This window comes from Thiorhodovibrio frisius, assembly GCF_033954835.1.
GTDB classification, from domain to species: Bacteria; Pseudomonadota; Gammaproteobacteria; order Chromatiales; family Chromatiaceae; genus Thiorhodovibrio; species Thiorhodovibrio frisius.
This window is the reverse complement of record NZ_CP121471.1, coordinates 3,205,123-3,261,105: the sequence shown is the minus strand read 5'-3', so window position 1 is coordinate 3,261,105 and position 55,983 is coordinate 3,205,123. Positions and strand designations below refer to the sequence as shown.

Below are 55,983 nucleotides of genomic sequence, written 5' to 3'. Positions count from 1 at the left end.
TGCGGGATGCCAAAGGCAAGTTGCAGGTCGCGACCGATCCGGTCGGAGTGCGGCCGGGAAATTGGGTATTTACGGTAAACGGCTCGGCTGGTCGCTATGCGATGGGTGATGCGAAAATTCTGACTGATCTCACCATCGGCGGAATTATCGATGACTGGGATAGCGATGCGGCCCCGGTATAGAACCTGGTTTCGGCAACAGGTTTGGCAATAGTTTCGGCCCAGTCAAATTGACTCGGGCGAGTTGAAACGAGGAGACATTGAAATGGCAGGCGAGAACCACGGTATCGCGCTAGGCATGATCGAGACCCGGGGTCTTGTGCCAGCGATCGAAGCGGCCGATGCGATGACCAAGGCGGCTGAGGTCCGGTTGGTCGGACGGGAATTTGTCGGTGGTGGCTATGTCACCGTGCTGGTGCGCGGTGAGACCGGCGCCGTGAATGCCGCCGTGCGCGCCGGGGCGGATGCCTGCGAACGGGTTGGTGACGGTCTGGTGGCCGCACACATCATTGCCCGTCCGCATCCCGAGCTGGAGCCGGCACTGAAGGCAAGCGGCAGTTTTCTGTCGGGGCAGCAAAGGCGATAAAGCCTGGCTGCTGGTAAGCGGCACCTAACCGCAATTTGTAAGCTTTTCTTTTGAGCGTAGATAGACGGAGAAACACAATGGCGAACGAAACCATGGGTATTGCTCTTGGCATGATCGAGACGCGCGGTCTGGTACCGGCCATCGAGGCGGCTGATGCGATGACGAAGGCAGCAGAAGTGCGTCTGATTGGTCGTGAGTTTGTTGGGGGCGGCTATGTGACCGTGCTGGTGCGCGGTGAGACTGGCGCTGTGAATGCCGCAGTGCGCGCTGGCGCGGATGCCTGCGAGCGCGTGGGTGACGGCCTGGTGGCTGCACACATCATTGCTCGTCCGCATCGGGAAGTCGAACCTGTCTTGCCGACTGGCGGCGCTGCGGCCTAATGGCCACCGGAGGTCCATGTCAGACCTCTATCTGATTGGTTTCGGCCGCTGCGGTGGCGGGTGTTGCTCCAGGAGGACGGCCCGCCAGCGCATTCGTTTTAAGAAACCATTCTCTTGGGAAACCACTTCCTTAAGAAACTATTCCCTTAAGAAGCCACTCCCTTAAGAAATTACTCCCTTAAGAAATTTCTCAGAGAGTCATTCAGGTCAGCAAACAAATGATGCACCAGCCAGGGGTTCATCCCCGCACGCTCGGGTATCTCGGACGCGCCTTGAGTCTTGAGTACTCAGCCGTGCAGCAGTACATGACCCAGGCCGCCCTGACGGAAGCCTGGGGCCTGCGCGAGGCGGCGGACCGCTTTCGTGCCGAGACGGTCGAGGAAATGCGCCATGCCGAGCGCATCGTCAAGCGTATGCTCGGTGTTGGTGTCGTACCCAATGCATCCCAGTTGCGCCCGGTCGCCGTGGCGGACAGCCTGGTTGGCTTGCTGCAACAGGATGCCGTGCTCGAGGCCGAGATCGTGGCGCTTTATGATGAGGCCACCCGTTTTTGTCGCAGCATGGGCGAGATGGAAAACGCCGAATTCTTTCAGGGACTGCTAAACGACGAAATGGCCCACGCCGAGGAAGTCGACACCTGGCTGAAGACTCTGGGAGCGGGCCAGCATCAGGGTTGGAATGAACGCGCCTACTTCTGAGTCCGGTTCTGGGACTGATTCTGGGCCATTGGGCTCTGACAAACCCTTGCGCAATGAATCGCATAAGGGGGAATCACACGAGGGGCCGGGCTGGCATGGCTGGACCCGACGGGAGCGCCCCTTGCGCTTGGAGCGACGTCTGGAGTTCCCTGACTATGAAGCCACCCGGGTGTTTCTGGAACAGGCCGGGGAGCTGTCAGAAGCCATGGATGTGTACCCCAATCTCAGTTTCGGGCGAACCTATGCCAATCTGACAATTTTCGCCGATGAGGACTCCGGAGAGTTGACGGCACAGGCGCAAACTTTTGCCGAACGCATTGAGCAACTCCTCGGTTAGGCCGGGTTGGGCTGGCCGATGTTTTTCTGCCAATCATCATCCCCAGCCATTGCCTTTCCAGCATTTTTCTATCCCACCAATTTCCCATCAATGGGTGCGCGCGAGTTGCGTATCCCGAGGTGTCTGCCATGTCAGAGAACACTGGAACAACGCCCGCAGCGACTGACACCGCCACGCGTCAGAGCCCTGCCAAAAGCAGTGCGAATTCCCCGCGTCGTAAGACGGCAAGCGCGGCGCGCAGTGCTGCCAAGGCGGATGCAAAGCACGGGCCGGCGCTGAATCCCGCACGCGCGGATGAGTTTAGTGCGGGTGCGCGGGTGTGGCCGGACTGAGCGCGGCGCCCGTGTCAGCGCCAGCGCCAGTTGTTCGCTGGCGTCATTGATGCCAGCAAAATCACAGATGAAAGGCACCCTGTCCGAGAAGGGCTTGGGCAGCGCGGGGGCCGATTATCTGGTCCGCCACTGCACCCTGCGCCAACTGCAACTGCTCGAGGCCATTGTGCGTCTGGGTAGCTTCACGCGTGCAGCCGAGGAATTGTTTCTGACGCAGCCGACGGTGTCGATGCAGATCAAGAAGCTGTCCGAGTCTATCGGCACACCGCTTTTTCATCATGTCGGGCGCACGGTCGAGCCCACGGATGCCGGGCGCGAGGTTTACGCGGCCTGCCGTGGTATTCTCAACGGCCTGGCCAATCTCGAGACCAAACTCTCCGATCTCAAAGGCCTGCGCCGAGGCCGGTTGCGTCTGGGCGTCATCACCACTGCGACCTATGTGGCACCGGAAATTCTTGGCGCTTTCTGCCAGCGTTACACCGGCATTGATGTGTTCTTGAATGTGACCAATCGCGATCAGCTTCTTGAGCGTTTATCGGCCCAGGACGATGATCTCTACGTCATGGGACAGCATCATGATCTCGGCCAGGAAGTGCAAGCGGTTCCCTTCGCGCCCAATCCACTGGTGATGATTGCCCGCAGCGACCATCCGCTGGTCGGGCAGCCGCGCATTCCCATGAGCCGCCTGGCGGAGGAAGATCTGCTGCTGCGGGAACCAGGCTCCGGTGTGCGCGACGCGGTGCTCAAGCACTTTGCCGCTGCCGGGGTCGAGCCCCGGGTGCGCATGCAGCTTGGCAGTAGCGAGACCATCAAGCATGCCATTCTTGGCGGTCTGGGGATCTCGGCTCTGTCCCTGCATTCAGTGCGGCTCGAAAGCGGGGGCGGGCGCTTTGCGGTGCTCGATGTCGAAGGCTTCCCGATCCGCCGGCGCTGGCATCTGGTCTACTCGCGCTCGCGCGAACTGTCACTGGTGGCGCGCACTTTTCTTGATTTCGCCATCGCCAGCGAACCCGACATCCGCGCCCAGCTCAATGAAGCTATGACCGCCCTAATGCGGGTTTCTGGCGTTTTTCTGTCGGCCTTTGACGATTTCGATGTCGCCAAGCCGGAACCAGCCGTTGCGATGGGTGCCTGAATGACCGCGCGCTCCGACCAGGACAGCTTCCCTTACCCCGTCGCGCGGATAGGTATCATCGGCGGCGGGCAGCTTGGGCGCATGATGGTGAAGGCTGCAAAACAGCTTGGCTGCACCTGTACCGTGCTCGATCCCACGCCAAATTCGCCCGCTGGGCAGGTGTCTGGGCACCAGATCGTTGCCAATTACCAGGATGCGGCAGCCCTGCGAGAGCTGGCCGAGTCTTGTGATCTGACCACCTTCGATCTCGAGAATATCGACAGCGCCATCCTGGCCGAGCTAAGCCGCGAGGGGCGACCGATCTTTCCGCATCCTGATCTGCTTGCGGTGGTGCAAGATAAGCTGCGCCAAAAAGAGGTATTAGCTGCCGCAGGTATCCCGGTGGCAGCATTTCGCTCCATGCCTGAGCCCGATGCCGCGCTCTGCGCCGAGTTTGGTTACCCGCTGGTGCAAAAGGCCAGGCGCGGCGGCTATGACGGGCGCGGGGTTGCCGTGCTGCGCGGGCCGGAGGATTTCGCCAGCCATCTGCCAGTGTCCTCGCTGATCGAGCGCTTTGTGCCCGCCGCCAAGGAACTCGCGGTCATGGTGGCGCGCGCTCGCGATGGCGACTGCCGCAGCTATCCGGCGGTGGAAATGCGCGTTTGTCCTGCGCAGAACATTCTCGACCAGTTGCTGGCTCCGGCGCGCATTTCTGGCGAACTGGCCGCTGCGGCCGAACAACTCGCCATCCGCACCGTGCAGGCGCTGGATGGGGTGGGGATTTTTGGCATCGAGATGTTTCTGACACCAGAAAACGACCTGCTGGTCAATGAGGTCGCGCCCCGCACCCACAACTCAGGCCATTACACGATTGAGGCATGTGTCACCGACCAGTTCGAACAACATCTGCGCGCCATTGCCGGTCTGCCGCTTGGTGCGACCGACCTGCTGTGCCCGGCCGCCATGGTCAACCTGCTCGGCGCGCCTGGTCATCATGGGCGCCCGGTCATCAAAGGGTTGCGCGCCGCGCTGGCGATCCCCGGTGTGTCGGTGCATATTTACGGCAAGGCGGCGACCCACCCTTATCGCAAGATGGGCCATGTAACCGTGCTTGATACCGATCTTGAGCAGGCGCGCTGCAAAGCCGAACAGGTGCGCGAGCTGATCGAGATCACCGGAGAGGATCATCCATGACCCCAACCCATCAATCAGCCCATCAATCAGCCCAGGCCAGCCAACCCAGGGTTGGCATCATCATGGGGAGCGACTCGGATCTGCCGGTAATGCAGGCCGCAGCCGACCTGCTGGCCGAGTTTGCTATCCCTTTTGAACTTACCATCGTCTCGGCGCATCGCACGCCACGGCGGCTGTTTGATTACGCCACAAGCGCAAGCCAGCGCGGCCTGGAGGTGATCATCGCCGGGGCCGGTGGCGCGGCGCATCTGCCCGGCATGACCGCAGCCATGACACCGCTGCCGGTCATCGGTGTGCCGGTCAAGACCTCGGCGCTCAGCGGGCAGGACTCCTTGCTGTCCATCGTGCAGATGCCTGCCGGCGTGCCGGTGGCGACTGTGGCCATCAATGGCGCGCGCAATGCCGGTTTGCTGGCCGCGAAAATGCTCGGCATTGCCGACCGGGGCATTCGTGCGCAACTGGAGCACTTTGCCGAGCGCATGGAACAGCAGGTTCTCGCCAAGGCTGCGGCGCTTGAGGCCGGCGGTAACACCAGCACCCATTCGCCCTCGGGGTGAACCAACCCGGCAGAATTTCCGCAAGCAGGCTAGAATCCAATTGCAGACGAGTTGGCCGGCGGCGACTGTGTTGGTTCCAGGAGATAATCCGGAGGCAGCAAGCGAGTAACCTGGGTCCACTCGCCACTGAACACCGACCACTGAAATGGTTCGCCCCAAATTTCTTGTCATGCAGCAGCGGAGTTCCTCATGGACATTGCCGAGCTTCTGGCCTTTAGCGTAAAAAACAAAGCCTCGGACTTGCACCTGTCCGCCGGTCTTCCGCCTATGATCCGTGTCGACGGCGACATGCGGCGGATCAATGTCGCGCCGCTTGAGCACCGTGCCGTGCATGCGCTGACCTACGACATCATGAACGACAAGCAGCGCAAGGACTACGAGGAGTTCTTGGAAACTGACTTTTCGTTCGAGATTCCCGGCGTGGCGCGTTTTCGTGTGAATGCCTACAACCAGAAGCGCGGCGCGGCGGCGGTGTTCCGCACCATCCCGTCCGAGGTATTAACGCTTGAGCAGCTTGATGCGCCATCCATCTTCAAGGAAATCGTTGATGTTGCGCGCGGCTTGGTGCTGGTGACGGGGCCGACCGGCTCTGGTAAGTCCACCACCCTGGCGGCCATGGTCGATTATCTGAACAAAAACCGCTACGAGCACATTCTCACCATCGAAGACCCGATTGAGTTCGTGCACACCAGCAAGCGCTGCCTGATCAACCAGCGCGAAGTGCACCGGGATACCCTGGGTTTTAGCGAGGCGCTGCGTTCGGCGTTGCGCCAGGACCCGGACATCATTCTGGTCGGTGAGCTGCGTGATCTCGAGACCATCCGGTTGGCACTCACGGCGGCCGAAACTGGGCACTTGGTGTTTGGCACCCTGCATACCAGCTCGGCGGCCAAAACCATCGACCGCATCATCGACGTCTTTCCCGCCGCCGAGAAGACCATGGTCCGTTCCATGCTCTCGGAGTCGCTGCGCGCAGTGGTGTCTCAGACGCTGCTGAAAAAGCCCAACGGAGGTCGGGTTGCCGCGCACGAAATCATGATCGGCACACCAGCCATTCGCAACCTGATTCGCGAGGACAAGGTCGCGCAGATGTACTCGTCCATTCAGACCGGTCAGGCCCATGGCATGCAGACGCTCGATCAGTGCCTGCAAGAGATGGTGCGCAAGGGCCTCATCAAGAAGCATGATGCGCGAGGCAAGGCGCATAACAAGGAGATCTTTAGCGGCTAGGGGCCCCAGAATCGGCCCCATAGTTCGTGTAGCGGCCAAAATCCGCTCGAATCCATTGCCGGACCTTGACCAGAAAGACAAAAGGCGTTGTAATAGGCGGCTTAGGTCGCGGCACACTTCTCCCAGTGCCCACCAGTCAATTCTCCTTAGCCCAGGTAGCTCAGTTGGTAGAGCAGCGGACTGAAAATCCGCGTGTCGGTGGTTCGATTCCGCCCCTGGGCACCAAACTCTGGCACTTACGCCACCTCTGGGCATCATCCAGAATCAAAGGTGACGAAAACCTGACTTCACCCCTTAAGCACGCTGACCGCCCGCCGAACAGTCTCGGGCGCTAAGTGGGCTTGCGTCTCTGTCGTGGTGACCGAGAAATGCCCGGAAGGTCGCCGATTTCTGCCCGCAGAACCCCGGCTGTCGTCAGCCAAGCCGCGCAAGTCTCCATCAGAAAAACCGGGTCCATTTGGCCGAAAACACCGATTCCAGACTCGATTCTTTCGATCTAATCGACTGAGTCAAAGAGAACCATGATCACAGGTGAACTCAAATCCAAGGTCGACCGTATTTGGGACACCCTGTGGTCTGGCGGTATCTCCAACCCGCTTTCGGTCATCGAGCAGCTCACCTACCTGCTGTTCATCAAACGCCTGGATGAGCTGCACACCTTGAGCGAACGCAAGGCCGCGCGCACCGGCAAGCCTATCGAAGAGCCGATCTTCTCGCCGGACCAGAGCGCCCTGCGCTGGTCGCGTTTCAAGGAGACCGCCCCGGAGACGATGTTCGAGACGGTGCGCGACAGCGTCTTTCCCTTCATCAAGACGCTCGGGCGCAACGGCGGGCAGGCCAACGCCGCTTATGGCGATCAACTGATCAAAGAACTGTCCAAGCGGCTCGGGGACGAGTTCGGCAAGGGCTTTTCTATTGCCAACCTCAAGAATTTCCGCAAGTTCTATCTGACCTTCCCCGAGCTGCAAAAAGGCTACGCACTGCGTAGCCAATTGAGCTGGAGCCACTACCGCCTGATCATGCGGGTCGAAGAGGCCGAGGCCCGCGACTACTACATCCGCGAGGCCGCCGACCAAGGCTGGAGCAGCCGGCAACTGGAGCGCAACATCCGCAGCGGCTGGCATCGGCGCCTCCCCTCGACCTCCAGCACCGCTTCGCCACCATCGCCGGATCAGTCGAGCGCCAGAAAATCCGCCTGCGCGCCCACCTAGCCGAGTTGGATGCCCTGTTTGCGTCTTTCCAAATCCGGCGCCTTCAATGGAGAGCTTTGATCGAGTGATGAGATTTTTCTACAACCAAAAATCTGTCACACCGGGTAACTGGCTGGCCGAATACAAGGATTCAGAGTTCAACTCGCCGACCAGATCGACGGTTCCTCTGCTCGACGCGCTGCGGCAGGAACAGCCGCCCGTGTTCCTGTGGGAATTGCTGAAAGCATCCGGTTTGAACCCCGAGGCGACCGACCTCCATCTCGAATATCAGGTTAAGCCCAGCCGTGGGCGAGGCCAGGCGTCCCATACCGATCTGATGGCGATTGAGGCGGCTCCGGCGAATCGGGCTCTCGCGGTCGAGGCCAAGTGGACAGAGCCGCGTTACGAGACGGTTTCCAAGTGGTTGGGAGGCGGAACGGCACCTGAAAATCGACGCTTGGTCTTGCGCGGCTGGCTCGACCAGATCGAATCTCATGCCGCTGGAACGATAGCGACCGACGATTGCGGCGAGCTGATCTATCAAATGGTGCATCGGGCTGCGTCCGCTGTATCCGCCAGCGGCCCCGGCGGTCATCCGGCGATGGCTTATCTGGTTTTCCACGATGGGGATGCGGGCCACCTTGATGATTGCCGGTCTGATCTGTGTAGACTTCGGTCAGCCATCGGCAAGGTCGAGGGCTTCCCGTTTTTCCTCGTATTCGTCCCGCTCCACGAGACCGACGCATTTTGCAAAGTGAAGGATCTCAAAAAGGGAGACGCGGAGACAGGCAGAGCCGTCCGGCAGTCCTTGGCCCAAGGCAGCCTACCCCTGTTCCGCTTTGGCAAGCCACATATCGAGCGAATTTGAATTTGTTGCAAGGCGCAGGGCGGGAAAGCGAACCGCATCCAGCAGCCATTCGCTAAAGCGCCTTCCGTCCCGAGTTCCGTGTTCCACCTCTGTTGACATGCGCTATAATTGACCGACCAAGCAACTGAGCACCCGGACAATGCGCCCATCGATAGCCCTGCAACAACATCGTGACCGCATTCGCGAAATTGCCCTAAGTCACCGGGTCACCGACGTGCGCGTCTTCGGCTCTGTGTTGCGCGGTGAGGACCGGGAGGGCAGCGATCTGGATCTCTTGGTCGACCCGACGAGTGAGACCACCTACTTTGACCTTGGCGGTATTCAGTATGAGCTGTCCGAGCTGCTCGGCCTCCGTGTCGATGTGCTGACTCCTGGCTCCCTACCCGAGCGTTTCAAGCAGAAGGTGCTGGATGAGGCGCAGCGCGTATGACTTCGCTCGACGAACTGCGGCTGTCGGATTTTCTTCAGCACATTCTCGACGCCATCGAGCGCTGTCAGCGCTACACCTCAGGCATGGACGAGGCAAGGTTTTGCGACGACGAGAAGACGCAAGACGCAAGACGCAGTCATTCGCACGTTCGAGATCATCGGTGAGGCATCAAACAACATTACAAAACGCTTCCCGGACTTTGCGGGAGAACATCCGGAGATCCCGTGGCGAATGGCCATCGGGATGCGCAACATGCTGGCGCATGGATACTTCACACTTAACTTGAGCGCCATCTGGACGACCATCCACCGCGATCTGCCAAGTCTTCATCGCAACCTTCGCGTTCTTGCTGATTTGATCGACAATCAGGCGTAAAAATCCGCGCCAGTCCGGAAGGCCAGTATGAGCAACTTCTCTTTTCTTCCGCCTGAGTTCCGCGCCGACGCCGAGGCGCGCTTCGGTATCGGGCATTTCGATCTGGTGATCATCGACGAGGCGCACCGCGTGGGAGAACCTCGACTGGAGCGACGAACTGGACCCGGATCAGCTCCCCGACAATGTCAACGCAGCAGCAATCAATAGTTGGCTGTTTAACAAGGACAGGGTGGACAAGCATACCATTACCCATATCTCCCCGCCCCAGCGTCGTCCGGGGCTGGACACAGCTCCCGAGTTCTGCTGAGATGCCCTTTCATCTTCAGCAAGGGGACGGGAGACCATGGACCAAGCCATTCCAAGCCGTTTATGTGGGCGCCCTTTCAACGAGACCGACTTAGCGCGCCTTCGCCAGGAGATCGCGCTGGCGCAGCCGCCGCTGCGCGCGGAGATTGCGCGGCGGGTGTGTCGCGCGCTGGAGTGGACCGATATCCAAGGCCGCCCCAAGCTCATGAGTGCCCGGGTGGGACTGCTGCGGTTGCATCGTGCCGGGCTCATTGTGCTGCCGCCACCGACCTGCGGCAATGGCAATGGGCGGCGCTTCGTCCCGCGCCCCGAGTCCCGGCCCGAACCGATCCCAGTGTCCGTCCCGCTGCGCGCGCTCAGCGGCTTGCGCCTGGCGCGCGTTGATGATCGAAGGGCCTCGCAATTATGGAACGGCCTGATCGAACGCTACCACTACCTCGGCTACAGTCCCCTGCCCGGTGCGCAGCTGCGCTACCTGATCCAGTGGGATGGCGGTCTGCTCGGCGCCATCGGCTTTGGCGCGGCGGCCTGGAAAGTCGCTGCCCGCGACCGCTGGATTGGCTGGACGCCCGCGCAGCGCCAAGCACACCTGGGACGGGTGCTCAACAACGCCCGCTTCCTCATCCTGCCCTGGGTGCAGGTCAAACACCTCGCCTCCAAGGTGCTGTCCTTGGCCGCGCGGCAAGTCAGTGTCGACTTTCCCGCCCGCTATGGCGAGCGTCTGGTGCTGCTGGAGACCTTTGTCGAGACCCCACGCTTTGCCGGGACCTGTTACCGTGCCGCCAACTGGCACGACTTGGGCGAAACCACCGGACGCGGCAAGTGCGACCGCACCCATCGGGCCGCGCTGCCGCGCAAGGCGATCTATGTCTACCCGCTGGCGGCGGACTTCCGCGCCGCCCTGGGGGTGGTGGCATGATCGCGCTGGCCTCTGAACTGCAGGACATCTCTCTGGGCGACAAGCGCCTGAATCATCGCGCCCAACAGGTGCTTGAAACCCTCGGCGCCAAGCCGACACAAAGTATTCCCGGGGCTTGCAACGGTTGGTATGAGACCCGGGCCGCCTATCGCTTTTTCGATCATCCCACGGTCACCGCCGAGCAGATCCTCGCACCCCATTTTGCTTGTACCGAAGAACGTCTGCGCGAGCATCCGCGGGTGCTGTGTATCCAAGATACCAGCGAGCTGGACTATACAACCAAAAAAGGCATTGTCGGTCTTGGGCCACTGAACTTTGAGAGCCGCTATGGGATGTACATCCATCCCACCTTGGCGGTCACGCCCGAGCGCCTCGCGCTGGGGCTGCTGGATTTGCACACTTTTGTGCGCGAGCCCGGTAGCCTGGGCAAGGACAAAGACTCGCGCCGCCCACTGGAGGAGAAAGAAAGCGTGCGCTGGGTCGATGGCTACGCGCGCGTCAATGCGCTGGCCGAGGAACTGAGCGACACGCGCTTGACCTATGTTGCCGATCGCGAGGGCGACATCTACGACCTGTTTGTTGAAGCGCCCATCCCCGAGAACAGCGCCGATTGGCTGGTACGGGTGCAGCATCGCGACCGCTGCTTGGCCGATGGCAGAAAGCTCAATGAGGCCCTGGACGCCGCCCCGGTGCTCACCGAGATCACCTTCGAGCGTCCCGCCACCAAGGGGGCCAAAGCACGCCAGGTCACGCAGGAGATCAAGGTGGTGCGCGTGACCCTGAAGGCACCCTGGCGCCCGGATCGCACCTTGCCCGATGTCACGGTCACGGCTTTGCTGGCCACCGAGGTCAATCCGCCCGCCGGCGAGGAGCCACTCAACTGGCTGTTGCTGACCAATCTGGCGGTGCAGAGCGCCCAAGAGGCCATCGAGACGCTCTCCTGGTATCTTTGCAGGTGGCAAGTGGAAATTTTTTTCCGGATCTTAAAAAGTGGCTGCCGCATTGAGGAGCTGCAGCTCGAGACGCGCGAGCGCCTGGAGCCGGCGCTCGCTTTGTACATGATCATCGCGTGGCGGGTGCTGTACCTGACCATGCTCGGGCGCGAGTGCCCGGAGTTGCCTTGCGATGCGGTCTTTGCCGAGGAGGAATGGAAGGCGGTCTATCTGGTCACCCAGAAACAAGCGCCACCCGAGCAGCCGCCCTCGCTCGATACCATGGTGCGCATGGTCGCCTCCCTGGGCGGCTTTCTCAACCGCAAATCCGATGGGTTCCCGGGACCGAAGACGCTCTGGATTGGGTTGCAGCGCATCCCCGATTTTGTCATGGCGCTGGAGGCTTACCGCAGCGTCAGGGATAGTTATGGGTAATGGTATGGGTGGACAAGGTGCTCCAGGGCAGGGTGGTGGAAGGGATCTTCCAAACCCTCGAAAACATTCACTCCGGCCTCAACGCACAGGCCGCGTAACCTTAGGCTCCGCTCGGCAGGCGTGCAGTGGCATAAATCCGACAGGCGAGGTCATCATGAAACCCGACATCATCGGCCATTGCTGGCATTGCGGCACTGATCTAACGCGCGCCGACTATGGGCGCGAGAATCACTGCCTGAGCTGTGGCAAGGCCACGCGCGCTTGCCGTAACTGCCGGCTCTATCAGCGCGGTCGCCCCAATGACTGTCTGGAGCCACTGGCCGAGTCGATCACCGACAAGGCCCGCGCCAACTTCTGCGAGCATTTCGATCCCGCGCTAAAGCCCACCGCTGCCCGGAGCCCAAACGACACGCAGGATAGCGATCATCTCAGGCAGGCGGCAGAGTCCCTGTTCAAGTAAGTAGAGGATGTTGAAGAATGAGCGCCAAGTTTTTTTGGTTTCTGGTCTTTGGAGTCTTCGTCATCACCCTGGGTGTCGCCGCCGCAGCGCCTGGTCTCACAGAGTACGAGGTCTCGACAGGGCCCGCCTCCTATTGTGAGATCGTTGATCCCTACCCCTCGGAGTTGATCGATTCCAGCGGGCTGCTCATGCCCCGAACTGGGAAGATCCGCTTCGTCGCGAGAGACGGGAACGAGCTGGACGCATATACCTACCGGAGCTCGGGCTGGGACGGCACCGGTCCGATTCTCTTCGGAATTCACGGCGCGAGTCGCGGCGCCTCAAGAGTGAGGGACTACCTCAGCCCCTTCGCTGAGCGCGTCGACGGGATGGTCATCGCGCCGGAGTTTCCAAAAAATCTCTACCGCAATTTCACCACCCTGGTCGGCGACAAGAGAGTAAGGGGAGGGGACTACGACGCCAAGAAGTGGAGAGAGCCCGATGCGTACCTCTATGCCGAAGTTGAGCACCTCTTCGAAGCAGTCAAGATCCTCTTGGGCAGCCCTCAGTGCGGCTACCGCATCTTCGGCCACAGTGCTGGTGCCCAGTTTACGCATCGCTTGGTGACCTTTCGCAGCGACGCCCGAGTGATTCGCGCAGTGGCGGCTAACGCCGGCTGGTACACCCTCCCAAGTAAAGGAGAGGGGGGCGACCCGAACTTCTTTTTCCCCTATGGGCTTCAGGGTAGCCCCTTCACAAAAAATCAGCTGAAGGACTCCTTCGGGAAAGAGCTGGTAGTGCTCCTTGGGGATCAAGACCTCTCGCTCTCCTCGGAAGATGAGCTCGTCCGAGACACCGACGAGGCAAACGCCCAAGGGCTTTATCGCCTCGCGAGGGGAAACTTCTACTTTGATCTGGCCCAGGAAGAGGCTCTAGCCTTGGGCGCCCCGTTGCGTTGGAAAAGGGATATCATCCACGGCGTCGCCCACAGCAGCACTGGAATGATTGGCGTGGGCGCCTGGTATCTTTTTTCCCCTTGGGACAAGGTGCCTTGCGAATCGACCCCTGCCAGCGAGGCCACTGGCCTTGTCATCAACGAGATCCTTGCCGACCCACCAAAGGATGAGTTCAATCTGACCGTTGGCGACGCGAACGGAGACGGGCTGAGGGTGGAGAAAGATGACGAGTTTATTGAGCTGATCAATCGAGGTGAAAAGCCCATCTGCCTTCGCGGCTGGACCCTGGGGGATAACGCCAACCCCGCGCGCCACCGCTTCCCGTTGGGAGATACCCTTAAGCCGGGAGAGGCGGTGGTCGTTTTTGGAGGGGGTGTCCCCACTGGCGACTTCCATGGTGCCTGGGTCCAGTGGACCGCCAGGGGGAAGCTCGGACTCAAGGGGGGCGGAGACGGCCTGACTTTGGCGGATCGAGCAGGAAAGGTGCACACCCGCTTTACCTGGGGAGACTGCGGGGATGGGGCTTGCGTCGACGACTCCAACTGCCCTCAAGGCGCCCTCTGCGAGCACATCGAGGTCAACTTGAGCGACAACCAGTCCATCGTTCGGTCACCTGAGATTACAGGTCCTTGGACCCTGCACGGGGAGATCGAAGCTAGCGGCGCGCCTTTCTCTCCAGGTGGCAGCGCCCAAGGGAGCTCCTTTTCCCCCTGACCTGGGGCAGTCTGCTAAGGATATCCACTCGTGCCTCGGTGCACAGGCCGCGTCATCTTAGGCTCCACACGGCAGACGCCTGATCCGCCAAAGCACTCGATTAAATGCCAAGAAAGAGCTTGAGCAGCAGCAGGATGATGGCGGCGACGCCAACTCCATTGAAGAAGCGGTTGATTCGGCGCCGGCGTTGGCGCCTTCGCTCGGTTTCGGCGGAGAGTTTCGGATCGGCGGCCAGGTCCGGATTTAGATAGACGGGGCGGTGGTCGAGATCGATGGCGTCGACTGCCGCGATCGCGGTCACCGGATCGGTCTGATAAAGGCCCGCCTCGACGTCGATGGTGCATCGGCGCAGGGCGGTATGAGCGTGCATCAGGGCGACATCCAGGCTCGCGAAGGATGCGACATAGCAGATCCGGGGGAGGTCAGGTTCCTGGGTCGGCCCGGTGGGCAGGCTTGGTTGATGGTCGGTGCCATGAATCCTGACAAATCCAGGTCGATCAACTCGGGTTTCGACGATGAGATAGCCGGCTTGCATCGGGATGACTTCTCGGGTGGAGTCAAAGATTGTTTACCCTGCCAAGGCGACCATTTTGCTGGTCGTCAAGCAACAGATCAACTCCAGCGCTAATGGCGGCGATGGTGGTATTTGTCATGGCCCCGAGATTAATGGATCGGCGCTGGGTCTTGACCGATCTTTCAGTCCTCGTTAAGGTTTTTTTATCTCGTGGCCTTGGCAGTTTTGGGCCTTTGGTTTTTTCCCGTCGGCGGAATGCTGGCGGAGATAAATACGAATGCCTGGAGTTTTGCCGATGACTATTGCCCGCAAGTTTACCCTCGCCATCCTGATCCTCTTGATCAGTTTCGTTGTTGTGCTGAGCGTTCTCAGCGTGATCCAAACTCGGAATCAAGCCATGACAGCCGCCGTGGCCGAAGCGGCTCAGGCAACCGCTCAGACCGTCCGCATCCTGAGCATCACCGACCAACTGATGCTGGAGCAGGTTCGCCACAGCATGGCCGAACTCAAAGACATGGGCGCGGCCCTTGGTGTCCCGTCTATTGGCGAACAGGTCCAGGTTAAAGATCGCCAGGTGCCTCAGTTGTGGCTGGGGGATGCGCCCCAGGCCAACCAGTTCCAACTGGTGGATGAACTCACCCGCAAGATGGGTGGTACCGCCACCCTTTTTGTCAAGGCGGGTAGCGACTTTGTGCGGGTGTCCACCAATGTTAAAACCCAGGGGCAGCGGGCCACGGGTACTTTGCTTGCGCCCCAAGGGGCCGCCATGGCTGCCATCCGACAGGGCCAGGCCTTCTATGGCCTGGTGGATATCCTCGGCTCTCCCTACCTGACCGGCTATGAGCCCATGCGCGACAATCAAGGCCAGGTCATCGGTATCTGGTACGTGGGGTACAAAGCCGATCTGGATGTGCTGGCCAGCTATATCGTCGAGAGCCAGGTGATGGAGAATGGCTTTGTGGCGCTGGTGGACAATCTGGGTCGAGTGCGCTTTAACTCCGAGCACCAGAGCGAGGAAACTGTTTTGCAAGCCATCGCCGGCAAGGGTGACCACTGGACCTTGACCAAGACTCCTTTCACGCCCTGGGGCTATGAGATCGTGACCGCTGTCGACAATGATGAAGTGGCCGCCATTATCTGGCAGCGCAGCCTCGTTCTGCTTGGTCTCTTTGCCGGTGGCGGCATCCTCTTCCTAGTGGTGATACAGCTGCTGCTCAGGCGCCTGGTGACCCATCCCCTCAATGTTGTCCATGAGCGCATCAAGGCCATCACGGAGGGAGACGGCGACCTGACCCTGCGCCTTAACGCCAAGGGCAACGACGAGCTGGCGTTGATGTCCAGGGGCTTTGATCGCCTGCTCGATCAGGTCCACGAGACGGTGCGGGAGGTCAAGCACATGGCCGCTACCTTGGCTGACTCGGCCCAGTCCCTGTCGGCCATCGCTGGCCAAACCGACGGCGCTCTGAGTGAACAGCAAGAGAGCACCGATCTGGCGGCCACAGCGATCCACCAGATGAGTCACTCCATCGCCGAGGTGGCCAGCCGGATCGGGGATGTGGCCAAGCTCACCGCCGAGACCGATCAGCAGGGTGCCCAGGGCGGTCGCATGCTCGAAGGGACTCTGGTGGAAATTCGCCAGCAGGCCGACAACCTTGTCGGCGCTCAGGGGGTGCTGGGTGAGCTGGGTCAAGCCAGTGATGGCATCGGGCAGGTGCTGGAGGTCATTCAGAACATTGCCGAGCAAACCAACCTGCTGGCCCTCAATGCCGCCATTGAGGCTGCCAGGGCCGGGGAGCAGGGACGGGGCTTTGCAGTGGTGGCGGACGAAGTGCGCTCTCTTGCCAGCCGCACCCAAAGTTCCACCGAGGAGATCAACCGGATGATCTCCACCCTGCAGAGCAATGCCGCTCAGGCGAGGACTGTCATGGAAAACAGCAGTGCCAGTGCGGCCGACAATGCCGATCAGGTCAGCGAGTTGGCCCAGACGCTGAGCGCCATACTGGGCTCGGTGTCTACAATCAACCAGCACAACACGGACATTGCCGCTTCCGCCCACCAGCAGGAGGTCGTCGCCGAGGACATCAATAAAACCCTGGCGTCCTTGTCAGACGGGTCCTACCAGACTCGGCAAATGTCCGAAAAAACCTTGGATCATGCCAAACAGCTCAATGGCTATGCCGACGCCCTGAAGCAGTTGGTGAAGGGGTTTCGTACCGCCTCCTGAAGCTGTGAGCTTAATTGGGCTTGGCCTATGTGGACATGACGAGCGAGCGCATTGGTGCCGCCTCTGGTGACGGCCGCAATTGCACGAAGCGCGGACGCATCGAAAGCCGCGGATTTGCCGTCGCGGCGAGGTGCGGACTTGATACTCGTTACGTTTTATTTTATCTTTTCGCACTGCGTCAGTTCATCCACCGTGTTTTCTCACTAAATGGACGGAAAATCATGAAACTATTTATTGCACTACTTGCCATCATCCCGGTTCTTGCCTTCGGCGTTAGCGGAGAAGAAGCAGCCCCGGCAACTGAAACAGCCGATAGCTCCGCTGCGGCGCAGGAAAAAGAATCTCCACAGGCTGAAGGCGGCATCTTGCTTCCCGACGGATGGGGAATATCGGACGCCGTCTCTGCAGAGGAAGTTGAAGCAATCATGAAAACACCCGGTTTCCGGTCATTCCCGGAAGCCTCCTCCAGTGCGTCATCAGGAAGACCTGCAGGCAGTTACAATTTGCCCGGCACCCCATACAGCCAAGTGAAATTCAGTGCAAATGTTACCGGGGGGCGGCAGGCATACGATACAGCCGCAGGCTACCTTGCAGATACAAAAGAAATAGACGGCCCGAATTGGGATTCCGCCCTGATGGGGGAGGTCAAGGCAGGAGGAAAAACCCAGATGAGAATGCTGGTTCTCAAGGGCGATCAGTTCTTCATGATTTCTTGGGTGCCTGAGCTATACCCAGAACTAGACCCCGAAGAAACCAATGTGGAGCTCGCCGATCTTCTCATCACAAATCTCTACGGAGAATAGGCTGCAAAACATCCAAGTTCCAATTCGCGCAGATCAGCCTTTGACTGCTGAACAGCAGCCGGAATCTCTACTTTTCGGTGATAGGCAGAACTTGTCTGGCATGCCTGACCGCCATTCTCTTGCGTCCACTTGTACTGTTGCATTCATCCAAAACCACCGAAGGAGGCAGTATGAAACGTTTAACAATGGCTGTAGGTTTATTGACCTTGGGGCTCGCTACTGGCGCATTCGGTAATGCGCAAGAATATTGTGAGGGCTATAAGGCTGGTTACAAAGCCGGTCGTGGTCGAAATGATGTAGCTGTCCCGACCTGTCCGGCTGCACCGACCACACCAGCAGGGTCCACACCTTACCAGGAAGGCCTAAAAGCCGGAATGAAAGCGGGCAGCAAAGATAAATAGTGCCCGACCGAAAACTCGATTTTTTCGCCAATCCAAGCCGGACTCGGCGGGGCAAATCACGTTTGGTGAATGGCTATTTCGGCGTCGAAGGTGGTCTTGAGTCCATTATTGAGAATGATTCTTAAAAACCGAGAAATCGAGATAGACCACCCCCTGGGATCGCCTGGAAGTGCCCCGTTCAATCTGCTCAGGCGGCGCGTTTTTGTCGCTGTCGCCTGCGGCGGCGTTCAGCCTCTGCGTCACGGGCGATCAGGATGGCGCCCAGGCGATGGATGTTGCGTCCGAGGACTGCAAGGGCAAGGTAGCGCTCGAGGCCGTCTTCACCATGGTCAGGACAGCGATCAAGGCCGTGCGCTTCGAGGGCGTTGATCGCGGATTCGACCGCCGAGTGCTGGCGTTTGCGTCGGCGGAATTCGGGATCCTGTTCGCGTTCAAGCTCGGCGGCGTTGCACTTGCATTTCTTGGGCAGCACCGGAAAGTCGATGACCTCGGCGAGCTGCTTTTGGTTGCTGGGACTGTGGAAGCCTTTGTCGGGACTGAGGCTTTTGATGCGCGGGTAGCAGGCGCTCAAACGGGTGGCGATGGGCACGGCGACCTGATCGTCGGTTTCGCCGAACATCACCCGATGGTGGAGGATGAAGCCGAACTGATCCTCGCTGATGGCCACGCGCACGCCGAGTTCGACCGGGACATAGTGAAATATCACGAGCTTGTAGCGGGTGTCTCTGGCGCGCGCGAGGAACTGCTCGGCGAGATTGAGGTAAACACCATAGGCGGCATGGATGTCCTCTTCACCCGCAGCGCGCTTGTCTTCATCTTTGGAGGTGGAACGCTTGCGTTGCTGCACGAGCCGATAGGCCTTTTTCAGGCAACGGATATTGTAGGCACTCTGGCGCCAGTCGCTCAGGCCATGGTCTGCACAGAAGGAAGCCGAGGTCTCGATGGCCTTGCGTACGGCATCCTGAAGCAGATCGATGTCGGTGGGGAAATGCACGTCGGTCTCGACGACAAAGGAATCGCAGCGCGCTTCCAACGGGGCGTCAGGATGGGGTTTGACAAGGTCGTGTCCCGCCTTGACGACACCGGCATTGATTGATCCGTTCGAGAACCTCCGGGGTGAACAGGCGCAGGTTGTCTTTGAGGGTCTGAAGGCTGTAGCGATCCTCATCGGACCAGTCGCTGTGACCGAGCATCTGGCGCACCAGGCGGTGCTGATTGGCGAACTCTTGCACGCGGTCGTAGTCGGCGTTTAGCCCTTGGCGCAAGGTGCCCAGCACCAAGATTCGCCATTGGGACATACCGGGACGGCCGGTGTCGGCACTGACGAACGCTTCCCCATCGGCGCGCACCGGCAGCACATCGGCGAGGATGGCGAAGACGGCTTCGCGCAGGGGTTCGGTGGTGTAGATGTGCCGCAGACCCCGGAGCAGTCGCAGGATGTCGTCGCGGGAGAAGCAGTCGAACGCGATGGCGGAGATGTCACACTCGCCAAGCTGCATCTGGGCACGGATGATATTGCGCATGGGAGAAGCCTGGAATGAACGAAGTTGCGTTGACCGGTTCCGGCGCTAAAGATCCTGGCTAGTATCGCAACCCCGACCCTGACGGAGCTAGCAGACGGTGAATAGCTTTCGCGCTCGGTTCATCAATGTGATCGGGGCTGCATCGGGCCATCCTGAATTTTGCCCTCGGTAATGCACATGGGGTATCCTCGCTGAACACGAATTTCGCAGTGCAAGGTGTGTGTCTTGGCGACAACCGCGACAAAGCTCGATGACCTCTCCGCCAACCTGATTGCCTGGGCCAAGGCCCATGCCACGGACAGGCGGGAGTCGGTGCTCGACCTGCCGCACCTCATGCTGGGCGCCCTCAAAGCGGACGCTGGGCGCGAACTGATTAGCGAGCTTCTCGCCTCCGACTATCCACTTGACCCGTCGCGCTTCGCGCCAGACTTGCGCGAGCGCCTCGCGCGCGTTTCCCAGCCCATCACTGACCAGCAACTGCCCCTGTCGCCGCGGCTCAAGGCGCTGGTTGGCGACCTCATGGCGCGGTATCGGGAGCTGTCCGCCAAGCCGCTCCTGGAGCGGCTAATCGAGGAACTGGACGACGACCCGGACTGGAAGCACTGGCTGTTCGATCCCACCCGCCAGCAGCGCATGGCGAGCGGCGGCCGCTGGGATGCGCTGAAAGCCGCGTCCGAGCGGGTCTCAGCATTCCGTTCGGCCTTGGCGGGGCGTGTTCTCGGCCAGGAGCAAGCCGTCGAGGCGGTGTGCGAGGCGCTCTTTGCCAGCCTGCTGGTGCCGCCGCGCGGCGAGGACGACAGTAACGGCCCGCGCATGGTGCTCACATTCGCGGGGCCGCCGGGCGTGGGCAAGACCTTTCTCGCGGAAACGCTCGCCGCGCAGCTCGGCCAAGCCCCGCCGCAGGCGCCAACCCAAACCGAGCCCAAGGCGGAATCCCCGGCCAGCCCCCTGCTCAGGCTGGACATGTCCGCCTACGCCAACCATCAGTCGCACGAGCAGCTCATTGGCTTCAATCCGGTCTACCACGGCGCCCAGGGCGGGCTGCTGACCGGATTCGTCAAGGACCACCCGGAAGGCGTCATCCTGATCGACGAAGTCGAAAAGGCGCACCCCAACACCCAGAACCTCTTCCTGCAGATTCTCGATGCCGGCCACCTGTACGAGAACCACCGCAAGGAGACCATCGACTTCTCCCGCGCGGTGCTCATCTTCACCACCAACCTGGGCCGCGAGCTTTACGAGCGGCCCAACCGCGCCGGTATCCTGGGCGATAGCCTGGCGCTGTCCGACACTATTCTGGACGCCCTCGGGCGGGAAGTCGCCGCCGACCAGCGCGCTGGGGACCACAAGGGCCTCTCGCCCGAGCTGCTCTCGCGCCTGGGCAAGGGCACCGCGGTGCTGTTTCGCCACCTCGACGGGCTCGCGCTCGAGCGCATTGCCCGGGCCACGGTGCAGGAGGTCTCCGCGCGGCTCGAAGCCGCCTCCGGCATGCGCCTGCGCATCGCCGATCCGCTGGTGCTCACGCTCTTCGTGCTGCGCTATGGCGTCGGCGGCGATGCCCGCCGCCTCACCAGCGGCCTGCGCGGCTTTCTCACCGGCGCCATTCGCGACCTGCTCGCCAACCTGGTCACCGACAGCCTGCCCCCGGCCGCCACCTTCGTCGCGCTGCGCCCGCCAGACCCCGTGGCGATTCCGCCCCAGATCCGCGCCATCCTCGCCGCCCCGGTCAAGCTGCTGCTGATCGAGGATGATCCTTGGCAAATTCCCATCGACGACGCCTGGCGGATCACCAAGGCACGCGACCACGCCGAGGCCGAGCAGGCGCTGCGTCAGGCCAACGCCGACCTGGTGCTGCTCGACCTGCATCTGGGCTCCGGGGCCGATGGCGGCGATGTCTCCCAAAGCATGCGGCTGCTGCAATGGCTGCGCGCCCACCATCCGGAAGTGCCCGTCTATCTGGTGACCGAGCAGCTCGACCGGCGCGGTCTCGGCAGCGAGCTGGTCGAGCGCATCTCGGTGGAGGGCGGCGCCCGCGGCGTGCTGTCCAAGGGCGCCTCCGCGGCGGACGCGCACGCCGGCCAGCCCGTCTCGGCGCGCGATCTGGTCGCGACGCGCCTGAGCGAGATCGGCGACGAAATTCGCCGCCACAAGCTCTTTCGTCACTACCAGCGGCGCTTGCAGGTGCTGCATTTCGATCTCGCGCCCCCCGATCTCACCGTCACCGATGGCACCATCGCCCTCCGGCTTGGCGGTGTGCGCGAAGTCACCGCCGTTGCCGCCATGGACCGCGACCGCCTCGGCTGGGTCGAGCGCCCGGGCGCCCGCTTTGCCGACATCGCCGGCGCCGCGCAAGCCAAGCAGCGCCTGCGCGACGTGGTCGGCTGGCTGCGCGATCCAACCCCGCTCAAGGCCTTCGGCATCCGCCCGCCGCGCGGCATCCTGCTCACCGGCCCGCCCGGCACCGGCAAGACCAGCCTGGCCCGCGCCCTGGCCGGCGAGGCCGATGTGCCCTTTCTCTCCATCGCCGGCACCGAGATCCTCAGCAAATGGGTCGGCGAGTCGGAACGCCAACTGCGCGAGCTGTTCGAGCGCGCCCGCCGCTATGCCCCCGCGCTGCTGTTCATCGACGAGATCGACAGCATCGGGGCAAGCCGCGCGGGCGCTTCGCAACGCGCGGCGCACGCCGGCCCCATCAATGAGCTGCTCACCCAGCTCGATGGCTTCGACGACACCGACCGCCCCATCTTCGTGCTCGCCGCCACCAACCGCCCCGACGTGCTCGACCCGGCGCTGACCCGCCCCGGGCGTTTCGACCTGGAAATCGAGGTGCCCAATCCCGACGCCGAGGCCCGCGCGCACTTGTTCAAGCTGCGGCTCCCACCGCGCGCCACTGCCGCCGACATCGATGTCCAACGCCTGGTGCGCCGCAGCAGTGGCATGAGCGGCGCGGACATCGCCCAAGTCTGTCGCGAGGCCGCCATGTCCGCGCTGCGGCGCGCGGCCGAGCAAATCCGCCAGACCGACCTCGAGGAAGCCCTCAGCATCCTGCGCATGGGTCTGGCCAGCGAGCGCGTGGTGCTGACCGAAACAGCCCGCCGCGCCGTCGCCGTGCATGAGTCCGGCCATGCCCTGATGCAACACCTGTGCTTCCCGGAGGAATCCGTGGTGGTGCTGACCATCCTGCCGCGCGGCCGGGCACTGGGTCACATGGAACAGGCGCCCGACGAAGCCGCCCACTCACCGAACCGCGACAGCGTCTTCAAGCGCATCCAGGTGCTGCTGGCCGGGCGCCTGGCCGAGCAGCTAGTGCTCGGCGACGGGCGCATCTCCGCCGGCTGTGCCGATGACCTCAAGCGCGCGACCGCCATGGCCGCCCAAGCGGTGCTGCACTGGGGCATGGACCCGGACTGGGGGCTGCTCAGCATCGGCGGACTCCATGCCGCCCTGCCGGCGGCGGAGGGCGCCTCCCGTGCCGAGCACGCCGCCCCCGTGCGCCGTTGGCTGGAGCAAGCCGCCACCGCCGCGCGCGAGCGCCTGATCGAACACCGCGACAGGCTCGAGCGCCTGGCCGCCGCCCTGGAGCAAAAAGAAGTTATGTACGCGGAAGACCTGCACCCCTTCCTGACAGGCGCAACGCAACCGGAGGATTAGTCAATGGCCACATCCCTGCAAGAAATCTCCGCCTTTCTAGAAGAAAAGAACATCAAGCACGAGTTGAAGGAGGACGAAGGCTTCATCGGCTTCGTTTTCAATACCAGTCGCTACCGCAACACCGAAGGCGACACCAGGATCACCATCATCATCGCCCCGGAAGAAGAGGGCGAATTCCTCAAAGTCTTCGCACCCAAGATATACGCCTACAAGGACGGCCCCCATGCGCTGGCTGTTTACCAGCTGTGCCTGATGATCAATTGGCGCACCAAGATGCTCCAGCTGGAATACGACGCCAGCGACGGCGAAATCCGCGCCATGATCGATTTCCCGCTCGAAGACGCCAAGCTCACCAGCAGGCAACTCCATCGGGCGATTCACGGCCTGCTTGAGATCATCGAAACCTTCGCCCCAGCCTTCGAGGCCGCCATCAACGAAGGCCGCATCGAACTCCCCGAGCCGCCAGACCAAGCCGTCTCCGACCAACTACGCGCCCTGGTCGAGGCAGTCGGGCGCGGCGGCGTGGATGCGGAAACCTTGCAGGCGATTGTGGAGGAGGTGAGGCAGCGCGGTGGCGGTGGGGAGGTTGGGCCGGATCGGTTGTAAACCTGGTCCACCGCGCCTTTTATTCCGCAGCCCGAGGCGAGGGACAGTGGAGATGCCTTCATGGGCAGCCCCTGCAATGTGGTTTTCGCCGCGGACTTGACGAACCTATATGTTGCAAGGCGCCTCACGACGGCCACCGAAACAACAACGGACTGCTAAGAGTGAATCCGAGGCGAAATAGCCGTCATTCCGCCCGGTGATTCAAGGTCACGGAATGCCGCTGGCCTAGCGCTCTGACTTTCACGTTTGTCCCACAGCCATCTCGTGCTTGGTTGGAGCCGAGGAGCTTGGCGCGGTGCTGAGCTTCAACTCGTAAAGATCCTTGATCACCTGGTTTACCGCCGAACGACTACCGAATACAACGCCGTCCAGATCGATGCGGGGCAATTGCTCAATGCGATGACTCAAATCCTTGTGTGCCGCCGCGCCAGCTTTGAGCTGCCCGACAAGGCGATCCGGAAAGTCGGTCTCATTAATCAGCAGATTTTCAATGAGTTGGCCTTGCTCAGGCTCGAAGTGTCTCGGTGGCAACAGAGAGGGGAGTGTTTCCGGGATAATATCCGGGGATAATAATTCCCTCATTCTGTTGGCAAAGTACGCAACGGGCAACACATCCTCGGGTTTGGGCGGCTTGGCACCCATTTTTGGATCCCGTCTGTATTCCAGTGCAATCCAGGCTAGCGCAGCGACAACCGACGCGGGCCGTAATCCCCATCCTTGGACCCGATCAAGCAGATCATCTGCGTCTTTTGCCTGGACAAGCTCGCCAATTAGTCGTTCGCCGGGTTGATTAAACGCGTGCTCCTTTAGAACACGCGCGAAACTGTCAGGTAGCATCGACCATTCCTGCCGCAGACGTTTCGAAAACAGGGTCTGTGCGTTTTCGGTATCAATCCGCGACATGGTCGCGGCAAACTCGCGGGCTTCCGTATAAAAGCGCGTGCGAATGGATTCATTCTGCTCCCCAGTTTCCGTGGAGTTACCCTCAAGTTTGAGCGCCTCATCAAACTCATCCAGCAGTTGTTTGAAATTCGGAACCTCGGTATTGGTCGCGGGGGCTCCAGATTTCTCCATGGCCTCATCCCAAGCCGAAACGCCCGCAAGAAAGGTGCAGTAGATGCGACCCGCATGGGCGAGTACAGCGGAAAAATCGTGTTTGATAAAGTCCGTGATTAACACTTCATGAAGTTCTTGCCACGTCATGCCTGCTATCGCGGGGTCACTCAAATCAGACGCATTGTCATGACCGGACCCTTCGGTTGAATGGTTAACCGTAGTTTTCGTGTCATCGCCACCACCGCCTCGGAGCGTCAATGCCAAGCGTTCACCCAATAGCCAATGTGCTGCCTGAAGATAAAGGGGAATACGACTCGCAAATGAAGAGGAGTCATGGGCGTTTTCGTTTCTTGGTGCGGTCTTGATCGTCTTGATTGCTTTCCTGAGGTGCCAAACTTCACCCGCTGCGATATATCGGCGCAACTGGCTTAGCGGAAAGCCATCAAGGCGTTGTAAAGCATCGGCGATCTTGGTCCGTAAAGCGGGGCGGCCGATCAGCCGGCGACATGCCGTGCCGTTTTCCTTAAATCTAATGAATAGGATGCCTTGCCCCTTCACCGCATAGTCTTTCAAGGCCGTGCGGAGGTCATCGCATTGGTCACTCCATTCATTAGGTTTTTGGTTGTCACCACCCAATGCCATCACGAGCGCGCACATTTCGTCAGTAAAACCGTTATTTTGTGCCACATCGTCAGGTGTACATTGATTGTAACGGGTTAGATCTTTGCACTTATGAAGTCGAAAATGAAACTCTATTTGTCCACCAGGAACCGAGCCGAGCACCGTGGCCGGTAGCAAGTGGACGGGCTTGAACTTGAACTCCTCCTGATCATTCAATTTCATGGCGTTCATTTCCTCGTCATGGTCGTCCTGGCGCTCGGGACTCGGTAAACCGAGTGCATTGGACAAGTCTCTCAGTGCCCGCGTCTCCTGTTCCTCTTTCTGTTTAGGCTCCATGCGTTTCGACCGAGTCACTTCCTCCAGGCTGGTGCGCGGCACGATTCGCGCAGAGGCAAGGTCGTGCAATAAAAGCGTTCGGTCCAATAATCCATATCCGTTTCCTTCCGGATTCGCGCCAAGGGTGTTTGTCGAGGGATACCAAATATTCAAAAAGGTACTCGGAAGGTTGGAAATGCCGGTTGTGTGAGTAATGATCAGCAATCCCTGATCAGGGTTCTTCAACTCGGCCAGTGCTCTGAGCCAGTCGGCCGGTTGGTGGATGCCGTCTCCTTCATAGGTAGGCAGCCATTCCAGGTTCTTGAATACCACGATCCCCAAGGTGTTTCGCCGCCAAAGCGAACGGTTAAAACGATGCGCTAACCACCGGCGTCTCGCTGAAGGTTCCGGGTTGCCTAATCTGGCGTACAAAAAACCCTTGATATCATCCACGAACGCTTTCATAACCGCTCTTTGGCTCCACCATGTTTCCACGTACTTACTCAGGACTGGCCAGCGAAGATGCAATCCCCTAGGTAGCAGACTATTGAGAGCCCACATAAATGCTTGGTACATAACCAAGCCGGTGGAAATATAGAAAAACCATCTTAGGCCCAGACTAAGGGTCTGAAGATGTTCCCACGCTAGAACGGGTAGCTCATAGGGGTGCGGCACGTTGATTTCCTGTTGCCACGCAAAACCAACGATCATTACCAGAGGGGTGGCAAAAAGTATTAGAAAAAACCAAAACGACTCAGACGCTGGAAAAAAGGTGACTTCTCGGAGCCGTTCGACGGCAAGAAAGGGTTGTTTCTTAGCCCAAGCCTGCATTCCTTTTAGAGAAAACCCGCGGGTATCGTCGGGTACCGATGGTAAAAGAGTGTCCTCAATTTTTTGCCAAAGCGCCTCAGCATTTTTCTCAGCTTCTGTTTTCTCAGATTCCTTTTTCTCGGATGCCTTTTGCTCAGTATCCTTTTGCTCAGGGTAGGACGGAGGCTGGATTGATTCAGCATAACCCGCGAGATCAATGACCAGGGGCGCGCCAAATTGCAAACGCGGCGCGGGAATCTTCGCTTCGTCTTGCGTCGCAAGTTCGCTAGCCCAGTCCTGCATTATTTTTTTTGTCCAGCGCTCGCGGTTGCCCTTATCGCCAAGAGTGTCGAGGAGTTCGTCCAGTTCTTTCGTATCAGCTGAAAAGAATCCTAGCGCCCAAGTGGGTGCCTGTTTCTTGGGCGTCATGATCGACGTATCCAACCAATTCTTAACGAAACTAACGAACAAACGCGACAGTGGTGGTAGCCAGGTAGTGTCCGTTGAGTTCGCTGACTCGGTCAGAGGTCCTGTTGATCCGATACGGTCTTCAGCGATCGGCTCGCCGTCAAGCGTGCGACGAACGATCTCAATGGTGTCAGAATTGTCATCCGAAACCACTGGCATAACCTCATAGACGCGCATGGCAAACTTATTGGTGTCATTAGAATCGGCGGTTGCAGCGTCGGCGGAAAGTGTCGGCTGGGAGCGTTGATGCGTAAGGGGCAGGCTTCGCCGATGCGCTCCCTGTGGCATGCCCCAGAAGCGCTCGAAAGACAGTGAAGCACCGTCGGTCAAAAAGTCCGCGAGTTCCTCGGCGGGTTCGATGTCCTCGTCAAGAAGGTCATTGACCAAATCCTTGTCGGGGCGCTTGTCGATTAACCAGGCTCGGAGGTCCTCTGGAGGCATTGGTGGAACGGTGAAATGCTTGCCCACTGTTAGGTCGCCGGCCGGGATGTCTCGTGTAATGCCTGCAGGGCGTGGTTTTATTCTTTGGCCTTGGCGTGCAGGATCATTCTCCCCGTTCTTCCAGCACACGTTCTTATCAACGTGACCATCGGACGCCAGGTAGCGAATGCCTGATCTAGTGTTGCGCCAACACCAGTTGGCGGTCAGGGTGCCTTTGCTGGGGGCATCCGGGGACTTTGAGTCGCGGTGCAGAGTGATGCCGTGGATCCGATTCTCCCAACAGACATTGCCCTCGAGATGGGCCTCGGACGAGGCCAGCACGATGCCCGATTCGTGGTTGTCATGGCAGCGGTTGGCGGTCAGGGGGCCTTTGCTGGGGGTATTCGGGGTCCGTTCATCGCGTTTAAGTTCGATGCCGTGGAGCCGGTTATCCCAACAGACATTGCCCTCGAGATGGGCCTCGGAGGAAAACAGAATGATGCCCGCCTCATGGTTGTCATGGCAGCGGTTGGCGATCAGGGTGCCTTTGCTGAAAAGATACAGGTGGGGTGACACCTGAATGCCGTGCTGATTGTTCGAGCAGACATTGCCTGCAAGATGGGCCTTGGAGTGAAACAAAGCGATGCCGGCGTTGTGGTTGTGATGGCAACGGTTGGCGATTAGTGTGGCATCAGACGCTAGCGCCAGTACTTGTAAGTTAATGGGCTGTACGAGTTCTATTCCGTGACTATGGTTGCTAACACTTGAGGTGTTACAGATTTGCAATTCTGAAAAAGACTCAGCAAAAATGCCATTACAGCAATCGGCAACGCGGCAGCTAATAACAGACGCATGGTCGCTGCCTTTCAAGTGTATGCCATGGAACAAACCGCCACCGTTTTCCACCTCGCAGGCGTCAATACGGAGGCGGCGCGTGGCTCGGCCATGAACAAGGGCTCCCTTAGCCGTTTCAGCGCCGTCGGCGGGGGGCGAACTGGGTTCCAAAGCTCGCAGGTGCAGACCGATCAGGGTGACATCCTCGGCATCCTCCACGAGCACGGCCGAACTGCCCGCTGTCACTCCGGTTGCGGTATTGTTGGAGTCGTCGGCACCTGGCCCGAGCCATTCCAACAGGCTCCCCGGTTCGGCTTTGATGGTGACACCGCTCGGTATCCGCAGCGTTTCGCTGCCGCTATAGATACCCGGGAGAATGCGCAGGATGGCACCTGGCTGGAGGCTGGCCAATGCGTTGGCGATCCCGTTCCATCCGTCCTCCTCGCGACATTCAACTGTGGTGTCCATACGTGCTTCCTCCAGTCTCAATTTGATACTGTGTTGCTTCGCCGACAGCCCAGTCAGACGCCTTTACGGCGCAAAGTAAGCTCACCGTGAAAATCTGAGCCATTCGTTGCAACCTCCCTGGCAATTCCAAGCTTGGAATAAATGGATGACAGTGGCGGTCTTAAACGAATGACTGACGTTGCAGTGCGGAGATTGGCTGGCCTGGCTCGATGCCGCATGGGAGGGCTCCGTCATTTGCTTGAAATGCAAGTAGCAAGCCAGGTTTTAAGGAGCCGCGAGCCCTGACCGACCGGGTTGGGTGGGAAGTAGATGCGCAAGTCGCATCCGCCGGAGCCGCACCAGGCGCGGTCGAAGCGGTAGACCAAGAGGGTATCGGTTGCGTCCGCGGGCCTGTCTTCGCGAGGGCGGCAACTGCGGGGAGTTGCTTGGGCATGTGCGATTCCTTGTCATGCTCGGTTGGCAAGCGACGCATGCGTGGTTAAGCCGCCAGACTGGGAGCGCAGTCTATGGGGGTGGCGTCGCCAACTGGTGCGGATGGACAACATAACGCTTGTTTTTGTCCGTTGTCAACAAAAGGCAATCAAATGCAAGGCGTGGCTCTTGCCGGCCGGCTCGGGGCGTGGAATCTTGAATTGCCCGCTTGTGCGGCGCTTCAGTGATCACTACGTTGTTTCTTCAACCAAGCTTCGATGACATCGGGATCAAGCCCTTTCAGCCGCGCCTCGGAATCAAGCCCCTTCAGCCGTGCCTCGGGATCAAGCCCCTCAAGGCGTTCCTCGGGGTCGAGTTGGGGCAGGTAGGTTTTGAGCCAGTCGCGGGCTTCGCGCTTCATGTCTTCGTAGGTGTGTGCCATCTTGCCTTCTCCAAATCGGTGATGGGCGATGAGATTGTGCAGGTGCGCACCCAGGTCGCTGCGCGGGCGATAACTCCTGAAAGCTGCCCGCCAGTGCGCCTCGTCGGTGGCAAACAGGCCCCAAGGGGCGTTGCGCGGGTGGAGCTCGAGCTGGTTAATCACCACCAGGCGCAGGTCGCGGGTGCCGACGCGTAGGTGATAGATTCCAGCCTTTGCGGTCTTTTGACAACTCCCGGGTGGCAGTTGTTTGACCAGCTTGCGCGGAAAGCGCGTGGCGATGGCGTAGGAGCGGAAATCCTCGGCCGGCAGTAGGGGGTAGGCTTTGCGCGGTTCCGCGACGGGGGTTTCATCGCCAGCGGGCAGGTGGCGCAGGGCGCGGATGGAGGCGAGCTTGCGGTAGGTGACGTAGTGGCTGTTGAGCTCTTCGGCCGCCCAAACACCAAAGATGCAAGGCTTGGCTCTTGCCGGCTGCGTCGGGGCGTGGAATGTTACATCGCTCCCTTTTGCGGCGCCTCAGTGATCATTGCGTTGTTTCTTTAACCAAGCTTCGATGACATCGGGATCAAGTCCTTTCAGTCGCGTCTCGGGATCAAGCCCCTTCAGTCGTGCCTCGGGATCAAGCCCCTTTAGTCGCGCCTCGGGATCAAGCCCCTTCAGTCGTGCCTCGGGATCAAACCGCCTTAGCACTTCTTCGGGATCAAGCCCCTCAAGGCGTTCCTCGGGGTCGAGTTGGGGCAGGTAGCTCTTGAGCCAGTCGCGGGCTTCGCGCTTCATGTCTTCGTAGGTGTGTGCCATCTTGCCTTCTCCAAATCGGTGATGGGCCATGAGGTTGTGCAGGTGCGCACCCAGGTCGCTGCGCGGGCGATAACTCGTGAAAGCGGCCCGCCAGTGCGCCTCGTCGGTGGCGAAGAGGCCCCAGGGGGCGTTGCGTGGGTGGAGCGCGAGCTGGTTGATCACCACCAGGCGCAGGTCGCGGGTGCCGACGCGTAGGTGATAGATTCCTGCCTTTTGGGTCTTTTGACAACTCCCTGGCGGCAGTTGTTTGACCAGCTTGCGCGGAAAGCGCGTGGCGATGGCGTAGGAGCGGAAGTCCTCGGCCGGCAGCAGCGGATAGGCTTTGCGCGGCTCCGCGACGGGGGTTTCATCGCCAGCGGGCGAGTGGCGCAGGGCGCGGATGGAGGCGAGCTTGCGGTAGGTGACGTAGTGGCTGTTCAGTTCCTCGGCCGCCCACACATCAAAGGTGCAACGTTGGCTCTTGCCGGCCGGGGCGGGGCCGTGGAATCTTAAATTGCCCGCTTGTGCGCTGCCTCAGTGATCACCGCGCTGTTTGTTCAACCAAGCTTCGATGACATCGGGATCAAGTCCTTTCAGTCGCGCCTCGGGATCAAGCCCTTTCAGTCGCGTCTCGGGATCAAACCGCCTTAGCACCTCATCGGGATCAAACCGCCTTAACACTTCTTCGGGATCAAGCCCCTCAAGGCGTTCCTCGGGGTCGAGTTGGGGCAGGTAGGTCTTGAGCCAGTCGCGGGCTTCGCGCTTCATGTCTTCGTAGGTGTGTGCCATCTTGCCTTCTCCAAATCGGTGATGGGCGATGAGATTGTGCAGGTGCGTGCCCACGTCGCTGCGCGGGCGATAACTCGTGAAAGCTGCCCGCCAGTGCGCCTCGTCGGTGGCAAACAGGCCCCAAGGGGCGTTGCGCGGGTGGAGCTCGAGCTGGTTAATCACCACCAGGCGCAGGTCGCGGGTGCCGACGCGTAGGTGATAGATTCCAGCCTTTGCGGTCTTTTGACAACTCCCGGGTGGCAGTTGTTTGACCAGCTTGCGCGGAAAGCGCGTGGCGATGGCGTAGGAGCGGAAATCCTCGACCGGCAGCAGCGGATAGGCTTTGCGCGGTTCCGCGACCGGGGTTTCATCGCCAGCGGGCAAGTGGCGCAGGGCGCGGATGGAGGCGAGTTTGCGGTAGGTAACGTAGTGGCTATTGAGTTCTTCCGCTGCCCATACATCAAAGGGTTCGCCACCGGCTTTGAAGCTCAGCAGATTATGCGCCGCTAAGTCCTCAAGCCCATCTGGGCGTTCCTCGGGTGGGGCAATGGTCTGCTCTGGCGATGGCCCTTGTTCGATGATGAGCACATCCAGGCGTTGGCTGCGTAGCGCCAGCTCTTCCTCGCTGCTGACGCGATAGGGCAAGCCGATCAGCGCGTCGGCGAGGGCCTTGCCCAGCAGTTCGTGCCAGGGGGTGCGTTTCTCGCGACTCATGGGTAAAGTCTAGCCGATTTGCCCGTTCATGGGGGAACGTGAAACACCTGGAAGGACCAGCGCGGCCCTGACCGAGGCCCAAGCTGCAAGCAATTCCGGGGGCAGGATACTTGATTCCCCCGCTGATGCCGCCTGACCAAAGGCTCCCACCATCCAGCCTCCGGGATTCGCGCCTCGGGGCTTTTTTCTGTGGTAGCCAAAGACCCCGTCACGCCATCGCCGCGAAAAAAACCTCGCGGGTTCATCGGCCCCTCGACTCGTCTTCCCTCGGCTGCCCCGTGATCGATCCTTTGTCACCAGGGTCGTTGGAGATGAGCCGCAGGCTCCTTGTTTTCCTTCAAGGCTTGTTCAGGAGCAGGGGCGAGGATAAACTGGTCAGATGTCTAGTCACTTAATGTTAGGGGCTCCAAATGCTAACTTGGCCGGTTCAGGACGCGAAAGCGCGCTTTAGTGAGTTCTTGGATACGTGCGTGAGCGAAGGCCCTCAGGTGGTGACCCGACGCGGAATCGAAACTGCCGTACTGGTTCCCATTGACGAGTGGCGGCGGCTTCAGGTGGCCGCGCGGCCCTCACTGAAGCAGGTGCTGCTCACCGATTCGGCCCGCACCGACCAGCTTGTGCCGGCACGTGGCAAGGCTCGGCGCAGACACACTGCCAGGTTGGAGTAAAGCTGGTGTATTTGCTCGATACCAATGTCGTCTCTGAGTTGCGCAAACAACGGCCACATGGCGCTGTGATCGCTTGGCTCAAGTCCGTTGACGATGCCAATCTTCATCTCGCCACCGTCACCCTGGGCGAAATTCAGGCCGGCATTGAGCTGACCCGCGAGCAGGATGCCGAGAAAGCCAAGGAAATCGAAGTCTGGCTGGATCTGTTGAGCGGCTCCTACAATCTTTTGGCGATGGATGGGCCGGCGTTCCGTTGCTGGGCGCGGCTGATGCACCGCACCTCAGACACCCTTTACGAAGACGCCATGATCGCCGCTATTGCCAAGGTGCATGGCCTGAAGGTGGTGACGCGCAACGTCACGGATTTCGCCGGCTTCGGCGTTGAGCTGCTCAATCCATTCGAGTTTCGCGCGACAGACTGAGCCGCGGGCGGGATTAAAAGGATAGAGTAGAGAGCAGGTTGCCAACGCTTTAGTCGCGGCTTATCCGTTGGCCGCCCCTTTCGTCTGGCGGCGCCTAAATAGCCGAGGCATGGTGCTGACAACCAGCCCTGGCGGCATTGGGTCGCACCAGGGTCTCCAAAACAGTGCTTATCTGTGAGACAATGCAGCCTTACGTGTTGCAGACGGTTTTTGTCCGCAGGGGCGAAAACTCAGATTCCAGTCTTCAGCCGCTTCGAAGCGGCAGCTGTCATCGCCGATCTGAAAATCTAAGCCCGGTGATGGTCGGGAAGGTGGCGAACCGTGGCGGCGTGGCTGCCGGTGATGGGCAATTCGTGAAAGCCGGTTGCCAATCCGGCCGCGCGAACAACCTCGGGCTCCGCGTCGAAGTCAGGCCGATTCAAGGCGCGCTTGATCGCAATTTCCCAGATATTTGCGGCACTGAAGAAGACCTCATGTTCGGTAGATTCCAGCATCTCCCTTTGAGAGGGCGCGAGCCGGGCTGGCTCAAGGAGGGACCAGAGCAGGATATGCGTATCGAGGAGGACGCGCATCATCGACCCTCGATGGCGTCGATGAATTCGGCAGGGGTCGCGGGCAGCGGTTCGTTGTCGTCCGCGGGTAGCTTGTATCGTCCGGCGAGCCGCCCGAGCACGCGCCGAGCCGGTGGTGCTTCAATGGGCACCAGGCGCACGACCGGTTTGCCGGCTCGGGCAATCACTGCTTCACCACCGGATTCGACTTGTTCGATGATCCGCGACAGGCGCGTCTTGGCCTCATGAATGTTGAACAGCGTTTGCATCGCTGGCCCTCTCAATTAGCTAGACTTAGTCTAGTTACGAGTCGGCTAACGGATCAAGCATTTTTCTTGGGAATTGCTTGGAGAAATTGCCTCTCATGTCGCTAACGCCGAGGGTTGTGTCTTCGCATTCCCCCTGAAAGCAAAGCTTGCAGGCCAGCTCGTCGTCGAGCCCAGGGTTTTTTCAGGGCTCCAGTTGGGTGGGAGTAATGCTCACCCAAGGTCAGTCCGGTTTGCAGGATGCCGTGCTCACCAGCACCGCCGCCGGCGCTGATGGACAGCAGCGGCCGCGAGCCCTGACCCGGTTGGGTGGATTAGATGCGCAAGTGTCAGCGAGTTTCAGAATCAATTCAAGGCCATCGCCTGTTCGACCAGTTCGACGAAGCGGGCGCGGTGGCCATTTTGGTCTTTGCCGACGGCGCCTCGAGTGAGTTGCAGCAGGTCGCCGAGACTGTAATCGCCGACAGCCGGGTTGTTCTGGAGGATCTGCGCGAAACCAGCCACGGCGACGGCGAAACGGGTATCGTCGGATTGCTGGGCCAGGGGCGCCTTGTCGGCTGCGGTGACCGGTCGCTCCATCAGGCGTGAGGCGGTCTCTCCAGGGGCTTTCCAGCGGATGCGAAGATGGGCGATCTCGGCCTGCCGATCCGCGGGTGACGGGGTTTGCGAGGATGTTGGGGAGGATGCGGATTCGGCGCCCTGTCTGTCGCCATAGCGTCGCTGCGGGAGCCGCAGGCCGGCCGAGCCGGGCGCGGCGATTTCGTAGATGGCAGTGACCCTGTGGCCGTCGCCGATCTCGCCCGCGTCGACGGCATCGTTGGCGAAGTCTTCCTCGCGTAGCATTCGCGTCTCGTAGCCGACCAGGCGGTATTCGGCCACCTGTGCAGGGTTGAACTCGACCTGGAATTTGACATCATCGGCGATGGGTTGTAACTGGGCGGTGAGCTTCTCGACCAGCACGCGCCGGCCTTCCTCGAGGGAGTCAAGATAGGCCGCCATGCCGTTGCCCGCCTGGGCCAGCCTCTGCATGGTCTTGTCGTTGTAGTTGCCGCGCCCGACGCCGAGGATGCTGAGGTAAATGCCGGTCTTGCGCTTGCGTGCGACATAGTCCTCCAGCCGCCCATCGTCGACCACGCCGAGATTGAAGTCGCCATCAGTGGCAAGGATGATGCGGTTGATGGCGCCTTTCTTGAAATTTTCCTCGGCCAGTTTATAGGCGGTGGCGATTCCCTTGGAGCCGGCGGTTCCGCCGCCGGAGGTGAGTCGCCCAAGCGCGGTGCAGACGGTTTGCTTGTCAGCGGCCGAGGTTGGGGGGAGGACTACGCGGTCGGCGCCAGCGTAGGTGACAAGGGCGACGCGGTCGTCGCCGTCAAGTTGGTCCACCAGCAGGGCCATGGAGCGCTTGACCAGGTCCAGGCGGTCGGGGCCGCGCATGGATCCGGACACGTCAGCCAGCAGGACCACGTTGGCTGGCGGCAGTTCAGCGCGTTGCGGAGCCCAACCGCGAATGCCGACCACCATCAGCTCCCTCCCCTGCCCCCAGGGCGACGGCATCAGGTTAACCGAAGGCGCGAAAGGTTTTGCGGCGCTCTCTGGGCGCGGATAGTCGTAGTCGAAGTAGTTGACCAGCTCCTCCACCCGCACGGCGTCGGCCGGAGGGTGGTCCCCGTCGCGGATAAAGCGCCGCACGACGCCCATGGAGGCGGTGTCCACGTCGGCGGAGAAGGTGGAGATGGGTTGATCGCGGGTGCGAATGACGCCGTTCAGGTCCGTTTCGGAGAAGCGATCACGCTCGACGATGCCTGCCTCGGGCAACGGGCTGGGCGATGGCGGGGCCACCCTGCCCATGCCATCGGCCATTTTCATGGCCGGCCGGGCTGATTGGGGAGCCGTCCGGGTCGGGGGGAGCGACTCCTGCAGCGGCGCCAAAATGTCGTGCGGCTCCATAAAATTAAGTATCTCGGGAGCCGGCGCGGGCGGGCCGCCACGGGCTGAGCTGGCGGCCCGCTCCTCTGGGATGGAGGCTCCCGCGCGTTCCACGATGGTTAGACAGCTCTCATCCGCGAGCCCGGTGTGAGTCCAGCCGAGCGCTACCAAGCCCGCAGCGGCTAGGACCAGGTGGGTCGCGATTCCAACATTTTGTCGCATGATGGCCTCCTATTAAATACCGCCTGAGTAGGCGGTCTAGTCCGTTTAGTGTTCGCTTCGTCCGTGGCTAGCATGCCGCGGAGGGCTGCCCGGGTCTTGGGACAACCGTTCTTTCTGTGTCGCGGCCAGCGTCGGCTGGCCGCGGCATGATGCGCCTCGAGCTACTGAACGCTGCCGAATGACTTGTCGACGGCGCCAGCTGGCGCCTGCAGGCCGGCCAGACGGCAGCCTTGAGCCACGGGGCCGCCGGGTAAGAGCTCATAGAGGTATTTGATGCCGCCGCGCGCGTGAAAATGCTCATCGAGCGCGTCGTGCAGCTTGCGAACATTGGGCGTCTTATCGGCTGCGAAGAACGCCTGCAGCGCGCTAATCAGCTCCCAGTGATCTGCCTCCAATTTCAGGTCGTCAGCACTGGCCGTGGCTTCGGCGCTGGCGCTGCTCCAGCCTTCTGGAGCATGCGGAAACCGCGGGTCATGCTGGCTGTTTGCCGGGTTCATAATCTCGCTCATGGTCTCGGCCATGGTAAAGCTCCTCTTGGCTTTGGTGTTGGATTCTGTTTTGCACTGTCGCGATGGATCGCGCGCTTGATTGTCTACTGGACTTGCGTCGGCCGTGCCTTCAGATAGCACCTCGACAATTAAAACGGGTTCGTTTTTGTAAAGTGGCTGTTGCCGGTCAGCCTCGCTGCAGGTGACAAAGATATCGGGATAAAAAAACCGCATCGGCGGCTTCCACGCGCAACTTCATATCCGCCATGTACACTCGGCATCTGGTCCCACGCACCTTTCGGCGAGGGCTCGGCTCAGCAAGATTCTGGCCTTGCGCGGGATCGTAGCGGTGGCGCCTACCACTTCCTGCTGTTGGGGCTTGGGCTTGCCCGTTTTGGACTTTGCGGGGCCCCAGTCTTAACAGGCGCGCCAAGCCCCATCCCAGCAACACTGAGACAAGCTCTGCGCCGAACAGTTTAGGATATATGTGGACGTTAGTGAGCAGTGAGGGCATCGCATGACCCAAAAAAACATTATCCAGAAAAACATCACCCAGAAAAACATCACCCAGAAAAACATCACCCAGAAAAACATTAACCAGCAAACCACGACCATCGAAACCAATGGTAGCGAGACCACAGATGCCCTCGGCCAAGCGCTGACGGCGCTGGGCCTGGAGCGCTCGCAGCGCTTCGGGGTGATGCAGTGGAAGGGCCAATATGAGGGTCGGGTTGTGACCCTGAGCATCAGTCGCCAGGGCCGCACGCGATATGCCGGCGAGATTCGCTACCGCCAGCACCTCGGTTTCCGGCTGCGGATCGAGCTGCAGACCAAGGTTCTCACCCGCTTCTATCTGGTCCCGGCGGGCTTTGCCAACTCTGGCCTGATGCGCCGGATCTACCGCTGGCGCGGCACGCAGGTCATCGACAAGGTGCCCGAAGCACTGACAAACTTCCGCGGTGTGGCGAGGGATGTCCCCTGGGGCCAGCGTCTGCTGGCCTGCTCCGAGCTGATCGACGACATCGCCGGGTTGCTCACCGAGCGGACGCACGGCGGCCTGCAGGGCAGTGTCTACTTCGAGCCCGAGACTTTGCACTACGGCAGCAGCATACTAAAACGCGCCGATTTCGAGGCGGACTGGGTCAGGTCCATTCTGGAGCGCTTGGCGCGAATTGCTGCGGTGGCCGATCACCTGCCTTTGCCGCAGCGCCAGGACAGGCCGTCGCGCTTTGCGGGATTGGCGCGCCGTCGACCATTGCTGGCTGCCTCCCTAATGCTCGGTGGCTTCTTGGGTGTCCTGATGGTGTTCGCGCTGGTGTTAGTGCTGATCCTCTCGCTGATTGCCATTGGATTCAAATAATCCTGACATGTCCCGGTTGCTATGGCCGCTGCGTCGGCGGAAGCGATTTCTCACCGGCCGGATTGCCGAGCTGCTGTCAACCTTGGGCTGCCTGGACTCTCGGTGAGCCACCCATGGCGACACCAAGAAAGGTTTTGCGATATAGTTTGGCGCGAGTCTTTAGTCTAGGTAGCGAACAGTCTTATTAGGAGGCTTAAACATCATGAAAAATCATGCGTTTGGAGTTGTTCTGCGGGCAGCCATTCTAACAGCCGCTTTTGTGACGCCGGCGGTTGCGGCTGATTCACCGACTATTATTGACGCAAATAGCTTGGATGCCATTTTAGGTCTCGCGAAGGGCTTCGGCAGCGCTGAGTTGGATACTGATGGTGTTGGCGACCCAATGATTAGCGGTCGGACTAACGGCATCAAATATGGGATTTACTTTTACGGCTGTGAGGAAGCAAAAGATTGTAAAGACATACAGTTTGTGTCTGGTTGGACAGGTGTGAAGTTGTCGCTGGAGAAGATCAATGAGTGGAATCGAACTCAGCGCTTCGGCAAGGCATTCATCGACGAGGAGGGTGATCCTGGGGTCAGATTTCCAGTGAATATTCGCTACGGCGTCACCTCAGAGAACATGGAAGATACCATCGATTGGTGGGCGGTAATCGTCAAGTCTTTTAAAGAATTTATGGACGAAAATGAAGGAAAATAGTTGCGACTGCCGGGCTTTGGGCATCACTTGGCTTTGAGCGGGCTCTGTCGTAGCCGACCTTCGGCATAGCAGAAGCGGACCTGGTTTGCCCTGTCCATGATCTCCTGCGTTTTGTCGCCAATGGTGATAAAAACACGCGGGTAGATGGCGTCCTGAACCTCAATGCAGCTGCCTGCGATGGCATCGACCGTCGCTTGCAGCTGATCGCGCTCCACAGTCAGGGTGCTCAACTCCGCTTTCAGGGTGTTGCAGGTGCTGTTGATCTTTTTCAGTCGTGGTTCAATGTCCGGGGCTTGGGTCTTGGACAGATCGACCATTACCCTTAGCAAGCGGCCAAGGTCTGCCTGTTTGCAGGCGACGTTCTCATTGTGGTCTTCGAGTTGGCGCATGATATCGGTTGATGCCTGAATCATCGCCTCGGTTGTGATGCCCGCCTCGGCGCCCAATGTCTGGGCGCGGATCAGTTTGCTGGCCTGTACGCGACCTCCGACAATCCCGCTGCGTGGTTGGCCGGTGGAGCCGACTACCACATGATGATCACATCTGACCTGACTGTGGGTGATCTGGCTCTTGATCGCGATGTCGCCTTTCACATCGAGTTCAGCTTTTTCGACATGCCCCGCGCTCAGGTTGCCTCCGCAATGAACGCGCATGCTCAGTCCCTCCTGGCGTGCGTCGTCGCTCGGTCCGGTAATTCCCATTTTTACATCCAGGTTTCCACTGACGTAGATCTCGGCGCATTCCACCATGCCCATGATCTGGACATCCCCAGTCACCTTGATGCGCATTCCGGGGCTGACGCTGCCCTTGACCATCAGGGTGCCGTCGTAGTCGATGTGGCCCGAGCGCATGTCAACCTCGTTAATTTTTAACACCGGGTCGACCGATGCGCCGGCCTGCTGCAACACGGGTTGTCCGGTAACGGTGGCAACAAGGAGATTCGGGTCCTGTTCAGAGACTGCCGTTCCCTTGTGGTGATTAAAGGGTAGCTGACGGCCGTCTTTGGCCTTGATAACCTCTCCCTGGAGATTGAAGCCGTCCACGCCTTTGGTCGGGGGATGGCGACGCATCAGGACATCGCCCGGTTTGACGGTCGGTATGGCGCCGAGATCCCGGTAGTCGAGCGATCCGTCGGCGCGCTCGGCCGGGCGTCTCTGACTGATTTTGACTAACGGTTCGAACGGACTGTCGTTGCCGTCGATGGCCGCCTTGCCGCGTGCTATAACGATTTGCAGCGTGGCGCCCGGTCTTGCAGTGTGCGCCGCCGCGAGCAACCGGTTGATGGTCTTTTGGTCAATTAGGTGCGGCGCAATTTTGGCGTGCTCAATCACATCGTTGAGATGTTCTGTCGATAGCGGGGAGCCGCCGCGTGCGGTTTTTAGTGTCAGCTTGGCAACCAGATTGTCCTCGCTAAGCCGGAGCCCGACCTCAGCATCGTGGCATTCGCCAATTTCGACCGTGCCGTTCTCGCCGCTTGCGAGCATCCGTTGCAGTTGCAGAATGCCGCTTTTTGCAATGACCGCGCCTTTGAGTTCGGCGCTTTCGAGCTCGGCAGTGAGCCAGTTTTGATCGATGGTTAGCGGTTGCTTGCCAATGGCGACCTGCGCCATCACCCGGTTGCCAGCCTCGTTGCGGTGCAGGGAGACCTGGGTCCGGGCAGGTGCCTGAATGTCGGATGGTTTGGATTCCTGGGGCATGGGTCAGAGTTCCTTAGCGATGGGGGGGATCTTTGGGCTGTCTGAGGTGGCTGGGTCCATGGGGGTCAGGGCGCCTGTGCGGGAAAGTGTCCGCGCGCGACAATTTCTAATTGTGACAAAAGCGTGGGAGTCTTGCTCAAATGATTGAATTGGCATGCCTTTGATTGGCGCGTCATGGTGCCCGACGCCTGACAGGATGCGTTTTCTGATCCCGGAGGCCGCGCCGGGTTGCGCGGAACGCGCGATATCGCTAACATGCACGGCTCTTTTTTGGAGGGGATTTCGACATGCGCCAGCCATTGGTTGCGGGTAACTGGAAAATGAACGGCAGCAAAGCGGACGCTGCTGATCTTGTTAACGGCATCAAAGCCGGAGCTGGTAACATCCGCAAGGCGGAAGTCGCCCTTTGTCCGCCATTCCCTTACCTGCCTATCGTGGAAAATCTGCTCGCTGGGTCGAGCATTCGCTGGGGCTCGCAGGATGTCTCGAGCGAAACCGACGGGGCCTTTACCGGCCAAGTATCCGCGCGTATGATTCATGAGTTCGGGTGCACCTATGCAATCATCGGTCATTCCGAGCGGCGCATGTTCAACGCCGAAAGCGACGCGACCATCGCGAAGAAATATCAGCAGGCGCTTGCCGTTGGGCTCACTCCCATTCTCTGCGTGGGCGAGTCCCTTGAGGAGCGCGAGCATGGCAAGACCGAGGAAGTGGTCGCGCGTCATCTCGACGCCGTCCTCGAAGGGATTGGAGCAGAGGCCATTGGTAGCGGTGTCATTGCCTACGAGCCGGTCTGGGCCATAGGCACAGGCGTCACGGCCACCCCGGAGCAAGCCCAGGAGGTGCACGCTTTCCTGCGCCAGCGCATTGCTGCCAAAAGCCAGGCACATGCCGATGCGGTGCGGATTCTCTACGGTGGCAGCATGAAGCCTGGCAATGCCATGGAGCTAATCGGGCAGGGGGATATCGACGGCGGCCTGATTGGCGGCGCAGCCTTGAAAGCAAGCGACTTTCTCGCCATTTGCGCGGCGGCAGAGGCGAATGCCTGAGCAGTTGCCTGGTCGCAGCGGTGCGAGCGCGTCGCGGTTATCTGGCCCCACAGATTTGGGCCAGTTTTCAGCGTAAATTGGGGTCCAGGCTGCCATATTGGCATCCTGGATTGGAATATCAGAACAGCCAGGGCTGAGTGGAAGCGGCTATTTGAGGTCGCGAGTCTTTCATGCAAACAGTTTTAACCATCCTCCATCTGCTGCTCGCGATCGGATTGATCGCGCTGGTGCTGATACAACATGGCAAGGGCGCGGATGCCGGAGCTGCTTTTGGCAGTGGCGCATCGGCGACTGTCTTCGGAGCGCAGGGGTCGGGCAATTTCCTATCGCGCTCGACAGCCATTCTCGCAACCGCCTTTTTCTTGACCAGTATCGCACTGGCTTATTACGCAACCAAGGTCGAGGAACCCGCCGGTCTGATGGACGCTTTGCCAGCGTCTGAACCCGGTGTAAGCGAATCCGCGCTGCCCTTTGCTGTTGAACCCGAGGGCGGCCAAAGTGCCGAAGAAGTTGGGCAGGGCACGGGTGAAAACGGGATTGGCGATTTGCCACCCGGGGCGCGTTCGATGGGGACGGAAGCAGAATCCTCTGACGTGCCACTTGGTGATCTGCCTGCGCATCTGAGCGGCGAGGCTGCCGAAGGCACATCCCCGGATTTCCAGGATCTGGCGCCTGTCGATGCAGTGGGTAACGATGCAGCGGGTGACGACTCACAGAGTCAATCGGACACCAAAGAACAATGAAGGTTTTTGCCGACGTGGTGGAATTGGTAGACACGCTGTCTTGAGGGGGCAGTGGCGCAAGCCGTGCCGGTTCGAGTCCGGCCGTCGGCACCAAAAACGGATCCGCTAAATACGGATCAATAAGCAACCAGAAAACAGGATGACCCAGAAAATGCTGGTTCTCCTGAAGACTGTCACACAGCGCTTGCTGGAATGGCTGGATTAACAACCACTGTTGCGCCGGGGAGGAGGCACTCGCATGCTCGAGGGCTATCTGCATATTCTGATCTTCATAGGAGTGGCGCTGCTCATTGGCGTTGGCCCCTTGTTGCTCGGCGCACTTATTGGTCCACGCAAGCCTGATGCGGAGAAGGATTCTCCTTACGAGTGCGGTTTCGATGCCTTCGAGACTGCCCGCATCAAGTTTGATGTGCGTTACTACTTGGTCGCTATCCTCTTTATCGTTTTCGATCTTGAAATCGCCTTTCTTTTTCCCTGGGCCGTGGTGCTCGATGACTTGGGAATGACGGCTTTGGTCGCCATGGTGCTCTTCCTTGGCATCTTGGTTGTCGGTTTTATTTACGAGTGGAAGAAAGGCGCACTCGAATGGGAATGATCGCCAGTCCGGTGGTCTCTGATCCGGCAACCTCGCATCAGGTTGCCTCTGACTGGGTCGGCCTCGGGTTGAACGAGGGGAGCGTGTGATGAGCATTGAAGGTTTGCTGGAAGAAGGGTTCGTCACCACGACGGCCGATCAACTGATCAACTGGGCGCGAACCGGCTCTTTATGGCCGATGACATTTGGGCTTGCCTGCTGCGCCGTGGAGATGATGCACGCCGGCGCCGCGCGCTACGATCTTGACCGCTTTGGGATTATTTTCCGCCCCAGTCCGCGCCAGTCCGATGTGATGATCGTTGCCGGCACCCTGGTCAACAAAATGGCGCCTGCGCTGCGCAAGGTCTATGACCAGATGGCCGAACCGCGCTGGGTGATTTCCATGGGTTCCTGTGCCAATGGCGGTGGCTACTACCACTATTCTTATTCAGTGGTGCGCGGCTGTGATCGCATTGTCCCGGTCGATATTTACGTTCCCGGTTGCCCGCCAACGGCCGAAGCGCTGCTTTATGGCGTGCTGCAACTGCAGAACAAAATTCGCCGTACCAATACCATCGCGCGCTAGGCCCCATGTTTGCCGTAGTGCCTCCCGCGATACGCATCTCAGGCCAGTGCCCGTTATCGAGACTCTGACTTTGCCGTGAATCAACCCGCTGTTACCGCACCTTCCACGAGTACGGGCGATGCGCGCCTTGACGCGCTGGCCGTGTCACTGGTCGAGACCTTCGGAGAGCGCGCACATGAACTCATCTGCGCGCATGGCGAACTGACCCTGGTTGTGAAGCCGGCCGATTTGCTCGTCATTTGTGCCGAGTTGCGCGACCTGCCTGAATTCAGCTTTGAGCAGTTGATTGATCTCTGTGGTGTGGATTACGTAGCCTTCGGTCAGTCCGAATGGGAGACGGAGCTTGCCTCGAGCGACGGCTTTGGCCGTGGTGTTGATCGCGAGCCCGATCTGGATTTGGACTCCGACGGACGCTTTGCGGTGGTTTATCATCTGCTGTCGCTGAAACACAATCGTCGGTTGCGCCTGCGGGTCCATGCGGCGGGCTCCTCTCCCATGGTGGATTCTGTCGTTCCGCTCTGGCCGGTGGCAGACTGGTTTGAGCGTGAGTGTTTCGATCTCTTCGGCATTCTGTTCAACGGCCATCCGGATTTGCGCCGCATCCTGACTGACTATGGCTTTGTCGGTCATCCCTTCCGCAAGGACTTCCCGCTGAGCGGTCAGGTTGAGATGCGCTATGACCCTGGGCAGCAACGGGTGGTTTACGAGCCAGTCAGCATCGAGCCGCGCGTGCTGGTGCCGCGCGTGATTCGCGATGACAGCCGCTATCTTGCCGAGGGTCCGAGCAGCGGAGGGGCCAATGCCTGAGATTCGCAATTACACGCTGAATTTCGGCCCCCAGCATCCGGCTGCGCATGGTGTGCTGCGTTTGGTGCTGGAAATGTCCGGCGAGGTGATCGAGCGCGCCGATCCGCACATTGGGCTCTTGCATCGCGGCACCGAGAAACTGGCCGAGACCAAGCCGTTCAATCAAAGCATCGGCTACATGGACCGCCTGGATTACGTGTCCATGATGTGCAATGAGCACGGCTATGTGCGGGCAATTGAAAAGCTGCTGGCCATTGAGGCACCCATTCGCGCCCAGTACATCCGCACGATGTTCGACGAGATCACGCGGATTCTAAATCACCTGATGTGGCTCGGTGCCCATGCCCTTGATGTCGGCGCCATGAGCGTGTTTCTGTACTGTTTTCGCGAGCGCGAAGACCTGATGGACTGCTACGAGGCGGTCTCGGGCGCGCGCCTGCATGCCACCTATTATCGCCCCGGCGGTGTCTATCGCGATTTGCCGGGTCAGATGCCGCGCTTCTCGGAGGAAAGCTCCAAGTGGCACGGCAAGCGCGAGTTCCAAAGTCTGAACAAGGCGCGCGAGGGCTCGCTGCTCGACTTTATCCAGGATTTCACCGAGCGCTTCCCGAACTTGGTCGACGAATACGAAACCCTGCTGACCGACAACCGCATCTGGAAGCAACGTACCGTCGGCATCGGCGTGGTCGATGGCGCGCGCGCCAAGGCGTTGGGCTTTACCGGCCCCATGCTGCGCGGCTCGGGTGTGGAATGGGATTTGCGCAAAAAGCAGCCCTATGCCGCTTACGACAAAGTGGATTTCGACATCCCGGTGGGTGTGAATGGCGACTGCTACGACCGCTATCTGGTGCGGGTCGAGGAGATGCGTCAGTCCAACCGTATTGTTCGCCAGTGCATTGATTGGCTGCGCGCCAATCCGGGTCCGGTGATGATCGGCGATCACAAAGTCTCGCCGCCAGTGCGCACCGAGATGAAAGACGACATGGAAGCCCTGATCCATCACTTCAAACTCTTTACCGAGGGCTATTGCCCGCCAGCCGGCGAGGTCTATGCTGCGGTGGAGGCGCCCAAGGGCGAGTTTGGCTGTTATATCGTCGCCGATGGCGCGAATAAGCCCTATCGGCTGAAAGTGCGCGCACCGGGTTTTGCCCATCTGGCCGCGATGGATGAGATGTCCCGTGGGCACATGCTGGCCGATGTGGTCGCCATTATCGGCACCATGGATATTGTCTTTGGGGAGGTTGACCGCTGATGAGCTTTCGCAATGCTCCGCTGGCGGTGATCCACGACCGCGATAAATCCAGTCTGTTCACTGAGGATCTGCGCGCCGCCATTGATGGGGAGATCGCCAAGTATCCTTCGGAATGGAAACAATCCGCTGTGATGGCGGCCCTGACCTTGGTGCAGGATTCCAATGGTGGCTCCCTGACGCGCGCGCTGATGGACGACATCGCGGCCTATCTCGACATGCCCGAGGTGTCGGTGTACGAGGTGGCCAGCTTTTACGGCATGTATGATCTCGAGCCCGTTGGTCGCCACAAGGTCTGCGTCTGTAATAGCATCTCCTGCCTGCTCAATGGCAGCGAGGAGTTGATCGACCATGTGCGCGAACGCTATGGGATCGAACCCGGCCAGACCAGTTCTGATGGCAAATTCACCTTGAAAGAGTTCGAGTGTCTCGGCGCCTGCAAGGATGCGCCCGCCGTGCTGGTCGACAAGGTCTATCACGAGCGGCTGACACCGACGACGCTCGACCGCTTGATCGACGCGCTTGACTGATCCGCCGGCAAGAGTTGTAAACATGGTTGAACACCAGAATACCGTCTGCTTCCGCACCATGCATCTGCCGCCCGAGCGGCGCTATCGGCTGGAGGAATACCAGGCGCTTGGCGGCTACCAGCAATGGGAACGCATCCTGAAGAACCGGATCGACCCGAACGACATCATCCAGGAATTGAAACTTTCGGCCTTGCGAGGGCGCGGTGGGGCAGGCTTTCCGACCGGACTTAAGTGGAGCTTCATGCCGCGTCAGGCGCCTGGGCAAAAATACATCGTCTGCAATTCGGATGAAGGCGAGCCCGGCACCTGCAAGGATCGCGACATTCTTCGCTACAACCCGCATCAGTTGATCGAGGGCATGGCCATTGCCGGTTATTGCATTGGCGCCACTGTCGGTTACAACTACATCCGCGGCGAGTTCTACGAGCCCATCGCGCGCTTCAATGCCGCGCTTGATGAAGCCTATGCCGCCGGACTGCTCGGCAAGAATGTGCTTGGCTCTGGCGTGGATTTTGACCTTCATACCCACCTTGGAGCTGGTGCTTACATCTGCGGCGAGGAAACCGCGCTGCTTGAGTCCATTGAGGGTAAAAAGGGACAGCCACGCTACAAACCGCCGTTCCCGGCCCAGGCGGGACTGTTCGGGCGACCGACGACCATCAACAACACCGAATCCCTGGCCTCGGTGCCGGTGATTCTCGAAAAGGGCGGGCAGTGGTTTCTCGATCAGGGGCGGCCGAACAATGGCGGCCCCAAGCTGTTCTCGGTCAGTGGCCATGTTGAAAACCCCGGCAATTTCGAGGTGCCCCTGGGGACGCCATTCCGCGACCTGCTCGCCCTGGCTGGCGGCGTGCAGGGTGGTCGGGAGCTGAAGGCCGTGATCCCCGGCGGTTCGTCGGTTCCTGTGGTGCCTGGTCACATCATGATGGGGGTGGACATGGACTACGACTCTATCGCCAAGGCCGGCTCCATGCTTGGCTCGGGCGCCGTAGTCGTCATCGCCGAGGGCACCAGTATGGTCAAGGTACTGGCCAATCTGTCACATTTTTATGCACACGAATCCTGTGGCCAATGTACCCCCTGTCGTGAGGGCACCGGCTGGCTCGCGCGGGTGCTTGATCGCATCTTGAAAGGGCAGGGGCGTCGGCAGGATATCAGTCTGCTTGACAGCGTCGCCGGGCGCATCGGCGGGCGTACCATCTGTGCTTTGGGTGATGCCGCAGCCATGCCGGTGCAGAGTTTCCTGAAACACTATCGTCACGAGTTCGAGGAGCTGATCGAGGCAACTCACCAGGGCGCGGCCAGCGCGAAGGCGGCCTGATTCCTCGAGTCAATTTCTTATCGTCCACCGAACCGCAATTCCACTGCATAGCAAGGGCGCGATGTCCGACAAGATTACACTGGAAATCGATGGTCGCACCTGTGAGGCGACGCCTGGAGAGATGATCATCGCGGTCGCCGACCGCGAGGGCATCGCCATCCCGCGTTTTTGCTATCACCCCAAGCTGTCCATCGCGGCCAACTGCCGCATGTGCCTGGTTGAAGCCGAGCAGGGCGGGCGTCCCTTCCCCAAACCGATACCAGCCTGTGCCACACCAGTCGGCGATGGCATGAAGGTGCAGACGCGCTCGCACAAGGCGCTCGAGGCGCAGCGTGGCACCATGGAATTCCTGCTGATCAACCATCCGCTTGACTGCCCGATCTGCGATCAGGGCGGGGAGTGCGAGTTGCAGGATGTGTCCATGGGCTACGGCGAGGATGTCTCTCGCTTCAGCGAGCGCAAGCGCGTGGTGCAGGACGAAGATATCGGCCCGCTGATCGCCACCGAAATGACGCGTTGCATTCATTGCACCAGATGCGTGCGTTTTTGCGCCGAGGTCGCCGGCGTGCGCGAGCTGGGCGCGACCGGCCGTGGCGAGGACATGCGTATCGGCACCTTTGTGGCGCATGCCGTCAGCCATGAACTCTCGGGCAATATCATTGATCTCTGCCCGGTTGGTGCACTCACTTCCAAGCCTTACCGCTTTGCCGCGCGCGCCTGGGAGTTGACCGACCGTGACAGCATCTCCCCGCACGACGGCTGCGGTGCCAACCTGCGCCTGCATGTGCGCCGCGATGAGGTGATGCGGGTGCACCCGCACGCCAATGAGGATGTCAACGAAACCTGGATTTCCGACCGCGACCGCTTCAGTTATCAGGGCCTCAACAGCGATGCGCGTCTCGACCAGCCAATGGTCAAACGCGACGGGACCTGGCAGACAATCAACTGGGAATCCGCGCTCAAGCTCGCCGTCGAGGGGCTCCGGGCGATTGATGCGGATGGAGTTGGCTGTCTGCTCGCGCCAACCGCCACGCTCGAGGAGCAATACCTGCTGCAAAAACTCATGCGTGGTCTGGGGACTGGTCACATCGACAGCCGCCTGCGCCAGCAGGATTTTCGCGGTGACAGCTCCGACCCGGTGCGGCCCTGGCTTGGCCTGCCTATCGTGGAACTCGAACGCCAGCAGGCGGTGGTGCTGATCGGCAGCGACATCCGCGCGGAGCAGCCACTACTCGCGCATCGCATACGCAAGGCGGCGCTTAAGGGCGCGACGGTTGCGGCCTTCAATTACTACTATCTGGATCTGACTTTCCCTTCCAGCCAATTCATCGCGCCCCCGGGGTGCTTGCTGGTGGAACTGGCGGCTCTGGCCGCAGCGCTGGATCTACCGGGTAACGGTTCCGTGCGGGAACTGATTGGCATGGCCGAGCCGGATGATCGGCATCGGGAACTGGCCGAGCAGTTGCGAGCCGCAGGTTCTGACGGCGGCGCTGTGATTCTGCTAGGAGCGCTGGCTGGCGCAGATCCCGACTATGCGCTCATTAAGACCTTGGCCGAGACCATCGCCAACGGCAGCGGCGCGCGCTTGGGCTATTTGCCGGCGGCCAACAGCACGGGCGCAGCCTTGGCCGGCGCGCTGCCGCATCTGGGGGCGGGTGGTAAAGTGCTGGAGACTCCGGGACTGAATGTACGCGAGATGCTCGCCACACCGCGCCAAGCCTATGTGCTATGGGATCTGGACCCTGCTGCCGATCTGATCGACCCGGCGTTGGGTCAGCAGGCATTGTCATCCGCGCAATTGGTCATCGGCTGCTCGGCTTTCCGCACCCCGGCGCTGGAGCAGGTTGCGCATCTGTTGTTGCCCATTGGCGCCTTTGCTGAAACCTCCGGTACTTTCGTCAATGCTGGCGGGCTCTGGCAACGCTTTCAGGGCGCGGTGGCGCCGCCGGGCGAGGCGCGACCGGGCTGGAAGGTGCTGCGGGTGCTCGGCAATCTGCTTGAGCTGGACGGCTTCGGCTACAACAGCGCGCGCGATGTCGCCACCGAGCTGCAAGCCCTGTGCGGTGAGATTGGTTTCGACAACGGCCCTCGCAGCGCGCGCCCGGATTTTAAACTTCCGGCTATCGGTGAGTCGCTGATGCGGGTCGGCCCCGTGCCCATCTATGCGAGCGACAATCTGGTCCGTCATGCACCGGCCCTGCAACACACGCCGCTGGCGGAGCCCCTGGCCGTGCAATTGCATCCTGAGCAAGCCGAGAAGCTTGGCTTCGCCGATGGCGATAGCCTCAGCATCCGCCAGGGCGATGCGACGGCCACGGCCAGCCTGAGCATCACCGATTCCGTTCCGCCAGGATGTGCTCGCATTCCGGCTGCAGTGCCAGGCAGCGAGACTCTGGGCGCCCAGATTGGTCCCCTGACCTTAAGCAAGGTGCGAGGATAGCCCGATGATGGAACTCTGGTCGAGTTTGCCCCTGGTGTTGCGAGGCCTGACCGCGACCCTGGTTATCTTGGTGCCCTTGTTGGCGGTGGTGGCCTGGTACACCTATGCTGAGCGCAAGGTGATCGGCTACATGCAGGTGCGCATCGGGCCGAACCGGGTCGGCTGGCGCGGGCTGTTGCAACCCATTGCCGACGCGCTCAAGCTGATGGTCAAGGAAATCATCGTCCCGGCGAAGGCGAACAAGGTGCTGTTTTTTGCCGCGCCCCTGATTGCCATTGCTCCGGCCCTGGGTGCCTGGGCTGTGGTGCCCTTTGATGATGGCCTGGTGCTTGCCGACATCGATGCCGGTTTGCTCTATGTGCTGGCCCTGACCTCGCTTGGCGTTTATGGCGTCATCATTGCTGGTTGGGCCTCCAACTCCAAGTATGCCTTTCTGGGCTCCCTGCGCGCAGCGGCTCAGATCGTCGCCTACGAAATTGCCATGGGCTTCGCGCTGGTCGGGGTGCTGGTCGCTGCCGGCAGTCTGAACTTAAGCGCAATCGTTCTTGCTCAGAGCGGAAGTTTCCTGACCTGGTACTGGCTGCCCTTGCTGCCGCTGCTCGGGGTCTATTACATCTCCGGTGTCGCCGAGACTAACCGCGCGCCCTTTGACGTGGCCGAGGGTGAGTCAGAGATCGTCGCAGGTTTCCATGTGGAATATTCCGGCATGGGATTCGCGGTCTTTTTCCTTGCCGAATATGCCAACATGGTGCTGATCGCCATGCTGACGGCGCTCCTGTTCTTCGGCGGCTGGTTGTCACCCTTTCAGGGCATTCCCGTGCTGGAGGGGCTCTTTTCCTGGGTGCCGGGCATTCTCTGGTTGCTGCTGAAGACCTTCTTTTTTATGTTTGTTTTCCTGTGGCTGCGAGCGACCCTGCCGCGCTACCGTTACGATCAGATTATGCGCCTGGGTTGGAAGGTGTTCATCCCCATCACGATTGTGTGGATTTTGGTGGTGGCCCTTGGTGTGGTGCTGGAAGTACCGCCTTGGTGGTCGCCAGCCTGACCAATGCGCAACCTGAGTTCGAGCGAATCGCCCTGGCTGCGATAAATACCGACGAAGAAACCTTGAGAACCAACGATGCTGCAACGCGCGCTTGATTATTTGAACAGCCTGATGCTCGTCGAGGTGCTGAAAGGCCTGCGCCTGACCGGCGGCTATCTGTTCAAGCGCAAGTTCACCATTCAGTACCCCGAGGAGAAAGGGCCCATCTCGCCGCGCTTTCGCGGCCTGCATGCACTGCGCCGCTACCCCAATGGCGAGGAACGCTGCATCGCCTGCAAGCTGTGCGAGGCTGTGTGTCCAGCGCTGGCCATCACCATCGAGGCTGAGCCGCGCGAAGATGGCTCAAGACGCACCACCAGATACGATATTGATTTATTTAAGTGTATCTACTGCGGCTTTTGTGAGGAGTCCTGCCCGGTCGATTCCATTGTCGAGACGGATATCTATGAGTATCACTTCGAGACTCGCGGCGACAACGTCATGACCAAGGACAAACTGCTCGCCATTGGCGACATGTACGAGGAACGCATTGCTGCGGCTCGGGCGGCCGATGCGCCTTATCGCTAGGCTGCGGACGGCTAAAGAACCACCGGCGCTCTTCATCAGCCCGATTCATCACCGGACATCGTATTCATGGGTTTCGAGAAATTCCTGTTTTTTCTGTTTGCCGCGATAACCCTGTTCGGCGCGGGGATGGTCGTCACGCGGCGCAATCCGGTGCATGCGGCGCTTTATCTGGTGCTGACCTTTGTCTCCACCGCCGCGCTCTGGCTGCTGATTGAAGCCGAATTTCTTGGCATCGTGTTGGTGCTGGTCTATGTTGGCGCGGTCATGGTGCTCTTCCTGTTCGTGGTGATGATGCTCGATATCGACGTTGCCGCCATGCGCGCGCAGTTCATTCGTTATCTGCCCTTGGGTCTGCTGATTGTTGCGCTGTTGATTTTCAACATGCTGCTGGTGTTGGGGCCCGGGAATTTCGGCCTGGATGAATTCGCCAACCCGGCGGCCAAAGCGGCGGGTTACAGCAATACCGCAGAACTGGGTATGGAGCTTTACACCACCTACCTGTATCAGTTTGAGATCGCGGCGGTGATTTTGTTGGTGGCCATCGTCGCGGCCATTCGGTTGACCTTGCGGCGCCGGCCCTCGACCAAGTATCTCGATCCCTCAGCGCAGGTGCGGGTGCGCAAGGGGCCGGATCGCGTTCGCATTGTCAAAATGGCAACCGAGCCGGTGCCTGCTCCAATAGCTCAAACCAAGCCCGATGTCGGCGAGAAGGGAGAAGACTGAATGATCGCACTCTCGGATTATTTGCTGCTTGCCGGGTTGATGTTCGCCATTGCCGTGGCTGGGATTTTCATTAACCGCAAGAATGTCATCATCCTGCTGATGTGCATCGAGCTCATGCTGCTGGCGGTGAATATTAATTTCGTCGCTTTCTCGCATTTTCTCGGCGATACCGCAGGGCAGGTGTTTGTTTTCTTCATTCTCACGGTCGCTGCGGCCGAGGCGGCCATCGGGCTGGCCATTTTGGTGGTGCTGTTCCGCGGGCGCCAGACCATCAACGTCGACGATCTCGATCTGCTGAAGGGCTGACGCATGGCACTGGTTTATCTGCTCATCGTTCTGGCGCCACTCGTGGGCGCCATCATCGCGGGCTTTTTCAGCGCGCGTATCGGCCGCGTCGGTGCCCATCGCGCGACCATCATCGGCGTGGGTCTCTCCTGCGTGCTGTCGCTCGCGGTGCTGGCCGGGTTTATCTGGGGCGATCTGGGCGTCTTCAACGATACTGTTTATACCTGGATGATCGCCGATGGCATTCGCTTTGAGATCGGTTTTTTGGTTGACCGCCTGACCGCGCTCATGATGGCGACAGTGACCTTTGTGTCTCTGATGGTGCATGTTTATACCATCGGTTACATGGCTGATGATGAGCACAACTGGCCGCATGGATCGCTGGCCGGCACAAACAGCTATCAGCGCTTTTTCAGTTATATCTCGCTCTTCACGTTCTCCATGCTGATGCTGGTGATGTCGAATAACTTCATCCAGCTGTTTTTCGGCTGGGAGGCGGTCGGTCTGGTCTCCTATCTGCTGATCGGCTTCTGGGCGACGCGTGAATCGGCCGTTTATGCAAATTTAAAAGCCTTTCTGGTCAACCGGGTGGGGGACTTTGGTTTTATTCTCGGCATTGCTGCGGTCGGCATGTATTTCAACTCCATGAATTATGCCGAGGTGTTCGCACAAGCGCCGCAATTTGCCGAGACGCAGGTGCCGGTATTCGGCGGTGTCTCGCTGATGACGCTCATCTGCATTTTGTTGTTCATCGGTGCCATGGGAAAGTCCGCCCAGGTTCCTTTGCATGTCTGGTTGCCGGACTCCATGGAAGGTCCGACACCCATCTCCGCGCTCATTCACGCGGCCACCATGGTCACAGCCGGTATTTTCATGGTCGCGCGCATGTCGCCGCTCTATGAACTTTCCACCACCGCGCTCTCCTTCGTGCTCATCATCGGTGCGGTGACGGCCTTTTTTATGGGTCTGATCGGTCTGGTGCAGAACGATATCAAGCGTGTGGTGGCCTACTCGACCCTGTCGCAGCTTGGCTACATGGTGGCTGCGCTGGGCGCATCTGCCTATGCCGCCGGCATTTTCCACCTGATGACCCATGCCTTTTTTAAGGCGCTGCTGTTCCTCGCGGCCGGCTCGGTCATCATTGCCATGCACCATGATCAGGACATCCGCAACATGGGTGGCCTGTGGAAGAAAATGCCCATCACCTGGCTGACGGCCCTGGTCGGCTCCCTGGCGCTCATTGCCTTTCCTGGCTTCTCCGGCTTCTTCTCCAAGGACGCCATCATCGAGGCGGTTGGCCATTCGGATGTTTTCGGGGCCAATGTCGCCTGGGTGCTGCTAACGATCGGCGCTTTTGTCACCGCACTCTACAGCTTCCGTATGTACTACCTGGTGTTCCACGGCAAGCCGCGTATGGATGAGCATACCCGCTCGCACCTGCACGAGACGCCCTGGGTAGTGACAGGCCCGCTGATCGCGCTGGCGGTGCCGTCTATTTTCATTGGCTGGCTGGCGGTGGAGCCACTCTTGGTCAACAACTGGCTGGGCGATGCCATTCATGTGGCGCACGAGCACGATAGCCTGCACAATCTGGCCGCCCACTGGCATGGACAGATGGCCTTTATCGAGCATGGCATGCACGGCTGGCCCTTTAAACTGGCCATGACCGGTCTTGGGCTTGCGACCTTGTTCTGGTGGTTTGGCGTCAAGCTGCTGCCCAATCTCGATCTGCTGCTACAGCGCGCAGGTGGCCCGCTGACCCGGCTGTTGCAGGACAAGTATGGCTTTGATGATTTCAATCAGCGCGTTTTTGCTGGCGGCGGGCTCAATATCGGTCGCTTGTTATGGAACACGGGTGATCGAGCGGTGATTGACGGCGCCATTGTGAACGGCTCCGCGCATTCGGTCGGCCGACTCGCGGGCGGCATGCGTTGGATACAGTCGGGCATGCTCTATCACTACGCCATTGCCATGATCATCGGCCTGGTCGCCATGCTGACCGCCTATGTTGCCTTCTGAACCCCGTCTGCTGGATCAAGGGCCGCCCAATGCATGACCGCCGTGGTCGCGATTCTGGAGAATGAAGGACAATGACTGATTTTCCCTGGCTGACATTGACCATCTGGCTGCCGATTCTTGGCGGCATTGGCGTCATTGTCAGTGGCGACGAGATGCCAGAGCGGAGCAAGCGGCTAGCCCTTGGGGTGGCGGTCGCGACCTTCCTGGTCAGCCTGCCGCTGTGGTTCGGCTTCGATCCGGCGCAGCCTGACATGCAGTTTGTCGAGCATCTTCCCTGGGTGCCGTCTTTTGATGTGTTCTATTTTCTTGGCGTCGATGGAATTTCGATGCCGCTGATTATCCTGACGACCTTCATTACCATTTTTGTGGTCGTGGCCGGTTGGGATGTTATCAGCTATAAGCCGTCGCTCTACATGGCCGCTTTCCTGATCATGGAAGGCATCATGGTTGGCGTTTTCTCCGCGCTCGATGCCATTTTGTTCTACGTCTTCTGGGAGGCCATGCTGATCCCGATGTTCATCGTGATCGGCGTCTGGGGCGGGCCAAATCGCGTTTACGCCACCATCAAGTTCTTCCTGTATACCTTTTTCGGGTCGGTGTTCATGCTGGTGGCACTGATCTACATGTACTTCCAGTCCGGCAGCTTCAGCATTCTCGACTATCACGCGCTGCCCCTTGGCATGACGGCGCAGATACTGATTTTCATTGCCTTCCTGCTCGCCTTCGCGGTCAAGGTGCCCATGTTCCCGGTGCATACCTGGCTGCCCGATGCCCATGTGGAGGCACCAACCGGCGGGTCGGTGATTCTGGCGGCCATCATGCTGAAGATTGGCGGCTATGGCTTTCTGCGCTTTAGTTTGCCAATCACACCCGATGCCAGTGCGGCGCTTGATGGCTTCATCATCGCCCTGTCGCTCATTGCGATTGTCTATATTGGCTTTGTCGCCTTGGTGCAGAAGGACATGAAAAAGCTCATCGCTTACTCGTCGATCGCGCACATGGGCTTTGTGACCCTCGGCTTTTTCCTGGTGTTCGCCATTTTCCGCCAGCCGGAGGTTTCGAGCGGCGCCGTCATGGGCATCGAGGGCGGCATGGTGCAGATGATTTCCCACGGCTTCATCTCGGGGGCGCTCTTTCTGTGCGTCGGGGTGTTGTATGATCGCCTACATAGTCGCGAGATTGCCGATTATGGCGGCGTGATCAATGTCATGCCCTGGTTCGGCGGCTTTATGGTGTTCTTTGCCATGGCCAACGCTGGCCTGCCGGGGACCTCTGGTTTCGTCGGTGAATTGATGGTGATTCTGGCCGCCTTCCGCGCCGACTTCTGGTACGCCTTCTTGGCCGCGACCACGCTCATCCTGGCTGCCGCCTTTACCCTGTGGATGGTCAAGCGCGTCGTCTTCGGTGAGGTCGGCAATGAGCGGGTCGCCGGGCTCAAGGATTTGAACCGGCGTGAAACCTTTAATTTGGGCGTGCTCGCCGCCGTGGTGCTTGCGGTTGGCATCTGGCCGAAGCCGCTGATTGATGTGATGGAACCGACCATCGAGAATCTGGTGAGCCAGATTCAGGTCAGCAAGCTGCCCGGTACCGATCCGGCGCTTGCTCGCCAGCCCGAAGCACCCTGACAACCCTTGGTTCCCATTCGGACCAATAGCCGGACCAACAGCCGCTGCTGCCAACGGATTTTTGACTATGGCGTTTGAACCCGTTTTTCTCGCGACCATCCTGCCCGAGCTGATCCTGCTGACGACGGCCTGCGCGGTTCTGGTTCTCGATCTCTATCTCAACGACGAGCAGCGGGGCTGGAACCATAACCTGTCGATCCTCGGGCTGGCCGCGACCCTCGGCTGCGTTGGTCTGGTTGGTGGCAGTGAGTCCACCCTGGCGTTCAGCGACAGCTTTGTGCGCGATCCCTTTGGCGACCTGCTCAAAGG

At 60.0% G+C, this 55,983-nt stretch carries 54 protein-coding genes, 2 tRNA genes and 2 pseudogenes (2 of these 58 cut by a window edge); 46 read left to right on the top strand and 12 right to left on the bottom strand.

Annotated elements, in window-relative coordinates; genetic code table 11:
* The 20 genes from Thiofri_RS14925 to Thiofri_RS14830 form a co-directional block, all read left to right on the top strand.
* Window positions 1–182: the 3' portion of a carboxysome peptide B gene (locus Thiofri_RS14925; RefSeq protein ID WP_009146947.1), read on the top strand. Its footprint begins 79 nt before the window's first position; the window shows 182 of its 261 coding nt (coding positions 80–261); its start codon lies off the left edge, out of view; it ends in the stop codon at window positions 180–182.
* An 82-nt stretch (window positions 183–264) separates the two neighbouring features.
* On the top strand, window positions 265–585 hold the full coding sequence (locus Thiofri_RS14920) for a BMC domain-containing protein (protein WP_009146948.1): 321 nt from the start codon (window positions 265–267) through the stop codon (window positions 583–585).
* Between the two features lie 77 nt (window positions 586–662).
* Complete coding sequence (locus Thiofri_RS14915; protein WP_009146949.1) at window positions 663–965, top strand: BMC domain-containing protein; 303 nt, start codon at window positions 663–665, stop codon at window positions 963–965.
* A gap of 218 nt (window positions 966–1,183) precedes the next feature.
* Window positions 1,184–1,663 (top strand): ferritin-like domain-containing protein, encoded by a 480-nt coding sequence (locus Thiofri_RS14910; RefSeq protein ID WP_009146950.1) that lies wholly within the window; start codon window positions 1,184–1,186, stop codon window positions 1,661–1,663.
* A gap of 46 nt (window positions 1,664–1,709) precedes the next feature.
* On the top strand, window positions 1,710–2,000 hold the full coding sequence (locus tag Thiofri_RS14905) for a 4a-hydroxytetrahydrobiopterin dehydratase (RefSeq protein WP_223296658.1): 291 nt from the start codon (window positions 1,710–1,712) through the stop codon (window positions 1,998–2,000).
* Window positions 2,001–2,128: 128 nt separating this feature from the next.
* Entirely contained in the window at window positions 2,129–2,332 is a 204-nt protein-coding gene (locus tag Thiofri_RS14900; protein ID WP_009146952.1) for a hypothetical protein, read from the top strand.
* A 67-nt stretch (window positions 2,333–2,399) separates the two neighbouring features.
* Entirely contained in the window at window positions 2,400–3,467 is a 1,068-nt protein-coding gene (locus Thiofri_RS14895; protein ID WP_009146953.1) for a LysR family transcriptional regulator, read from the top strand.
* Window positions 3,468–4,640: a 5-(carboxyamino)imidazole ribonucleotide synthase gene (locus tag Thiofri_RS14890; protein ID WP_009146954.1), complete on the top strand. Its 1,173-nt coding sequence runs from the start codon at window positions 3,468–3,470 to the stop codon at window positions 4,638–4,640.
* Window positions 4,637–5,197 (top strand): 5-(carboxyamino)imidazole ribonucleotide mutase, encoded by a 561-nt coding sequence (gene purE / locus Thiofri_RS14885; protein WP_009146955.1) that lies wholly within the window; start codon window positions 4,637–4,639, stop codon window positions 5,195–5,197. The genes Thiofri_RS14890 and purE overlap by 4 nt, the downstream gene beginning before the upstream one ends.
* A 189-nt stretch (window positions 5,198–5,386) precedes the next feature.
* Window positions 5,387–6,427: a type IV pilus twitching motility protein PilT gene (locus tag Thiofri_RS14880; protein ID WP_009146956.1), complete on the top strand. Its 1,041-nt coding sequence runs from the start codon at window positions 5,387–5,389 to the stop codon at window positions 6,425–6,427.
* A gap of 149 nt (window positions 6,428–6,576) precedes the next feature.
* Window positions 6,577–6,652, top strand: a tRNA-Phe gene (locus tag Thiofri_RS14875).
* Between the two features lie 296 nt (window positions 6,653–6,948).
* Entirely contained in the window at window positions 6,949–7,638 is a 690-nt protein-coding gene (locus Thiofri_RS14870; RefSeq protein WP_051023740.1) for a DUF1016 N-terminal domain-containing protein, read from the top strand.
* A gap of 46 nt (window positions 7,639–7,684) precedes the next feature.
* Complete coding sequence (locus Thiofri_RS14865; protein WP_009146957.1) at window positions 7,685–8,485, top strand: DUF6946 family protein; 801 nt, start codon at window positions 7,685–7,687, stop codon at window positions 8,483–8,485.
* A gap of 139 nt (window positions 8,486–8,624) precedes the next feature.
* A complete protein-coding gene (locus tag Thiofri_RS14860; RefSeq protein WP_009146958.1) occupies window positions 8,625–8,915 on the top strand; it encodes a nucleotidyltransferase family protein in 291 nt (96 codons plus the stop codon).
* Complete coding sequence (locus Thiofri_RS14855) at window positions 8,912–9,079, top strand: ribonuclease HepT family protein (RefSeq protein WP_223296659.1); 168 nt, start codon at window positions 8,912–8,914, stop codon at window positions 9,077–9,079. The genes Thiofri_RS14860 and Thiofri_RS14855 overlap by 4 nt, the downstream gene beginning before the upstream one ends.
* The gene (locus tag Thiofri_RS24825; RefSeq protein ID WP_223296687.1) at window positions 9,054–9,290 is read left to right on the top strand and encodes a HepT-like ribonuclease domain-containing protein; all 237 of its coding nucleotides are present in this window, start codon (window positions 9,054–9,056) and stop codon (window positions 9,288–9,290) included. The genes Thiofri_RS14855 and Thiofri_RS24825 overlap by 26 nt, the downstream gene beginning before the upstream one ends.
* Before the next feature lie 343 nt (window positions 9,291–9,633).
* Window positions 9,634–10,515 (top strand): DUF4338 domain-containing protein, encoded by an 882-nt coding sequence (locus Thiofri_RS14845; protein ID WP_009147164.1) that lies wholly within the window; start codon window positions 9,634–9,636, stop codon window positions 10,513–10,515.
* A complete protein-coding gene (locus Thiofri_RS14840; RefSeq protein WP_009147165.1) occupies window positions 10,512–11,882 on the top strand; it encodes an IS4 family transposase in 1,371 nt (456 codons plus the stop codon). The genes Thiofri_RS14845 and Thiofri_RS14840 overlap by 4 nt, the downstream gene beginning before the upstream one ends.
* Window positions 11,883–12,036: 154 nt before the next feature.
* Window positions 12,037–12,342, top strand: coding sequence for a hypothetical protein (locus Thiofri_RS14835; RefSeq protein WP_009146963.1), 306 nt, complete (start codon window positions 12,037–12,039; stop codon window positions 12,340–12,342).
* Window positions 12,343–12,359: 17 nt separating this feature from the next.
* Window positions 12,360–13,991 (top strand): lamin tail domain-containing protein, encoded by a 1,632-nt coding sequence (locus Thiofri_RS14830; protein ID WP_009146964.1) that lies wholly within the window; start codon window positions 12,360–12,362, stop codon window positions 13,989–13,991.
* 100 nt (window positions 13,992–14,091) lie between these two features.
* On the opposite strand, the gene Thiofri_RS14825 is transcribed toward Thiofri_RS14830, so the two are convergent.
* Window positions 14,092–14,526 (bottom strand): hypothetical protein, encoded by a 435-nt coding sequence (locus Thiofri_RS14825; RefSeq protein WP_009146965.1) that lies wholly within the window; start codon window positions 14,524–14,526, stop codon window positions 14,092–14,094.
* 274 nt (window positions 14,527–14,800) lie between these two features.
* On the opposite strand from Thiofri_RS14825, the gene Thiofri_RS14820 reads away from it, so the two are divergent.
* The 3 genes from Thiofri_RS14820 (at window position 14,801) to Thiofri_RS14810 (ending at window position 17,933) form a co-directional block, all read left to right on the top strand.
* Entirely contained in the window at window positions 14,801–16,729 is a 1,929-nt protein-coding gene (locus Thiofri_RS14820) for a methyl-accepting chemotaxis protein (RefSeq protein ID WP_009146966.1), read from the top strand.
* 35 nt (window positions 16,730–16,764) lie between these two features.
* A complete protein-coding gene (locus Thiofri_RS14815) occupies window positions 16,765–17,532 on the top strand; it encodes a hypothetical protein (RefSeq protein WP_040854533.1) in 768 nt (255 codons plus the stop codon).
* Between the two features lie 170 nt (window positions 17,533–17,702).
* Complete coding sequence (locus tag Thiofri_RS14810) at window positions 17,703–17,933, top strand: hypothetical protein (RefSeq protein WP_009146968.1); 231 nt, start codon at window positions 17,703–17,705, stop codon at window positions 17,931–17,933.
* 187 nt (window positions 17,934–18,120) lie between these two features.
* Here the strand turns inward: Thiofri_RS14810 and Thiofri_RS14805 are convergent.
* Window positions 18,121–19,456 (bottom strand): annotated as a pseudogene (locus Thiofri_RS14805) (ISNCY family transposase).
* A gap of 225 nt (window positions 19,457–19,681) precedes the next feature.
* On the opposite strand from Thiofri_RS14805, the gene Thiofri_RS14800 reads away from it, so the two are divergent.
* Both Thiofri_RS14800 and Thiofri_RS14795 read left to right on the top strand, forming a co-directional pair.
* Window positions 19,682–23,107 (top strand): AAA family ATPase, encoded by a 3,426-nt coding sequence (locus Thiofri_RS14800; protein WP_009146971.1) that lies wholly within the window; start codon window positions 19,682–19,684, stop codon window positions 23,105–23,107.
* Window positions 23,108–23,110: 3 nt separating this feature from the next.
* Window positions 23,111–23,713 carry a YbjN domain-containing protein gene (locus Thiofri_RS14795; protein ID WP_009146972.1) on the top strand — a complete coding sequence of 201 codons (603 nt, stop codon included), beginning with the start codon at window positions 23,111–23,113 and terminating at the stop codon, window positions 23,711–23,713.
* Between the two features lie 240 nt (window positions 23,714–23,953).
* Here the strand turns inward: Thiofri_RS14795 and Thiofri_RS14790 are convergent, their stop codons facing one another.
* The 4 genes from Thiofri_RS14790 to Thiofri_RS14775 form a co-directional block, all read right to left on the bottom strand.
* Window positions 23,954–28,705, bottom strand: a complete 4,752-nt coding sequence (locus Thiofri_RS14790; RefSeq protein ID WP_009146974.1) for a right-handed parallel beta-helix repeat-containing protein — start codon at window positions 28,703–28,705, stop codon at window positions 23,954–23,956.
* A 652-nt stretch (window positions 28,706–29,357) separates the two neighbouring features.
* The gene (locus Thiofri_RS14785; protein ID WP_323705316.1) at window positions 29,358–29,720 is read right to left on the bottom strand and encodes a hypothetical protein; all 363 of its coding nucleotides are present in this window, start codon (window positions 29,718–29,720) and stop codon (window positions 29,358–29,360) included.
* A 351-nt stretch (window positions 29,721–30,071) separates the two neighbouring features.
* Window positions 30,072–30,791: a hypothetical protein gene (locus Thiofri_RS14780; protein ID WP_323705314.1), complete on the bottom strand. Its 720-nt coding sequence runs from the start codon at window positions 30,789–30,791 to the stop codon at window positions 30,072–30,074.
* A gap of 75 nt (window positions 30,792–30,866) precedes the next feature.
* Window positions 30,867–31,814: a hypothetical protein gene (locus tag Thiofri_RS14775; protein WP_323705312.1), complete on the bottom strand. Its 948-nt coding sequence runs from the start codon at window positions 31,812–31,814 to the stop codon at window positions 30,867–30,869.
* A gap of 470 nt (window positions 31,815–32,284) precedes the next feature.
* On the opposite strand from Thiofri_RS14775, the gene Thiofri_RS14770 reads away from it, so the two are divergent.
* Both Thiofri_RS14770 and Thiofri_RS14765 read left to right on the top strand, forming a co-directional pair.
* The gene (locus tag Thiofri_RS14770) at window positions 32,285–32,482 is read left to right on the top strand and encodes a type II toxin-antitoxin system prevent-host-death family antitoxin (RefSeq protein ID WP_407702903.1); all 198 of its coding nucleotides are present in this window, start codon (window positions 32,285–32,287) and stop codon (window positions 32,480–32,482) included.
* Window positions 32,483–32,487: 5 nt separating this feature from the next.
* On the top strand, window positions 32,488–32,904 hold the full coding sequence (locus Thiofri_RS14765) for a type II toxin-antitoxin system VapC family toxin (RefSeq protein ID WP_009146977.1): 417 nt from the start codon (window positions 32,488–32,490) through the stop codon (window positions 32,902–32,904).
* Between the two features lie 287 nt (window positions 32,905–33,191).
* Here the strand turns inward: Thiofri_RS14765 and Thiofri_RS14760 are convergent, their stop codons facing one another.
* The 5 genes and pseudogenes from Thiofri_RS14760 to Thiofri_RS24820 form a co-directional block, all read right to left on the bottom strand.
* Entirely contained in the window at window positions 33,192–33,479 is a 288-nt protein-coding gene (locus Thiofri_RS14760) for a type II toxin-antitoxin system VapC family toxin (protein ID WP_223296660.1), read from the bottom strand.
* Window positions 33,476–33,724, bottom strand: coding sequence for a type II toxin-antitoxin system Phd/YefM family antitoxin (locus tag Thiofri_RS14755; protein WP_009146979.1), 249 nt, complete (start codon window positions 33,722–33,724; stop codon window positions 33,476–33,478). The genes Thiofri_RS14760 and Thiofri_RS14755 overlap by 4 nt, the downstream gene beginning before the upstream one ends.
* Window positions 33,725–34,066: 342 nt before the next feature.
* The gene (locus Thiofri_RS14750) at window positions 34,067–35,869 is read right to left on the bottom strand and encodes a vWA domain-containing protein (RefSeq protein WP_009146980.1); all 1,803 of its coding nucleotides are present in this window, start codon (window positions 35,867–35,869) and stop codon (window positions 34,067–34,069) included.
* Between the two features lie 161 nt (window positions 35,870–36,030).
* Window positions 36,031–36,390: a TusE/DsrC/DsvC family sulfur relay protein gene (locus tag Thiofri_RS14745; RefSeq protein ID WP_040854915.1), complete on the bottom strand. Its 360-nt coding sequence runs from the start codon at window positions 36,388–36,390 to the stop codon at window positions 36,031–36,033.
* A 90-nt stretch (window positions 36,391–36,480) separates the two neighbouring features.
* A pseudogene (locus tag Thiofri_RS24820) lies at window positions 36,481–36,661 on the bottom strand (Uma2 family endonuclease); the annotation flags it as partial.
* A gap of 213 nt (window positions 36,662–36,874) precedes the next feature.
* On the opposite strand from Thiofri_RS24820, the gene Thiofri_RS14740 reads away from it, so the two are divergent.
* Together Thiofri_RS14740 and Thiofri_RS14735 are read left to right on the top strand one after the other, a co-directional pair.
* The gene (locus Thiofri_RS14740) at window positions 36,875–37,717 is read left to right on the top strand and encodes a hypothetical protein (RefSeq protein ID WP_009146982.1); all 843 of its coding nucleotides are present in this window, start codon (window positions 36,875–36,877) and stop codon (window positions 37,715–37,717) included.
* 202 nt (window positions 37,718–37,919) lie between these two features.
* Entirely contained in the window at window positions 37,920–38,414 is a 495-nt protein-coding gene (locus tag Thiofri_RS14735; protein ID WP_009146983.1) for a YbjN domain-containing protein, read from the top strand.
* A 23-nt stretch (window positions 38,415–38,437) separates the two neighbouring features.
* Here the strand turns inward: Thiofri_RS14735 and Thiofri_RS14730 are convergent, their stop codons facing one another.
* On the bottom strand, window positions 38,438–40,111 hold the full coding sequence (locus Thiofri_RS14730; RefSeq protein WP_009146984.1) for a DUF342 domain-containing protein: 1,674 nt from the start codon (window positions 40,109–40,111) through the stop codon (window positions 38,438–38,440).
* A gap of 287 nt (window positions 40,112–40,398) precedes the next feature.
* Here Thiofri_RS14730 and tpiA point away from each other — a divergent pair, with 287 nt between their 5' ends.
* From tpiA to nuoN, 17 genes are all read left to right on the top strand, one after another.
* Entirely contained in the window at window positions 40,399–41,160 is a 762-nt protein-coding gene (tpiA, locus tag Thiofri_RS14725) for a triose-phosphate isomerase (protein ID WP_009146985.1), read from the top strand.
* Between the two features lie 170 nt (window positions 41,161–41,330).
* Window positions 41,331–41,903, top strand: a complete 573-nt coding sequence (gene secG / locus Thiofri_RS24815; RefSeq protein WP_009146987.1) for a preprotein translocase subunit SecG — start codon at window positions 41,331–41,333, stop codon at window positions 41,901–41,903.
* 8 nt (window positions 41,904–41,911) lie between these two features.
* Window positions 41,912–41,996 (top strand) — tRNA-Leu (locus Thiofri_RS14715).
* 145 nt (window positions 41,997–42,141) lie between these two features.
* On the top strand, window positions 42,142–42,498 hold the full coding sequence (locus tag Thiofri_RS14710) for an NADH-quinone oxidoreductase subunit A (protein WP_009146988.1): 357 nt from the start codon (window positions 42,142–42,144) through the stop codon (window positions 42,496–42,498).
* A gap of 88 nt (window positions 42,499–42,586) precedes the next feature.
* Window positions 42,587–43,063, top strand: coding sequence for a NuoB/complex I 20 kDa subunit family protein (locus Thiofri_RS14705; protein ID WP_009146990.1), 477 nt, complete (start codon window positions 42,587–42,589; stop codon window positions 43,061–43,063).
* 75 nt (window positions 43,064–43,138) lie between these two features.
* Window positions 43,139–43,870, top strand: coding sequence for an NADH-quinone oxidoreductase subunit C (locus Thiofri_RS14700; protein ID WP_009146991.1), 732 nt, complete (start codon window positions 43,139–43,141; stop codon window positions 43,868–43,870).
* Window positions 43,863–45,122: an NADH-quinone oxidoreductase subunit D gene (locus tag Thiofri_RS14695; protein WP_009146992.1), complete on the top strand. Its 1,260-nt coding sequence runs from the start codon at window positions 43,863–43,865 to the stop codon at window positions 45,120–45,122. The genes Thiofri_RS14700 and Thiofri_RS14695 overlap by 8 nt, the downstream gene beginning before the upstream one ends.
* Window positions 45,122–45,649, top strand: coding sequence for an NADH-quinone oxidoreductase subunit NuoE family protein (locus Thiofri_RS14690; protein WP_009146993.1), 528 nt, complete (start codon window positions 45,122–45,124; stop codon window positions 45,647–45,649). Before Thiofri_RS14695 ends, Thiofri_RS14690 begins: the two co-directional genes overlap by 1 nt.
* Before the next feature lie 22 nt (window positions 45,650–45,671).
* Window positions 45,672–46,970 carry an NADH-quinone oxidoreductase subunit NuoF gene (nuoF, locus tag Thiofri_RS14685; protein WP_009146994.1) on the top strand — a complete coding sequence of 433 codons (1,299 nt, stop codon included), beginning with the start codon at window positions 45,672–45,674 and terminating at the stop codon, window positions 46,968–46,970.
* A 61-nt stretch (window positions 46,971–47,031) separates the two neighbouring features.
* Entirely contained in the window at window positions 47,032–49,410 is a 2,379-nt protein-coding gene (nuoG, locus tag Thiofri_RS14680) for an NADH-quinone oxidoreductase subunit NuoG (protein ID WP_009146995.1), read from the top strand.
* Between the two features lie 4 nt (window positions 49,411–49,414).
* Complete coding sequence (nuoH, locus tag Thiofri_RS14675) at window positions 49,415–50,455, top strand: NADH-quinone oxidoreductase subunit NuoH (protein WP_009146996.1); 1,041 nt, start codon at window positions 49,415–49,417, stop codon at window positions 50,453–50,455.
* Between the two features lie 75 nt (window positions 50,456–50,530).
* Complete coding sequence (gene nuoI, locus Thiofri_RS14670) at window positions 50,531–51,022, top strand: NADH-quinone oxidoreductase subunit NuoI (RefSeq protein WP_009146997.1); 492 nt, start codon at window positions 50,531–50,533, stop codon at window positions 51,020–51,022.
* Between the two features lie 66 nt (window positions 51,023–51,088).
* Window positions 51,089–51,745 carry an NADH-quinone oxidoreductase subunit J gene (locus Thiofri_RS14665; RefSeq protein ID WP_009146998.1) on the top strand — a complete coding sequence of 219 codons (657 nt, stop codon included), beginning with the start codon at window positions 51,089–51,091 and terminating at the stop codon, window positions 51,743–51,745.
* Window positions 51,746–52,051: an NADH-quinone oxidoreductase subunit NuoK gene (gene nuoK / locus Thiofri_RS14660; protein ID WP_009146999.1), complete on the top strand. Its 306-nt coding sequence runs from the start codon at window positions 51,746–51,748 to the stop codon at window positions 52,049–52,051.
* 3 nt (window positions 52,052–52,054) lie between these two features.
* The gene (gene nuoL / locus Thiofri_RS14655; RefSeq protein WP_009147000.1) at window positions 52,055–54,049 is read left to right on the top strand and encodes an NADH-quinone oxidoreductase subunit L; all 1,995 of its coding nucleotides are present in this window, start codon (window positions 52,055–52,057) and stop codon (window positions 54,047–54,049) included.
* A 71-nt stretch (window positions 54,050–54,120) separates the two neighbouring features.
* A complete protein-coding gene (locus Thiofri_RS14650; RefSeq protein ID WP_009147001.1) occupies window positions 54,121–55,674 on the top strand; it encodes an NADH-quinone oxidoreductase subunit M in 1,554 nt (517 codons plus the stop codon).
* A 67-nt stretch (window positions 55,675–55,741) separates the two neighbouring features.
* Window positions 55,742–55,983, top strand: partial view of an NADH-quinone oxidoreductase subunit NuoN gene (gene nuoN, locus Thiofri_RS14645; protein WP_009147002.1) — the 5' portion only. The gene runs 1,201 nt beyond the window's last position; 242 of the gene's 1,443 nt are visible here — the first part of the coding sequence; its start codon is at window positions 55,742–55,744; the stop codon falls past the right edge of the window.

Bases quoted from the DNA above. Each gene is read 5' to 3' on its own strand.
- Thiofri_RS14825 (WP_009146965.1), bottom strand. From the start codon at position 14,526: ATGCAAGCCGGCTATCTCATCGTCGAAACCCGAGTTGATCGACCTGGA.
- Thiofri_RS14695 (WP_009146992.1), top strand. From the start codon at position 43,863: ATGCCTGAGATTCGCAATTACACGCTGAATTTCGGCCCCCAGCATCCG.
- Thiofri_RS14835 (WP_009146963.1), top strand. From the start codon at position 12,037: ATGAAACCCGACATCATCGGCCATTGCTGGCATTGCGGCACTGATCTA.
- Thiofri_RS14705 (WP_009146990.1), top strand. From the start codon at position 42,587: ATGAGCATTGAAGGTTTGCTGGAAGAAGGGTTCGTCACCACGACGGCC.
- Thiofri_RS14820 (WP_009146966.1), top strand. From the start codon at position 14,801: ATGACTATTGCCCGCAAGTTTACCCTCGCCATCCTGATCCTCTTGATC.
- Thiofri_RS14840 (WP_009147165.1), top strand. From the start codon at position 10,512: ATGATCGCGCTGGCCTCTGAACTGCAGGACATCTCTCTGGGCGACAAG.
- Thiofri_RS14790 (WP_009146974.1), bottom strand. From the start codon at position 28,705: ATGGACACCACAGTTGAATGTCGCGAGGAGGACGGATGGAACGGGATC.
- Thiofri_RS14665 (WP_009146998.1), top strand. From the start codon at position 51,089: ATGGGTTTCGAGAAATTCCTGTTTTTTCTGTTTGCCGCGATAACCCTG.
- Thiofri_RS14795 (WP_009146972.1), top strand. From the start codon at position 23,111: ATGGCCACATCCCTGCAAGAAATCTCCGCCTTTCTAGAAGAAAAGAAC.
- Thiofri_RS14740 (WP_009146982.1), top strand. From the start codon at position 36,875: ATGACCCAAAAAAACATTATCCAGAAAAACATCACCCAGAAAAACATC.
- Thiofri_RS14915 (WP_009146949.1), top strand. From the start codon at position 663: ATGGCGAACGAAACCATGGGTATTGCTCTTGGCATGATCGAGACGCGC.
- secG (WP_009146987.1), top strand. From the start codon at position 41,331: ATGCAAACAGTTTTAACCATCCTCCATCTGCTGCTCGCGATCGGATTG.
- Thiofri_RS14865 (WP_009146957.1), top strand. From the start codon at position 7,685: ATGGAGAGCTTTGATCGAGTGATGAGATTTTTCTACAACCAAAAATCT.
- nuoH (WP_009146996.1), top strand. From the start codon at position 49,415: ATGATGGAACTCTGGTCGAGTTTGCCCCTGGTGTTGCGAGGCCTGACC.
- Thiofri_RS14900 (WP_009146952.1), top strand. From the start codon at position 2,129: ATGTCAGAGAACACTGGAACAACGCCCGCAGCGACTGACACCGCCACG.
- Thiofri_RS14710 (WP_009146988.1), top strand. From the start codon at position 42,142: ATGCTCGAGGGCTATCTGCATATTCTGATCTTCATAGGAGTGGCGCTG.
- Thiofri_RS14745 (WP_040854915.1), bottom strand. From the start codon at position 36,390: ATGGCCGAGACCATGAGCGAGATTATGAACCCGGCAAACAGCCAGCAT.
- Thiofri_RS14910 (WP_009146950.1), top strand. From the start codon at position 1,184: ATGATGCACCAGCCAGGGGTTCATCCCCGCACGCTCGGGTATCTCGGA.
- Thiofri_RS14730 (WP_009146984.1), bottom strand. From the start codon at position 40,111: ATGCCCCAGGAATCCAAACCATCCGACATTCAGGCACCTGCCCGGACC.
- Thiofri_RS14855 (WP_223296659.1), top strand. From the start codon at position 8,912: ATGACTTCGCTCGACGAACTGCGGCTGTCGGATTTTCTTCAGCACATT.
- nuoG (WP_009146995.1), top strand. From the start codon at position 47,032: ATGTCCGACAAGATTACACTGGAAATCGATGGTCGCACCTGTGAGGCG.
- Thiofri_RS14895 (WP_009146953.1), top strand. From the start codon at position 2,400: ATGAAAGGCACCCTGTCCGAGAAGGGCTTGGGCAGCGCGGGGGCCGAT.
- tpiA (WP_009146985.1), top strand. From the start codon at position 40,399: ATGCGCCAGCCATTGGTTGCGGGTAACTGGAAAATGAACGGCAGCAAA.
- Thiofri_RS14775 (WP_323705312.1), bottom strand. From the start codon at position 31,814: ATGAGTCGCGAGAAACGCACCCCCTGGCACGAACTGCTGGGCAAGGCC.
- Thiofri_RS14735 (WP_009146983.1), top strand. From the start codon at position 37,920: ATGAAAAATCATGCGTTTGGAGTTGTTCTGCGGGCAGCCATTCTAACA.
- Thiofri_RS14880 (WP_009146956.1), top strand. From the start codon at position 5,387: ATGGACATTGCCGAGCTTCTGGCCTTTAGCGTAAAAAACAAAGCCTCG.
- Thiofri_RS14810 (WP_009146968.1), top strand. From the start codon at position 17,703: ATGAAACGTTTAACAATGGCTGTAGGTTTATTGACCTTGGGGCTCGCT.
- Thiofri_RS14760 (WP_223296660.1), bottom strand. From the start codon at position 33,479: ATGATGCGCGTCCTCCTCGATACGCATATCCTGCTCTGGTCCCTCCTT.
- Thiofri_RS14845 (WP_009147164.1), top strand. From the start codon at position 9,634: ATGGACCAAGCCATTCCAAGCCGTTTATGTGGGCGCCCTTTCAACGAG.
- Thiofri_RS14870 (WP_051023740.1), top strand. From the start codon at position 6,949: ATGATCACAGGTGAACTCAAATCCAAGGTCGACCGTATTTGGGACACC.
- nuoL (WP_009147000.1), top strand. From the start codon at position 52,055: ATGGCACTGGTTTATCTGCTCATCGTTCTGGCGCCACTCGTGGGCGCC.
- purE (WP_009146955.1), top strand. From the start codon at position 4,637: ATGACCCCAACCCATCAATCAGCCCATCAATCAGCCCAGGCCAGCCAA.
- Thiofri_RS14860 (WP_009146958.1), top strand. From the start codon at position 8,625: ATGCGCCCATCGATAGCCCTGCAACAACATCGTGACCGCATTCGCGAA.
- nuoK (WP_009146999.1), top strand. From the start codon at position 51,746: ATGATCGCACTCTCGGATTATTTGCTGCTTGCCGGGTTGATGTTCGCC.
- nuoI (WP_009146997.1), top strand. From the start codon at position 50,531: ATGCTGCAACGCGCGCTTGATTATTTGAACAGCCTGATGCTCGTCGAG.
- Thiofri_RS14755 (WP_009146979.1), bottom strand. From the start codon at position 33,724: ATGCAAACGCTGTTCAACATTCATGAGGCCAAGACGCGCCTGTCGCGG.
- Thiofri_RS14830 (WP_009146964.1), top strand. From the start codon at position 12,360: ATGAGCGCCAAGTTTTTTTGGTTTCTGGTCTTTGGAGTCTTCGTCATC.
- nuoF (WP_009146994.1), top strand. From the start codon at position 45,672: ATGGTTGAACACCAGAATACCGTCTGCTTCCGCACCATGCATCTGCCG.
- Thiofri_RS14815 (WP_040854533.1), top strand. From the start codon at position 16,765: ATGACGAGCGAGCGCATTGGTGCCGCCTCTGGTGACGGCCGCAATTGC.
- Thiofri_RS14690 (WP_009146993.1), top strand. From the start codon at position 45,122: ATGAGCTTTCGCAATGCTCCGCTGGCGGTGATCCACGACCGCGATAAA.
- Thiofri_RS14650 (WP_009147001.1), top strand. From the start codon at position 54,121: ATGACTGATTTTCCCTGGCTGACATTGACCATCTGGCTGCCGATTCTT.
- Thiofri_RS14920 (WP_009146948.1), top strand. From the start codon at position 265: ATGGCAGGCGAGAACCACGGTATCGCGCTAGGCATGATCGAGACCCGG.
- Thiofri_RS14750 (WP_009146980.1), bottom strand. From the start codon at position 35,869: ATGCGACAAAATGTTGGAATCGCGACCCACCTGGTCCTAGCCGCTGCG.
- Thiofri_RS14890 (WP_009146954.1), top strand. From the start codon at position 3,468: ATGACCGCGCGCTCCGACCAGGACAGCTTCCCTTACCCCGTCGCGCGG.